The organism is Dyella japonica (assembly GCF_040545895.1).
GTDB lineage: Bacteria > Pseudomonadota > Gammaproteobacteria > Xanthomonadales > Rhodanobacteraceae > Dyella > Dyella japonica_D.
Map to the genome: position 1 here is coordinate 1 of NZ_JBEPMU010000004.1, position 56,687 is coordinate 56,687.

Sequence of the window (56,687 nt, forward strand, 5' to 3'; positions counted from 1 at the left end):
ACTCGGAAGTGAAACGCAGCTGCGCCGATGGTAGTGTGAATCCTCATGCAAGAGTAGGTCACCGCCAGGGGCTTTATCCCTCAAACGCCTTCCCATACGGGAAGGCGTTTGTCTTTGGGCAAATCGAAATCTTGGCTGCCCAGCGACTCGCATATGGACGGCCGACTCGGCGTTCGCACCTATCCTGCATCGCTTCCGTGCGCTACGTGGAAAAACCATATCGCCTATGATGCAAGGCTCAACTGGCCTGCATATACCGCGGAGCGTTTCAGTGTTCGTCCATGTCGAAACCCGCCGTCGTCAGCACGTTCAATGGGCCACCGTGCTTGTGGTGGTCGTGTGCGTGATCAGCTTCGTCGGGTTGGCGTTGATGCCCGCGCCGCAGCGCATGTCGATGTGGCTGGAGTGGGGCACGGTGCCGGCGAACATCTTCGACGCGAAAGCGCCGTTGCTGCCGCAACTTCACGATCCCTCGTTGCTTCGCCTGTTCACGGCACTCTTCATTCACCTGGCGTGGTTGCACTTGCTGGGCAATCTGCTGTTCCTAGTGATATTTGGCCTTCCGGCGGAGCGAGCGCTGGGCTCGCTGCGATTCCTGTTGCTGTTCGTGCTGGGCGGCATCGTGGCCAACCTGGTCGGTGCGATCTCCCTGGCCGGCGTGCGTTCGCCGATCATCGGATGCAGTGGCGCCGTGTCCGCGGTGCTCGGCGCCTACATCGCGCTTTTCCCGCGCGCCAGGCTGGGACTGGTGCTGCCGTTGGGTCTCTATCTGGAGTTCGTGCGTGTCCCCGCCTTTCTCCTGATTGGCATCTGGGTTCTTCTGCAGTTGCTCTTCAGTTACGCCGGGCCCAGCTACGGCGCCGTGGTGTGGTGGACGCACATTGCCGGCTTCCTGTTTGGCGTTGCCTTCGCATTGTTCTCGCGCGATGCGATTGCGCGTCGCCTGCGCGGCTAAGATAAGCGCATGCGCACCAAGAAACTCTACAAAGTGACGTTCCTCCACCTCGGCAAGTGCTACGAGCTCTATGCCCGGCACGTGGCGTCCAGCAGCCTCTGGGGATTTACCGAAGTGGGCGAGCTGGTGTTCGAGCCCGTCGGTGAAGGCCTTCTCGTGGATCCCACCGAAGAAAAACTGCGCGACGAATTCAAGGACACGCGCGTGCTCCACCTTCCAATGCAATCGGTGGTGCGCATCGAGGAAGTGGAGAACAAGGGCGCGCTGGTGATTCGCGATGCAAGCGATGGCCAGAAGATCACGCCATTCCCGATGCCACCGCGCGGGCGCTGAGCATCGCGTTTAAACGTGGCGGATCACGGCGATGACGATCTCCACGGCGATTAACAGGATGATGGCCAGCTCCATCAACTCACCGCGCTTGCTTGAAGCCTCTTCGTACAGCGCGGAATAACTGTCCCGGATGATGGCCAGCTTGCGGTCCACGGCCTTGCCGACATGCGGAACGCGGAACAACTCCAGTGCCGCGGCATAGACGCGTGCGAGATAGACGTCTTCCGTCACCTGCAGTGCGTTGTCCACCTTCTCCGTGACTTCGGTGACCTCCGCCACGAGCGTGTAGAGATGGCGTGCGAGGTCCGCATAGCGCCGCGCCGCGAAGGGATTGGCGACATGGTGGGTTGCTTCCACGAGGTCGTACATGCGTGGCAATTCCGCATCCAGCAACTCGTCGTAGTAGCGCAACTCCAGCAGCTGGGCGTTTGCCACTTCGAGAATGTCGACGACATCCGATTCATCGCGCGGTTCGTAGATGAAAGCGCGATCCCAGGTGAGCACCGCCAGGTCGTCGGTGTAGTAGGAAAAGCGTTGCCGCAGCAGTTCCTGTCGTGCGGATTCGGAAAGGGGGCGCGATTCGCCGGCGAGCAGCGGAACGAGGTCGAGCTCATCATGCAACGCCGCGGTGGTCGTGACGCCTTCGAGTGAATGCACCAATCCAAGTAGATAGTCTTCGTGCAGCACGGTCTGGCTGGGCCTCAGCAGCGCGGGACGCATGATGTCCATGATCTGCGTCAGCAAGCGATTCCAGGCATCCGTGGGCGATGCAAGGCCAAGCGCCGCATCCACCGCATTCACGCGCGCGCTGAACTCCGTCCACGCGAGATCATCGGCGGGCACGTTGATGGAGAACGCGGCCACGCCGAATTCGTAGAGTCGAGCCAGCGCAGTGGCCTGCAGCGTTTGGCCGGCAATGACGAGTTCGAGGGATCCGAGCGTCAGTTCCACCGGCGGCACGCCAAAGGTCAATGCCTTGGGCGGTGCCGTCACGAGTCGGCTGCGTGCCGCGGCGGTACGTGCGCGTTGTGCCCAGAGCGACTCGGCCGCCGTCAAATCGATCGTGTCGGCGATATCGACCAGGCGCATCGCGATGACCGATGCGCGGTGCACATGCGGTTGTCGACCCATGGCGTTCTTCCATGTGGCGGCGCCGGTTGAGTTCGCGCCAATGGGTCGATTCTAGACCGTGTGCATGACAACCACCTCAGCCGGTGGCGAGGCCATGATGGCGTGAGAACTGCCGGAACAATCGCCGCGCGAGCGGTGTGGCCGCCACCTGCTTGAACGTGTGATGCGGATCGAAGCCTTCGCGCTTCATGTCGTGCTGCTTGCGGTGGATATACGCACGCATCACGTCGGCGTTGAATTCGGGGTGGAACTGGGCGCTCATCGCGTTCTTGCCATAGCGCACGAGATGATGCGGGTCGCGCGCCGAGCTGACCAGCACCGTCGTGCCCTTGGGCAGTTCGAGCACGCTCTGCTCGTGCGTGGCGTGGGCACGGAATTGGAGCGGCAACGCGCTGGCGAGCGGATCGTTCTTCGCCGCATCGAGCACGTTGAGCGATACCGTGCCAATTTCGCGACCACCGGGCAGATAGTCGACGCGTCCACCCAGTGCGTGCGACATCAGCTGATGCCCGTAGCACACGCCGAACATCGGCAATTCCTCATCCATCGCGTCGCGGATCCATCCCGCCGTGCGTTCACTCCACGGTGCGCGTTCCGTGACCATCGCCGCGGAGCCGGTGATCAGCGCGCCGGCCACTTCGCTTGGTGCGGGAAGTTCTTCGCCGGCTTCCACGTCGATCACGCGGATACGATCGGGCGAAAGCTGGGCGCCCAGGCGAAACCAATGGGGAAAATCACCGTGGCGTGCGCGAATGGGAGCGGGAGCGCGACCGGTGCGGATAATCAGGACAGGCTTCATGCGATGCGATACGACGAATGCGTTGGGTGGATCCGGGACGTCGTCAAACGACGCCATGTTCGATGGGCGGAATGACGGTAAGGACTTCCTTGACCGTGGTGACGCCACGCGCCACCTGCGCCGCAGCGGAGATGCGCAAGGGACGCATGCCTTCGGCGAGTGCGGCGTGACCAAAGTGGCCAAGATCGAGCTGCGATGAAATCAGGCTGCGCAATCGTCCCGACAGCGGCAGCATCTCGTAGATGCCAGTGCGTCCCATGAAACCGGTGTTGCGGCATTCCAGGCAACCCACAGGCTTGAAGACTTTCGCGGGCAGCGGCACGTCCCAGCCATGCGTGAGGGCGGTCCATTCGTGCGGCTCCTGCTCCACCGCCTGCTTGCAATGAACGCACAGTGTTCGCACGAGTCGCTGCGCCACCACGCCGGTCAGCGTGGACTGGATCAGGTAATGCGGCACGCCCAGATCGAGCAAGCGAGTGATCGCGCTGGGCGCATCGTTGGTGTGCAGCGTCGACAGCACGAGATGGCCGGTCAGCGACGCCTGCACCGCCATCTGCGCGGTTTCCAGGTCGCGGATTTCGCCCACCATGATGATGTCCGGGTCTTGTCGCAACAGCGTACGCACACCCGTGGCGAAATCGAGATCGATCGCCGGCTGCACCTGCATCTGATTGAATTCGGCGCTGACCATTTCGATCGGGTCTTCCACCGTGCACACGTTCAACTCCGGCGTGGCCAGATGCTTGAGCGTGGAATAGAGCGTGGTGGTCTTGCCCGAGCCGGTGGGACCGGTGACCAGCACGATGCCGTGGGGGCGCTCCACCATCGAACGCCATGCCTCGCCTTCTTCGGGCGAGAAGCCCAGCTGCGAGAAGTCCTTCGCCACGATATCCGGGTCGAAGATACGCATCACCACCTTTTCGCCGAAGGCGGTGGGCATGGTGGAGATACGCAGTTCCACTTCGCGTCCCGAAGCGGAGCGCGTCTTGATGCGTCCATCCTGCGGGCGGCGCTTCTCGGCCACGTCCATGCGCGACAGGATCTTGATACGCGCCGTCACGGCGGTCATCACCGGCGGTGGCAGTTCGAACACCTTGTGCATCACGCCGTCGATGCGGAAACGCATCAGACCGGCTTCGCGGCGCGGTTCGAGATGGATGTCCGACGCGCGCTGCTCGAACGCGTACTGCAACAGCCAGTCCACGATGTGCACGACGTGGCGATCATCCGCGCCGACTTCGCCGCCCTTGCCGAGTTCCAGCAACTGCTCGAAGTTGAGGATGGCCGACGAGTCGTAGCCGGTGGTCTTGGCATCCTGCGCCAGCTGGATCGAGCGCTGTACGCCGTAGAACTCCAGCAGGTAGCGATTGATGTCGATCGGGTTGGACACTACGCGCTTCACGTCGCGGCGTAGCATCTGAGAAAGATCGGCGGCCCAGCTGTTGTCGAACGGTTCGCAGGTAGCGAAGGTCACTTCGCCCGAAGCGGCGGCCACCGGCAGGATGCGATGGCGCTCGGCGTAGGCGCGGCTGACCACCTGGGTCACCGCGGCCACGTTGATTTTCATCGGGTCGATTTTCAGGTACGGCAGCTGCGCCTGGCCAGCGAGCCATTCGGTCAGCGCCTCCAGGCTCAGCGGACGGCCGGGATCGCGCTGGTTGGGAAGCTTGGCGTTGGCCACCAGCACCAGGGGATGCAACTCCACCGTGGCACGGCCGCTACGCGTTCCCATGCGCACTTGCTTGGCGTCTTCGGCCAGCAGGTAGCCGTCCACCACCAGCGTGGCAAGCATCTCGTCGAGCGCCAGCCGACTGCGGCGGCCGAGCAGGGACACGGATTGCGGTGAAGCGGCCATGCGGCGATCTCTCCCGGTAGGCTTTTCTCGCCGGAATCCAGCGAAGAAAGCGGTCCCGGCTATACTAACCCGCTTTATTGAAGCCCACGGAAAGCCATGTCCGCGCGCACCTTCCAAGATGTGATCCAGACCCTCAACCGCTACTGGGCGGCGCAGGGTTGCGTCCTGCTGCAGCCGCTCGATACCGAGGTTGGCGCGGGCACGTTCCACCCGGCCACCTTCCTGCGTTCGCTTGGTCCCGAGCCGTGGTCGGCAGCATACGTGCAGCCCTCGCGCCGTCCCACCGACGGCCGCTACGGCGAGAATCCCAACCGCCTGCAGCATTACTACCAGTACCAAGTAGTGATGAAGCCCAACCCGGACAACATCCTGGACCTGTACATCGGTTCGCTGAAGGAACTGGGCCTGGACCCGTTGGTGCACGACCTGCGCTTCGTCGAAGACAACTGGGAATCGCCCACGCTCGGCGCCTGGGGCCTGGGTTGGGAAGTGTGGCTCAACGGCATGGAAGTGACCCAGTTCACCTACTTCCAGCAGGCCGGCGGCCTGGAATGTCGTCCCGTGACCGGTGAGATTACCTACGGTCTCGAGCGCCTGGCCATGTACCTGCAGAACGTGGACAACGTCTACGACCTGGTGTGGACCGAAGGTCCGCACGGCAAGGTGACCTACGGCGACGTGTTCCACCAGAACGAAGTGGAACAAAGCACCTACAACTTCGAGCACGCCAACGTGCCGGAACTGCTGCGCTGGTTCGACGTGTGCGAAGGCGAGGCGAACAAGCTCATTGCCGCCAACCTGCCGCTGCCTGCCTACGAGCAGGTGATGAAGGCCAGCCACACTTTCAACCTGCTCGACGCACGCCGCGCCATCAGCGTCACCGAGCGTCAGCGCTACATCCTGCGCGTGCGCACGCTGGCCCGCGCGGTCGCCGAGGCGTATGTCGCGCAACGTGAAAAGCTCGGTTTTCCGGGCCTGAAGAAGAACGTGAAGGAGCAGGCTGCATGAGCGCCGCCACCAAGCCGCTGTTGATCGAACTGGGTACCGAGGAACTGCCGCCCAAGGCGCTGGACGAACTGGCCGCCGCCTTCCTGCGCGGCATCAGCGACGGGCTGTCCAAGCGTGGCGTGGAAGCCGGTCTCGATGAGGCGAAGCTGTACGCGTCGCCGCGTCGTTTGGCCGTCTATATCCCGACGGTTGCCGTGAACCAGCCGGAGCAAAACGTCGAACGCCGTGGCCCGGCCGTGAACGCCGCGCTGGATGCCGAAGGCCAGCCGAGCAAGGCGTTGCAAGGCTTTGCGCAGTCGTGCGGCGTCACCGTGGAGCAGCTCGAAAAGCTCGAAACCGACAAGGGTTCGTGGTTCGTGTTTCGTGCGGTGAAGCCGGGCCAGCCGGTCGCCGCTTTGCTGCCGGAGATCGTCGACGAGGCGCTCAAGGGCCTGCCCATTCCCAAGCCCATGCGCTGGAGCGATCACGACTACACCTTTGTGCGTCCCGTGCATTGGCTGGTGATGCTGCACGGCGCGGACATCGTCGACGGCAGCGTGCTGGGCCTCACCAGCGGGCGCAAGTCGCGCGGACATCGCTTCATGCACACGCAGCCGGTGCATGTGTCCGACGCCGACATCTGGCTCGATTCGATGCGAGCGGCGAAAGTGCTGGCCGATCCGGCCGAGCGTCGCCAGAAGATACGCGATGAAGTGGCGCGCGCGGCCAAGGAAACCGGTGGCGTGCCGCAGCTCGACGACGCGCTGCTCGACGAGATCGCCAACCTCACCGAGTGGCCGATGGCGATCGCCTGTAAGTTCGATCGCGAATTCCTCGCCGTGCCGCCGGAAGCGCTGGTCACCACCATGGAGACCAACCAGAAGTTCGTGCCGGTATTCGATGCCGACGGCAAGCTCACCGAGCATTTCATTGGTGTGGCCAACATCGAGAGCAAGCAGCCTACGGAGATCCGCAAGGGGTATGAGCGCGTGATCCGTCCGCGTTTCGCCGATGCCAAGTTCTTCTGGGACGAGGACCTCAAGACGCCGCTGGCCGGCTATCAGGAACAGCTGAAGAACGTTACCTACCAGCAGGCGCTGGGCAGCCTGTGGGACAAGAGCGTGCGCGTGGCCGAGCTGTCGCGCATCATCGCCGGCCGCGTGGGCGTGGATGCCGGCGCGGCGACGCGCGCGGCCTCGCTCAGCAAGTGCGACCTGCTTACGCGCATGGTCGGCGAGTTCCCCGAACTGCAGGGTGTGATGGGCCGTTACTACGCCACGCATCATGGCGAATCAGCGGACGTGGCCGATGCCCTGGACAGCTACTACCAGCCGCGCTTTGCCGGCGATGCCATTGCCGCTGGCGACGTGGGTCGAGTGCTTGCCGTGGCCGACCGTTTCGACACGCTGGCCGGCATCTTCGCCGTTGGCCTCAAGCCCAGCGGCAATAAGGATCCGTTCGCGCTGCGTCGCGCGGCGCTCGGCCTGGCGCGTACGCTGGTCGAGGGCGGCCTGGAGCTGGATCTGCGCGGCAGCTTCGTCGAAGCGCTAGAACTGCTGCCGGAAGCGGCGCTCGCCGCCGGCCTCAAGCCGGGCAAGGACGGCAAGGCGCCGGCGCTTGACGCAGGCAAGCGTCGTGCCGCGCTCGCCGATGAGCTGGTGGAGTTCGTGCTCGATCGCCTGCGCGGCTACTACGCCGAGCAGGGTTTCACCGGCGAGCAGTTCGAGGCCGTGTTGGCGGTGTCGCCGTCCAGCCTGGTGGATTTCGACCGTCGCCTGCGCGCCGTGGGCGAGTTCGGTCGGCGTCCGGAGGCGCTGAGTCTGGCGGCGGCCAACAAGCGTGTCGCCAATATCCTGCGCAAGCAGGCCGAAGAGACCGGTGCGGCGCCGGTCGGCAGCACGGTGGATCCTTCGCATTTCGAGGCGGATGCCGAGCGGGCCCTGCATGCGGCGCTCGACGCGGCCCGTGCCGACACCAGCGCGCCGCTGGAAGCCGGCGACTACGCGGCGGTGCTCACGCGCCTGGCGCAATTGCAGGCGCCGGTGGATGCGTTCTTCGACAGCGTGCTGGTGAATGCGGAGAACCCGGCCGTGCGGGCCAACCGACTGGCCCTACTGGGCCAGCTGAAGGCGCAGTTCGGCGCCATCGCCGACATCGCCCGGCTGTAACTTCCAGCCACGGCTCAAAAAAACGGCAGCCTCAGGGCTGCCGTTTTTTTATGCCGTGCTCAATCCAACCGATGCCTTAGGCGGCGACCTGACGGCCGCGCTTCACGCGTTCGTGCAGGCGCTGGTTGAACGAGACCATCGCGCTGGCATCCACGTCCGTACCGCCGGGACCGAGGATCTCATAGAGATCGGCCAGCATGTCGGCGTTGTCGGCCAGGGTCAGGCGGCTTTCCGCCAGGTCCAGCTCCGACTGCAGGATGCGCAGCGCCGTGTTGAGGCGGTTCGGATCCATCGCCATGCCGCTGGCGTGCAACGTATCCGCGGCCGTGCGCAGCTTGGAGCGGTGGCGGTTGGCCAGCGTTTCCGCATTGGTCTGGTCTTCGCCGGAAGACATCGCGTCGGTGGTCTGAATGGTGCCTTCGCCGGCCACCAGCCACACCAGGGAAATACCGAGGGTCTTGGCCAGGGTCACGCAACGCGCGCGGGACGGGTCGGTGTTGCCGTCGCGCCAACTGCGCACGACGCCTTCGGAGAAACCGCACATCCGCGCGATCTCGGTGACGCTGCCCACTCGCTGGATCAGCACTTTGATGCGATCGGCAAAAGTGGACGAGGACTCGTTAATCGAAATTTTCTGCATGTTCATCGCATTTTCCTGGCGGATGGCGACTTGTAAGGGGAGCGTGGCGGGATTTTTCGGATTTTGGCGTGAAACAGGTGTTACGAAAGTGTTGACACGCGTAAGAAATTTCCCGTAGGGTCGTAAATTCTTGGTAGTTCGCGCCGTCAGGGAGCAACTTCTACCGAGACCAAGAACGCAATGGTTGCGATTTGGTAATCACGATTGCGCTGGCTTGTTCAGCTGGCAGACAGCAAGTTTCCAGGTGCAACGCCTTGGAAACCTGCCATTTGCGGGGCAAGACAGCTTCTTGGCGTCGGTTGGGGCCGACGTCTTTACTGGGGAGAAACTAATGCAGTTCCGCAAGAAAGTTGACAATAAACTTACGGTGGCCGTCCGCCTGGCCCTTGCCGTAGGTACCTTCGCAGCCATGGCCCCGGCCCTGGCGCAGGATGCGAGCGGCCCCGCAGCCAGCGAGAACGAAGCGAAGAAGCTCGAAACCGTTACCGTGACCGGTACGCGTATTCCGCGTGTGGACGTGGAGACCGCCCAGCCGGTGGTGACCATCGACCGCAAGCAGATCCAGAACCAGGGTTTCACCTCGGTTGCTGACATCCTGCAGAACCTGACCGAAGTCGGTTCGCCGCCGATCAGCCGCGCCAATGCGCTGTCGTCGGGCGAAGACGTGGGCGGCTATTACGTCGACCTGCGCAACCTCGGTCCCAACCGCACCCTGATCCTGATCAACGGCAAGCGCCTGGGTGCCAACACCTCCGGCCTGCAGGATCTCGGCCAGATTCCGGTGTCGGTGATCGATCGCATCGAAGTGCTGAAGGACGGTGGTTCGTCCATCTACGGTTCGGACGCCATCGCCGGCGTGGTCAACGTGATCACGCGCAGCAACTTCACCGGCGCCGAAGCCAATGCCTACGTCGGTCAGTACGACCAGAACGACGGCAAGGGCCAGAGCTACGACTTCACCCTCGGTACCGCCAACGATCGCGGCTCGATCATGGCCAGCGCGCAGTACCAGAAGGACGATCCGGTCTGGGCGAAGGATCGCGAGTTCAGCGCCTATCCGTCGGGTCCGTTCCACCCCACCGCGGGCTGGAGCGGCATCAGCCAGTACGGCTCGTTCAGCGGCCCCTGCGGCCCGGGCGGCGCCAAGGCCACCTGTACGCTCAAGCCGGGCACCGACCCGCGCGATATCGCCAACTATCAGCCGCTGACCTCGGCCCGCTACGCCAACTCCAACCAGGAGATGACGCTGGCCACCGGTCAGGAGCGCACCTCGCTGTTCGTGGCAGGCAAGTACAACCTGCTTGAAAGCATCGCGTTCAAGACGGACTTCCTCTACAACAAGCGCAGCACCCTGCAGCAGATCGCCGGCTATCCGTACCAGTCAGCCGCTTTCGGCACGCCGATGGACGCCGACAGCTACTTCAACCCGCTGGGCACCACGCTCAACTTCGCGCGTCGTGGCTGGGAAGTGCCTCGTACCACCGACAGCGAGCTGGAAACCTATCGCTGGACGGCCGGTTTCGAAGGCTTCTTCGAGCTGGGCGGCCGTACCTGGAACTGGGACGTTGGCGCGATGACCAATCGCAACAACATGCTCAAGACCGGTCATGGCGACTTCAACCTGATCAACACCCAGGCCGCCGTGGGCCCGTCGTACATGGGTTCGGACGGTAAGGTGCATTGCGGCACCGCCGCCAACCCGGTCGCCGGCTGCGTGGCCTGGAACCCGCTGCTGCCGTACGGCCAGGCCGGCGCCGGCTCGCTCGCCGATCCGGACCTGCAGGCGTTCCTGTTCCCGGAATTCCACGACACCGGCAAGACCACCACGACCGACTACACCGTCAACCTCGCGGGCACCTTCGCGGGTCTGCCGGCCGGTGACATCGGTATCGCCACGGGCTTCGAGCATCGCCAGGAAGACGGCCGCTTCGTGCCGGACGCCTTCAACCAGGCGGGCCTGAGCTCGGGTCTGGCCGCGACCACCACCCAGGGCAAGTACTCGGTGAACGAGGCTTACCTGGAATTCGACGTGCCGCTGCTGCGTGACGTGGTGATGGCGCGCGAACTGTCGATCGACCTCGCCAGCCGTTACTCCGACTACGACAACTTCGGCACCACCACCAACAGCAAGGCCAGCCTCAAGTGGAAGCCGATCGACGACCTGCTCGTCCGCGGCAGCTGGGCGCAGGGCTTCCGCGCGCCGACCATCTCCGACCTGTACGGCGGTATCGGTAGCAGCTTCGAGTCCTACACCGACCCCTGCGATACCAAGAGCGGTTCGGCCAAGGGCAACCCGGCCGTGGCCGCGCGTTGTACCGGTGGCTTCGGTGGCCAGGCGGCTGTGGCGGCCAACTATGTGCAGCTGGGCCAGGCGCTCAATCCCTGCACGACCTATCCGTGCCAGACGAACTACCAGTTCACCACGGGCTCCAACCCGAACCTGACGCCGGAAACCGCCACCACCCGTACGTTCGGCCTGATCTACAGCCCGCACTACGTCGAAGGCCTCGACGTGTCGCTGGACTGGTACAAGATCGACATCAAGAACGTCATCGCGCAGGACGCCGTGCAGGACATCCTGGACGACTGCTACGTGGCCGGCATCGCTTCGCGTTGCTCGGGCTTCACGCGTGATCCGGCCAACGGCGTCATCACCAACATGTTCTACGGCCTGACCAACAAGGGCTGGCAGAAGACGGCGGGCTACGACTTCGGTGTGAACTACCGCTTCACGATCGAATCGATCGGTCAGTTCCAGGCGCACTGGAACACCACCTACGTCGACTACCTGAACATCAAGGCTGACGACAATCCGGACACCACCGTGCAGCCGCTCACCGGCTACGGCGGCAACTTCCGCACCCGCTCGAACCTGTCGATGGATTTCAACCGCGGCATCTTCGGCATGACCTGGACCATGCGTTACTACTCGGGTATGACGGAACGTTGCTCCTACGTCACCCCGGCCGAGTGTAACGACATCGACCACGTCGACCCGTTCAACGGTGCGCAGGCACAGCGCCACACCGGCTCCACCACCTTCAACGACGTCCAGTTCCGCTGGACCATGCCGTGGAAGGGCACCATCTCGGTGGGCGCGAACAACGTGTTCGACAAGCAGGGTCCCATCATGTACTCGAAGCCGAACAGCGCCTTCGTGTACTACGGCGGCTTTGACATCGGTCGCTTCTACTACCTGAAGTACACCCAGCGCTTCTAAGCTGCCTGGGCGTGTCACCCAAGGGCGGCCCGGCAACGGGTCGCCCTTTTTTTCGCGGGCCGTTTAGGCGGCCATATGGCTCTGCATACGCAAGCGCATGGAGCCAACTTTTACAAGCCCTTACGTTTGGGCTATCCTCAAAGGCTCCCCCGTGTAGAGTCGAGGCGTGTTGGGCGCCTGTTGGTTCTCGCGCTAAGCCCTGACAATCGATAGAGGTTTTCTCATGCGCCGTCTTGTTTGGTCGCTGATGTCGGTCGCTGCTCTGGCTCTCGCCGGTTGTGGCAATTCTTCCCCGTCGTCCGATGGCGGCACGGAGGGCGGCAATGCCGCTCAGACGCCTGCCCAGGCCAACCAGATCACCGGCCAGGTGTCGCTGCGCGATGCCGCCACCACGGTGTCGCCGGCCGCCAAGCTGGATCTGACGCTGGTCGACGTGTCCACCCAGGACGCCGCTCCGCTGGCTACCAAGACGATCGAGCCGGCCAACGCCCTGCCGATCTCGTTCCAGCTGCCGTTCAACCCGGCTGATGTGAACCCGGCCGGCCTGTACGTGCTCAAGGCCACCCTGGTCGACGGCGAGCGCCACTACAACCCGCCGCTGCAGACCCAGGTGCTGACCAAGGGCGCGCCCACTCAGGTGAACATCCAGCTCGTCGCCGAGCAGACCCAGGGTGAAAAGGAACTGGCCGCCTTCACCGGCGTGCAGAAGCAGATCGGCGGCATGAAGATCAGCAGCGGCACCAAGCTCGAAGACAAGGTCTCGCGCGGCTGGCAGGTGTTCCGTGAAGCGGGCGAAGTGAAGTTCATCCGCGAAGAAGTCGACTACGGCGACAAGGGTTTCAACAGCACCGACTACGCCTACAAGGACGGCAAGCCGTGGGTGGTCGTGCAGCAGAAGAAGTCCAGCAAGGATTCCAAGCCCAGCTCGACCGAGCGCGCTGCCTGGGCGCAGGACGGCTCGCTGGTGCTCAAGACCAACGACCAGGGTGGCAAGACCTCGGCCTTGTCCGATGACGAGGCGGCCAACCTGCAGAAGCAGGCGCAGTCGATCCTGAACCTGGCGACGAACGGCAAGGGCAAGTAAGTCCTCGCAGGTTTTGATGTAAAGAAAAGCCGTCCGCGCAAGCGGGCGGCTTTTTTGTTGGACGGCGTTTGGACGTCTATACGCCCGAAGGTGACATCGCCATTCTTGTGGTGAATGTCCTATCCCGCACCGTCATTCCCGCGAAGGCGGGAATCCAGTGCCTTTAAGACGTCAAAACAACGACGCTGGATTCCCGCCTTCGTGGGAATGACGGTGCGGCGTGGTGATTTGTATCGTGCGCGAGGCAACAAAAAAGCCGCCCGCTTGCGCGGACGGCTTCTCTGTGTGCTGAGCGTAAAACTTAGAAGGCGTACTTCATGCCCAGGTTCACGCTGTTGTACTTCTGGCTGTTGTCGCCGAAGCGGCCGCTGTAGCCGACCCAGCCGCTCAGCGCCTTGCTGAACTGCGCGCTGAGGCCGATGTCACCGGTGCCCCATTTCTTGTCCGGCGTGAAGCCCACCAGTTCGAAGGAGCCCGGCATGCCGTTGAGGCCAGCCGTGACCGCGCGCGGATCGGCCTTGCTGTCGTAGTTCCAGGCCAGTTCGGCGTACGGCGACAGCATGGTGTTGCCGGCCTGCCAGTGACCTTCCAGGCGCCAGCCCAGCGTGGACACCTGCGAATCGCGCTGCTGGCTGCCGAACCACATGGCGGAGGAGTCGCTGCCGCTCTCGTTGTAGCTATTGACCTTCACGGTCTGCCACTCGAAGTTCGCGAACGGACCGGTGCGCAGTGTGCCCAGATCGAACCAGTAGCCGCCGTTGATGCCGCCGCCCACATGGTTGCCGTCCGCCTTCGCCGTTTCGCTGCGAAGCATGGTGCCGAGCTGGATCTTGCGCTCGATGTCCGAGAAGTTGTCCTGGCCGAAGTCGACGTAGCCGCCGACGTAGGCGCCGCCCTGGTACCACGTCAGGTAGCCGAGGCCGGAGACGTCCTGCAGCTTGTAGCCACCGCCGCCAGCGTAGTCGGCGTTGTGCTGGCCGATGTTCATGGCCAGGCCGCCCGACAGGTTGTGAGTGAAGCGCACGTCGGCACCGATGGTCAGGTTGACGTTGTCGCTGGAGGTGCGCGGCGAGCCGGCGCTGCTATCGAAACGCTGGTCGCCGTAATCGATGTTGGCGAACACGCGCGTGTCGCTGCCCTGTCCGTCGGCCAGCATCTGGTTGCGGATGGCGCGGTTCTGGGCCTGGATCGAGGCCAGCGGCGCTTCCGCCAGCAGCGAGGCATAGCCCGGTGCGCTGAGGATGGACACCACATACTGGCCCAGCATCACGTCGGCCGCGGTGGTCGGATGCACGCCGTCGGCGAACAGATAGGTCTTGTTGGCGCCGGCCGCATAGGTGTACGGCAGGCCCGAGCCGGCCGGGCCGCAGGCCACCGAGCTGGAGCCCACGCCGCAGGCTTCGTTGGTGACGTTGGTGAAGCCGTAGGCGCCCGGGTTGGCGATAACTTCATTGAGCAGGCTGAAGGTGTCGACCGGGATGATGCCCTTGCCCAGCTGGGCAAGGCCGGCGCTGAGCGTGCCGTTGAAGATCAGGCTGAGGCCGGTCAGCGACGAGGCGGCGCTGGCGCCCTGCTCGAGCGCGGACGGGGTCAGGCCGACATTGGGCAGGTTGAACACCAGGATGTTCTTGGCGCCGGCGGCCTGCATCTGGCCGATCAGCTTCACTTCCTGCTGCGCGGCCGCGGCGACCGAGGCCTGCGCCTGCGCGGCCGTCTGGAAGCCCGACACGCCGGCGGCGGCCAGCACCTGCTGAGTCACGGCGGCCGTCACCGCCTGGGTGATCTGCGGGGTCAGCGCGGCGATCTGCGCCGGCGGTACGCCGGCCGCCTGCAGCTGGGCAATCTGCAACTGCACGTTCTGCTGGATCAGCTGCTGCGCGGTGGCACCAGCACCGGCGGCGGTCGCGGCGTAGAAGATGTCGTTCGCACCGCCCCACATGGAGTACAGCGCCTTGCTGTCGAACTTGCCGGCCGCGAGATAGGCATTCACCTGGGTGGTGATGGTCGGCACGGCTGCAGGTGTGCCGGGCGAATTGGTGAGCACGCCGGCACCGCCCCAGGCGTAGTCGCTGCCGCCGGCCAGCGAGGCCGTCAGGCTATAGCCGTAGTGGCTGGCCACATTCTGCACCGTCACCGCACCGGGGTTCGTGGTGAATTCCAGCGGCGGTTGGATGGCGGGGTTGGTGGCCAGCGAGATGTTACCGGCGTCGCTCAGGCTGTCGCCGAACACGACGACGCTGTCGAACTGTGATTTGGCGGCGAACGCCGGAGAGCTGATCAGCAACGCAGCGGCGATGGCGCCGGCGATAGTGCGGGTACGGGGCATGTCGGTAACACTCCTTTGAACCGGGGCGGTTTTTGTTATCACCGCGTTACGGTAATGCATGCCCATACGTCAGCGCATGCTGCGCTGCACCGCGAAAAAAGCTGACGTGACACGCAGTTCCCCGCCTCTCGCATGGCCGCCGCCCAGCGTGGCTGGCCGGTGGTTCGAGAGGCGGGTTACCAGGTTTGGCGATTAGCGCTTCTGCGCCTTGGAGAAGGCGTCCGCAAAAGCGCTGTTGGACGGCGCCGGCGTGGGCTTCGGCGCGCCGCCACCCGGACGCGGGCCGCGGTTGTCGCGCTGGCCGCCACGCGGAGCGTCGTTGCCGCCGGCCGGGCGTCCGCCACGGGCTTGCTGACCCGGTTCATCGTCCAGGCGCATGGACAGGCCGATGCGCTGGCGGGGCAGGTCGACTTCCATCACCTTCACCTTGACGATGTCGCCCGCCTTCACCGCGTCACGCGGATCCTTCACGAAGGTGTGCGAAAGCGCCGAGACGTGCACGAGGCCGTCCTGATGCACGCCGATGTCCACGAACGCGCCGAAGGCCGCCACGTTCGTCACACGGCCTTCCAGCACCATGCCGGGACGCAGGTCCTTCAGGTCTTCCACGCCCTCGGCAAAACTCGGCGCCACGAATTCCGGGCGCGGATCGCGGCCGGGCTTCTCCAGCTCCTTGAGGATGTCGCGCACGGTCGGCACGCCGAACGTCTCGTCGGTGAACTGCTCCGCCTTGAGGCCGCGCAAGAAGCTGGTGTCGCCGATGATGGAGCGCACCTCGCGACCGCACTGCGCAATGATGCGCTCGACCACCGGATACGCTTCCGGGTGCACCGCGCTGGTATCGAGCGGGTTGTCGCCGTTGGGCACGCGCAGAAAGCCTGCGCACTGCTCGAACGCCTTGTCGCCCAGGCGCGGCACTTTCAGCAGTGCCTTGCGGTTGGCGAACGGACCGTTGGCGTCGCGATGCTTCACCACGTTCTCGGCCACGCTGGGCGAGAGGCCGGCCACGCGCGACAGCAACGCGGCCGACGCGGTGTTCACGTCCACGCCCACGGCGTTCACGCAGTCTTCCACCTTCGCATCCAGCGCACGCGCCAGCTTCACCTGGTTCACGTCGTGCTGGTATTGGCCCACGCCGATGGCCTTGGGTTCGATCTTCACCAGTTCGGCGAGCGGATCCTGCAGGCGACGTGCAATGGACACCGCGCCACGCAGGCTCACGTCGAGATCCGGGAATTCCTTGGCGGCCGTTTCCGACGCCGAGTACACCGACGCGCCCGCTTCGCTCACCACGATCTTCGAGAGCTTGTGGTCCGGGTGCGTCTTGGCCAGACCCTTGATCAATTCGCCAGCCAGCTTGTCGGTTTCGCGCGACGCCGTGCCGTTGCCGATCGCGATCAGATCCACGCCGTGCTTCTGGCACAGCCGCGCCAATGCAGCCAGCGATTCGTTCCATTGGCGACGAGGTTCGTGCGGATAGACGGTGTCGGTGGCGAGCAGCTTGCCGGTGGCATCGACCACGGCCACCTTCACGCCGGTGCGGATGCCCGGGTCCAGGCCCATCACGCTCTTGGCACCAGCCGGTGCGGCGAGCATGAGGTCCTTGAGGTTGTCGCCGAACACGCGGATGGCTTCGTCTTCCGCGCCTTCGCGCACGCGGCCGAACAGATCCAGCGTGAGATGCAGATGCAGCTTCACGCGCCAGGTGAGGCGCACGGTTTCACGCAGCCATGCATCGGCGGCGCGACCGCGATCGCGAATGTCGGCGTGCGCGGCCACGCGGCCTTCGCCTTCGAGATGGCCTTGTTCCATGTCGAGCGCTGGCGCGAGTTCCAGTTCGATGATGCCCTCGTTGCGCGCGCGCATCAGCGCGAGCAGGCGATGCGAAGGAATCTTGCCGATCGGTTCCACGTGGTCGAAGTAGTCGCGGAATTTCGCGCCTTCGTTTTCTTTGCCGGCAACCACTTTCGCGCGAATCTGGCCCTTGTCCCATAGCCAATCGCGCAGCTCGCCGAGCAGGCCGGCGTCTTCGGCGATGCTTTCCATCAGAATCGCGCGGGCACCATCGAGCGCGGCGCGCACGTCGGCCACGCCTTTTTCGGCGTCGACGAACGCTTCGGCGAAGGCTTCGGGCGACTTCGTGGGGTCTTCGCGCAGGCCGATGGCCAGCGGTTCGAGGCCCGCTTCGCGCGCAATCTGCGCCTTGGTGCGACGCTTGGGCTTGTACGGCAGGTACAAGTCTTCCAGGCGCGCCTTGGTGTCGGCGGAGAGGATGTCGTTCTTCAGCGCATCGCTGAGCTTGCCCTGTTCCTCGACGCTGGCGAGGATCGCGCTGCGACGTTCTTCCAGTTCTCGCAGGTAGCGCAGGCGTTCTTCCAGCAAGCGCAGCTGCGTGTCGTCGAGGCCGCCGGTGGCTTCCTTGCGATAGCGAGCGATGAACGGCACGGTGGCGCCGCCGTCGAGCAATTCCACCGCGGCGTGGACCTGGTCCGGTTTGGCGGCGATGTCCTGGGCAATGCGTTGTTCAATGCTGAGCATGAGGCTGAAACGATTCCTTAGCGATCGACAAGACGACGGAACGCGAAGGGTCCGCCGGACCCTCGATCATAGCAAGTCGAGGCGCGCTTACCGGTTCGCCGCAGGCAACTGGTCGGGGCGTAGCGTCAGAAAGCCCGCGGCACGCAGCTCGGCGGGGGCGTCGTCGTGATCGCCGGGGTACTCCGTCGCCACGCGACGATTGTGTGGCCGCTGGTGCGGATGAGCCGGCCGCACGTCTTCCTGCTCGCGCGCCACCGGCATCACGGCCAGCGCCGGCTGTGGCGTCATGCGCGGCTCGCGGCCGGCATCGGCGGGCGTATGCCACAGGCTTACGGCGGCAAGCACGGCCACGAGCACCGCGAGCGTGATGGCGGCGGCGAGCCAATGCCTCGAGGGCGGCGACGACGGAGGCGCCGGCATGGGCGCGCGCTCATGCTGTTCGGCAGCCAGCTCATCGTTGCTGGCGACATATGGCAGCGGCTCGATCATGGGTAACGACGCCGACGGCATGCGATGCACGTCAGCGATGAACCGATAGCCAAGGCTGTGCACGGTGGCGATATAGCGAGGCCGCGTTGCGCAATCGCCGAGCGCGTGACGCAGCTGCGAGATCACGCGCGTGAGTACACCGGGCGTGACATGTCGATGACCCCACGCGGCATCGAGCAAGGTGTCCTTGCCGACCACTTCTCCGGCTTGCTGCAACAGGACTACCAGCACCGCATACGCCTTGGGCTCGACGGAAATCGGCTTTCCCGCCCGTTCGAGGCGGTGTGCGCGCGGCTCGACGACGATATCGTCGCACTGGTAAATCCAGCCGCAATCAGGATGTGACTGGGCCATGGTCTTGCCTGGTGCACGGCCCCCTGTACGACAAGCATGCGCTTCTTGCGCGAATACGCGCATCCGCCATTGGTCATAACGCGCCGGTACGCGAGCGAGACATCGCGATGGATGAATCGACATCCATTTGTCTTTTGATGTCCGAGCTGTGGACGATGTGGTCTAACGGCTGATCAGATGCAATGCGTGCGTGAACGTGGCGTCCCCATCGCGTCAGTGCCCCCGTGTTTTCACGGCGGCACGTCTCATGATGAGAAAGCCCCTACGACCAATGTTCGGCGTATCAGGCGTTGAATGAGCTGTTGTCGTTGCTCTGATCGGCGCGACGCGCGTTCGTCGCGACATCCTTGGCACGGCCATTGAGCACCAGCGTTTGCGCGAGCAGGTCGTGAAGGCCTTGCTTGCGCTGCGTCCACGCCACCATCAGGAAACCGATGCACAGGATGAAGGCGCTCACGATCTTGCCGAAATAGCGGCCGGTGGCGCGCATGAAGCTGATGCGCTTGCCATCCATGTCGGTGACGCGAATGCCCAGTGCGAGCTTGCCCACGGTGCCTTGCCACGCCGAACTCTCGCACAGGCCGAAATACAGCCACGCAAGGATGGTCTGTGCAATGAGTGCGGGCCACAGCGCGTGCATGTAGCTGTCCAGCGCCTGCAGCGCGAGGTTCACGTCATCACCGGCGGCGGCCTTCGCCTGCATGTACGTCTCGGCGGCCTTGGTCGCGCCGAGCAAGCCGCTCAGGATGGTGTTGGGGATGTACAGCACCAGCGCATCGAGAATGTACGCAGCGAAGCGCTTCCAGAAGCCGGCGTAATCATCCAGCGCCGCCACGGCATCGCCACGCGCTGCCATGGGAGCTGCGGTATAAGACGGCGGCACCGGCGGTGCGGGCGAAAAGGCTGGTGGTTCGGCGCGCGTTTCGTCCGGGAAGAGCGAGGACAGCGGCGCCCAATCCGTCATGCCTTCGTACCAGCCCAGATCGTTCGGGCTGAGCTGGCCGCTCTGCAGCCACTGGCGCACCTCTGCTTCCTTGTAGGGGCCATGCCGCTCGCCGTCCCGCCCGATCCAAACTTCCATGGTGTGCTCCGAGATCAACCGTCAGGCCCGCATGATGCCATGCGGGCGCGATGTCTTGGGGGCGGACGACAGGTAGGATCAGGCCGCGTCGCGACGCTTCAGATGCACCAGCAGCAACGAAATGGCCGCGGGCGTGACGCCACTGATGCGCGCGGCCTGGCCCACGGTTTCGGGCAATGCGCGCTTGAGCTTGAGCAGCACTTCGGCCGACAGGCCGCGCACCTTGTCGTAGTCGAAGCCGCTGGGAATGGTGGTCTGCTCGTGGCGACGCTGGCGCTCGATCTCTTCGCGCTGCCGTTCGAGATAGCCGGCGTACTTGGTCTGCACTTCCACTTGCTCGGCCACGCTGGCGTTGTCCACGGCAGGGCCGATGCCATCGACCGAGGTCAGCGTGGCGTAATCGAGTTCGGGACGACGCAGCAGATCAAGCACATTCGTCTCACGGCTCAGCGTGATGCCGAGCTTCTGCATCACGCTGGCGCCCAGTGCGTTGGCCGGTGCAGCCCAGATGGCGCCGAGGCGCTGCGTCTCGCGTTCCACCGCGTCGCGCTTTGCACGCAAGGCGTCGTAGCGCGCTTGCGGCACCACGCCGAGGCGATGGCCGGTTTCGGTGAGACGCAGATCCGCGTTGTCCTCGCGCAGGTGCAGGCGATATTCCGCGCGCGAGGTGAACATGCGATACGGCTCGATGGTGCCGTTGCTGGTGAGATCGTCGATCAGCACGCCGACATAGGCTTCGTCGCGACGCGGATACCACGGCGCCTCGCCCTTCACCGCCAGGGCAGCATTGAGGCCCGCGATCAGGCCTTGCGCGCCGGCCTCTTCGTAGCCGGTGGTGCCGTTGATCTGGCCCGCGAAATACAGGCCCGGGATGCCCTTGGTCTCCAGCCACGGATGCAGCCCGCGCGGATCGAAGTAGTCGTACTCGATGGCGTAACCGGGACGCGTGATGTGCGCCTTCTCGAAACCCTTGATCGAATGCACGAGTGCCAGCTGCACGTCGTACGGCAGCGAGGTGGAAATCCCGTTCGGATACACCTCGAACGTGTCCAGGCCTTCCGGCTCGATGAAGATCTGATGCGAGGATTTCTCGGCGAATCGCACCACCTTGTCTTCGATGGACGGGCAGTAGCGCGGGCCCACGCCTTCGATCTGGCCGCTGTAAAGCGGCGAGCGATCCAGCGAGCCGCGAATGAGTTCGTGCGTGTGCTCGCTGGTGTGCGTGATCCAGCAACTGACCTGGCGCGGATGCTCGTCGCGTGAACCCAGGTACGAGAATACCGGCGCCGGATCATCGCCGGGCTGCTCTTCCAGTCCGGTGAAGTCGATGCTGCGCAAGTCGATGCGCGGCGGCGTGCCCGTCTTCAGGCGCTCGGCCGCCACCGGCAGTTCGCGCAGTTTCTGGGCCAACGTGCTGGCCGGCGGGTCGCCGGCGCGGCCGCCGGCGTACTGCGCGGGGCCAATGTGAATCTTGCCGGCGAGGAACGTACCCGCCGTCAGCACCACCGTGCGGGCGTGGAACGACAGGCCCATCTGCGTCACCACGCCGGTGACGCGGCCGCCTTCCAGGATCAGGTCGTCCACCGCCTGCTGGAACAGTTCCAGATTCGGCTGGGTCTCCACCATCCGCCGGATCGCGGCCTTGTAGAGCGCACGGTCGGCCTGGCAGCGCGTGGCGCGCACGGCCGGTCCCTTGGACGCATTGAGCGTGCGCCACTGGATGCCGGCGAGGTCGGCCGCATGCGCCATGGCACCGCCGAGTGCATCGATTTCCTTGACCAGGTGACCTTTGCCGATGCCGCCGATGGCCGGGTTGCAGCTCATCTGGCCAATCGTTTCGATGTTGTGGCTCAGCAGCAGCGTGCGCGCGCCGGTGCGCGCCGCGGCGAGCGCAGCTTCAGTACCGGCATGGCCGCCACCGACCACGATGACGTCGTAGGAAACAGGGTGAAACATAGGAAACTGCCCCGGAAGCGCAGATTTGGACCAAGTTGGACGCTTATGGTAACCCCGCAGAGGCATTCCAGCTGTTGGCATGCTTCCTGCTTCTACTTCCTCGCACTTTCCACGGGCAGAAGCTGCGCGGTCAACGCGCGCCGAGGTCGAACGACAGGGGTTCGATCGCGTGCCGGGGAGAGGAAGCAAGAAGGCGCCCCTCGGGGCGCCTTCGCCTTTTTCTGAGCTTTGAAGAGCCTTCAAGCGCTCTGTATAAGATCTGGCGCCCGGCGGTCTCAGGAACAGGGGGAATCCAGGATGACCGTGTTGCCGGGCGCCAGAAACCGAAAATATGTTCTGGCAGCAGTACTGCACTGCGCGTCTGGGTTGGATATTTACCCCTGACGCGTGAACGTGAAGTGACTAAAACGCCCGTTTGTGCCGAGTCTCGGCACCTCGTGACGCACAGCGTCATTCCGTGATCCATCGCCAAAATGAATGTGATGGACATCACGTTGCTGGCACGCCCGTTGCTTCGTCTCCCGTGCCGGAAAAGGCGATTGGTTTGGGGGACTCAGGTCATGGAATTCAGTTTCGATTTCCAACCGGTTTATCAGCACCACGATCTGTTGATCGAACTTGGCCGTGTCGAGATGGCCATGGACTATCTGGAAGAACGCAGCGAGAACGAACGCCAGGCCCTGCGCCCGCGCCTGCTCTCGCGAATGAGCCGACTGCGCGACGAACTGGCGCGTCTGGCCATCTAATCGCCCCGTCACGGGCGATCGGCAGCAACGGGCGAAGGGGGTTCATCGCCCGCGAGCCGGCAAGACCTGCTTCACCAGGTTTCATCCTCTCGAATAAGCGACATTACGCCCGGGTGCCCCGTCCAAGGACGGGACGCACTCGGGTGTCTTTCTTTGCGCGGCTGCCTCAGCCGTGCTGCATGCTGCGCACGATCTCGCCGAGATTGCGCGAGAGTTGCGTCTGCGCCGCGAGCGCATCGATGGCGGCGCGCGCCGCGGCGTGCCGCGTGGGTTCCAGCCGCTGCCAGCCATTGAACGCCGTGGCCAGTCGCGCGGCCACCTGCGGATTGAGCGCGTCGAGTTGCTGCAGCCGCGTGGCGAGCAGTTGATAGCCGGTGCCATCAGGGCGATGGAAACCATCGGGATTGCCGCGCGCCCACGCACCGAACAGCGCATTGACGCGGTTGGGATTCTTCAGCGTGAAGGCCGCATCCTGCTCCAGCGATTGCACGCGTTCGATCACCGCGTCGGCCGGCAGCTGCGTCTGCACCGAGAACCACTTGTCCATCGCCAGCGGGTTGTCGGCGTAGCGCTCGCGGAAATGCAGCAAGGCCGCATGCGCCTGTGCCGCGTTGCCGCGAACCAATACCGCAAGCGCCGCGAGGCGATCGGTCATGCTCGGTGCGTTGTCGTATTGCAGCGTGGCGAGTGTGTGCGCGTGCCAGGGATCGATCGAGGCCATCAGATCCAGCACGCGACGCTTCAGGCGGCGATGCGCCTGGCTCAGCGCGTCCAGTTGCGCGCTGGTGTGCTCGGCCAGCGCGTCGTAGCGCTGCTGCAGGGTTTCGCGACCGATGCGCAGGGCCAGATGCTCCTGCAATTTCAGGCGCAGTGCATGCACGTGCGAGGGATCGACCACGCGCTCGCGTTCGGCCAGTTCGATCTCGCTCGGCGGGGTGAGCAGGTCGGCAAGCAGCGCATCGTCGATAGCGGTTGCGCCGAAAAGCGCAGCCAGCGCATCGCACCACGCATCGAGTGCCTGCGTGGCGTTGCCGTCGCGCAGATTGTCGAAAGCGCGCGCGGCCAACTGTTGACCCGCTTCCCAGCGATTGAAGCCGTCCACGTCGTGACGCAGCAGCAAGGCCAGCTCCTCGGGCGAGTAGTCGCATTCGAGGATCACCGGCGCGGAAAAGCCACGCAGCAGCGAAGGCACCGGCGCGGACGCCACCTGCTGGAACACGAACGACTGCTCGGCGCGATCGAGCACGATCACGCGCTCGGTGCCGCCCGAGGCTTCGGCGCCATCACCCGCCACGTGCAAGGGCATCATGCGGCCTTCGCGATCGAACAGCGCCAGCTTCACCGGAATCGGCAGCGGTTGCTTGGTCGGCTGGTGGGGCGTGGGTGGCGTGTGCTGCGAGAGCGTGAGCGTAAAACTACGATGCGCGGCGTCGTAGTGGCCGCGTGCAGTCAGGCGTGGCGTGCCGGCCTGCGCGTACCACGCGAGATACGGCATCAGGTCGATATGGTTCGCCTCTCCGAGCGCGCCAAGGAAATCCTCCAGCGTGGCCGCGCGACCGTCGTTGCGCGAGAAGTACAGGTCCATGCCGCGGCGGAAACCCTCGCGCCCGAGATGGCCCGCCACCATGCGCACCAGTTCCGAGCCTTTCTCGTAGACGGTGGCAGTGTAGAAGTTGTTGATCTCGCTGTACTGCGCCGGACGCACCGGATGTGCGAGCGGGCCGGCGTCTTCCGGAAACTGCGCGCGACGCAGCAAGGCGACATCTTCGATGCGCTTGAGCGGCGCGGAATTCATGTCCGCCGAGAACTGCTGCTCGCGGAACACGGTGAGGCCTTCCTTGAGCGACAACTGAAACCAGTCGCGGCAGGTCACGCGGTTGCCGCTCCAGTTGTGGAAATACTCGTGCGCTACCACGGCTTCGACGGCGCGGTACTCATCGTCGGTGCTGGAATCGGGATCGGCCAGCAGGTATTTCGCGTTGAAGATGTTGAGACCCTTGTTCTCCATCGCGCCCATGTTGAAGTCGTGCGTGGCGACCACGTGGAACACGTCGAGGTCGTACTCGCGGCCGTAGGTGTCCTCGTCCCAGCGCATGGAGCGCACCAGCGCATCCATCGCATAACCGCACTGCCCGATGGCATCGGGCTCGGCCCAGATCAGCAGCTGCACCTTGCGACCGCTGTGGGTGGTGTAGTCGTGCGTGATCTTCTGCAGGCGTCCCGCCACCAGCGCAAAGAGATAACTGGGCTTGGGGTGCGGATCAACGAAGCGCGCCCAGTGACGGCCGCCTTCCAGTTCGCCGCTGCCGTCGGGATTGCCGCCGGCCAGCAGCACGGGAAAGCGTTCGCGATCGGCGCGCAGCGTCACCGTGTAGCTCGTCAGCACGTCCGGGCGATCGGGGAAGAAGGTGATGTGGCGGAAACCTTCGGCCTCGCACTGCGTCAACAGGAAACCCGCCTCGCGCGAGCCGGACAGATACAAGCCTTCCAGCGCGGTATTGGCGGCCGGCTGCACGCGTACCCGCGTCTCCAACACGCTGCCGTCACGCGCGCCATCCACTTCCAGTACGTTGTCCGCGTAACGCCAGGCGTCGTCGGACAGCGCGTGGCCGTCGAGCGAAATCGACAGCAGTTCCAGGCCTTCGCCATCCAATCGCAGTGATTCTTCCTGCGTTGGATCGCGCTGCAGGTGCAGGCGCGAGGTGACCTCCGTGGCATCGATGCCCAGGTCGAAGGCCAGCTCGATCTTCCCCACGCGCCAAGCCGGTGCGCGATAGTCGCTGAGCCGGATCAGGGAGGAAGCGGTGTCGTTGCGGTTGCTCATGGGGCCGGAACTGCGGAAGCGGGGGATGAGTCAGGCTAACATGCGGGCCTTTCCCGGCAGGACAAGGCAATGGCGGAGTTTCTTGCGGAACGCGGGCAGGTGGGCGAGCACGGCATCGTGGTGCTGACCGACACGGCGAGAGGTCGGCGCGTGCGCATCGCGCGACGCGGCGCCACGTTGCTGAGCTTCGAGGTGCCTTCGCGGCAAGGTGTGCGGGACATTGCCGACGGCTACCGCGACGCGGGCGAGCTCGATACCCGCCCCAGTTCCCGCTTCGCCATCATGGTGCCGTTCGCCAACCGCATTGACGACGCACGCTACGTATTCGATGGCGAACCGCACGACCTGCAACCGGGCATCGAGGGCGCGTCGCGCGCGGCCCGCCACGGCTTCGTGCGTGGCGTGGATTTCGACATTGCCGACCTCGCCGCCGACGCGCAAAACGCGCGCGCCACGTTCGCCACGCGGGCGATTCGCCCCGGGGTTCACCCCGGCTATCCCTTCGCCATCGACCTGACGGTGAGCTTCACGCTCGATGCGGGCGGACTCACATTGGAGGCGGCGATGCGCAACGTGGGCGAGCGCGCTGCGCCCTGCTTCTTCGGATGGCATCCGTATTTCCGCCTTTCCGATTCGCCCATCGACGGTTGGGAATTGCAGATTCCCGCGGACAGTATCGTGCGCACCGATGAGGCATTCATTCCCATCGCCGGCGACGGCGCGCGCGCGCCGCTGGCGCAGGCGCCGGAACTGGATTTTCGCCAGCCGCAGGCGATCGGGCCGCGCGAACTCAACCACGCATTCGCCGATCTGCGCTGCGATACCGATGGCCGTGCACGCACGCGCCTGCGCGACCCGGAAAGCGGCCTGGGCATCGCCGTGTGGCAGCCTTCCGGCGTGATGCTTGCCTTCACGGCAGACACAGTGACCCGCGACGTCCGCCGTTCGGTGGCGCTGGAACCGATGGAGAGCTGGGCCGATGCGTTCAATCGCCCCGATTGCGCGGATGCCATCCGTCTTGAACCCGGCGCCGAACGCCGTTTTGCCTGTGGCGTGGAGATCGAAAGTCCATGAGTACGTCGTTGAATCGTGCCGCGCTGCCCACCTTTGCCCAAGTGCAGGAAGCCGCCGCGCGCATCGCGCCGTATGCGGTGGTGACGCCGGTGTTGCGTAGCGCCGTATTGAATGCGCTGACCGGTGCCGAGCTCTACTTCAAGTGCGAGAACCTGCAACGCGGCGGTGCCTTCAAATTCCGCGGCGCCTGCAACGCGGTGTGGTCGATGGACGATGAGCAGGCCGCGCGCGGCGTGGTGACGCATTCCTCCGGCAACCACGGCAACGCGCTGGCCATGGCTGCCGCCACGCGTGGCATTCCCGCCCACGTGGTCGTGCCCGATGGCGCGGTGCGCACCAAGCTGCAGGCGATCGAGCGCGCCGGCGCCATCCTGCATCGTTGCGAAGCCACGCAGGCTGCGCGCGAAGCCAAGGCCGAGGAAGTGCAGCGCGCCACGGGCGCGGAACTGGTACATCCGTTCTCCGATACGCGCGTGATGGCCGGGCAAGGTACGGCGGTGCTGGAACTGCTGGAACAAAGTGGCGGCGTGGACATCGTCATCACGCCCATCGGCGGCGGCGGGCTCATCGCCGGTACCTCCATCGCGGCTCACGGCGTAGCGCCGCAGTTGCGCATCCATGGCGCCGAGCCGATAGGCGCCGACGATGCCGCGCGTTCGCTGGCGGCGGGCGCGCGCGTGGGGCCGTTCGTGCCGGACACGATCTGCGACGGCCTGCGCACGCTCATCGGTGAAACGAATTTCGACGCGCTGCAGATGCATCGCGTGGAAGTGACGACAGTGAGCGACGCGGAAGTGGTCGCTGCGATGAAGTTGCTGTGGAACGAATTGAAGGTGGTGGTGGAGACGTCGAGTGCGACGGTGTTGGCGGCGGTGTTGAAGCGGCCGGAGGTGTTCCGCGGGAAGAGGGTGGGGTTGATTCTTAGTGGGGGGAATGTGGATATCGAGTTGTTGCCTTGGTGATGCGTTAGCTCGGTATTTCGATGTAGCGGTTTTCGCCCGTCATTCTTGCGAAAGCAGGAATCCAGTGACTTTGCTCTTGGTTGTGGCGGCAACGTCGCTGCCGCGCTTATGAAGCGCTCCTGCGACCTGGCCGCTTACGCAGCGGGCGTTTCGATCGGCTGCCGCCGCTCGAGTCACTTTTCTTTTACTGGCCCAAAAGATCCCACGGGGACTAGCTTCGCTTCGAAAGTAACCCAAAGAACATGGCCTTCAGAGCAATAGGCTCATAGCGTTCTGTTAGATACGAGCCTTGCAGCGTTCGAAGCCCCACCGTCACGATCTCTCTAATCGACGGTACGGCTACACCGCAACGCGCCTAGGCGGAGAGGACTTAAAGCGGAGGCGGCGGGTTCATTCTCGCCGCGCCTTGGCTCTCAAACCTTCTTGATGAAACAGGTCTTGAGCACCAGTGTCGAGCGTCCGTCGCGGCATTCGACTTCTTCTGGGTTGTCTTCGTCCACGCGGATCGACTTGAACACGGTGCCGCGCTTGAGCGTCTGCGAGGAGCCTTTCACCTTGAGGTCCTTGATGACTTGTACCGAGTCGCCGTCGGCGAGTACGGCGCCGTTGCTGTCCTTGACGTTCATGGGTGGTCTCCTGGTCGATGCAAACCGCGCATATTAACCGCGCGCGGCGCGCAGGTTGCGTAGGCTGATGCCGCTCACGGCGACCAACCCGAGCAGGATGAATACGATGCCCACGATTTCCATGTGGCTGGGTTGTTCGTGCAGGATCGCCCACGCCAGCAGCACGCTCACGATGGGCACGCCCAGGCTGGCGACGCTGGCGATGGCGGTTGGCAGGCGTTGCAGCACGATCAGCCACAAACCCCATGCAATGCTCGAGGCCATGATCACGCTGTAGGCCAGGCCGGCGATGAAATCCCACGTCCACTCGATCGGTCGCTGCGGCACGCACAGCGCGACGACGATCAGGGCGAGCGCGCCGAACAGCATCTGCCACGCGGTGAGGTTGAGCGGCGTTGGCTTGTGGCGAATGAAGACGCGCTTGCTCAATACCGTGCCCATGGCCCAGGCCAGGCCCGCACACACGGCGAGCACCGTGCTTTCCGGGCTGCCCAGACCGTGCCAGGGTTCGATGATGCAGGTGAGGCCGATAGCCGCCAGCCCCAGGCCCAGCCAGTGGCGACGGGTCAGCCGGTCGTCGAGGATCACCCACGCCAGCAGCACCGACCAGAACGGCATCGTGTACGCCAGCAGAGCCACGCGTCCGGCGCCACCGGATTTCAGCGCGAGCTGACCCAGTCCCTGGAAGGCCGTGGTCTGGCATAGGCCGATGGCGATGGTAGGCAGCAGCGGCGGCGGCCGCAGCGACTGTCGGCTCACCGCCAGCGCGCCAAACAGCACGAGCGCACCCAGCGAATAGCGTATGGCCGAGAAGTCGAACGGGCCCGCGTGTTGCAGCACCTGCTTCATCACGATCCAGCTGTACGCCCAGATCAGGATGGTGGCGAGCAGGGCGAACAGCGCGCTGCGTGAAGATGTGGTTGACGTCATGGTGTTCGGCACGTGGCGAGCGCGCGGCGTGATGCCCTTGTCCGGCGCGCAGGGGTGGGATAGCGTCGTGTTCTCTCGCGAGCTTACAGGGATCGATATGAAAGCACTGCGGACAAGGAACCTGGTCGTCGCTTGCTTCGGCATCGTGGCTTTTCTCGGGCTGATGCTGTGCTTTCCCGTCCTCCTGCAACGTGTGCAGATTGGTGAAGCATCCGTGCTCCACGCGGCCCCTGTCGTCGTCGGTGCGTTGCTGCTGTTGACGGCAAGTATCTGTCTTCTGATGCGCTGGGCAGCGTATGGCTGGTTGTTCGCCATTGCGGCTATCGAGCTGCTGCTCGGTCTATTCTGGCTGCCGTGGTTGCGGCTTTCTCCCTGGCCATGGCTCGCGGTACTCGCCGCGTCGGCTGGCGCCATCATCGGTTTTCGCAAAGGACGCGGTGACGAAGCCGCGGATTGAACATGGCCACAAAAACCAAGCAGCGTTGCCCCTGGGGCAATAGCGAAGACATGCAGGCGTACCACGACACCGAGTGGGGCACGCCGCTGCACGATGACCAGGCGCTGTTCGAATTCCTGTGCCTGGAAGGTGCGCAGGCAGGCCTGTCGTGGCGCACCATCCTGCTCAAGCGCGAACACTACCGCCGCATCTTCCACGACTTCGACATCAAGCGCGTCGCCGCGATGAAGGAACGCGAGCTGGAGAAGGCGCTGCTCGATCCCGGCATCGTGCGTAACCGGCTCAAGGTGTACGCCGCGCGCGACAACGCCATCGCGGCGCTGAAAGTCATCGACGAATTCGGCAGTCTCGATCGCTACCTGTGGTCGTTCGTCGACGGCAAACCCATACGCAACAAGTGGACCGGGCAGGGCGACGTGCCCGCCAGCACGCCGCTGTCCGACCGCATGAGCAAGGATTTGAAGAAGCGCGGCTTCCGCTTCGTGGGCACCACTATCTGCTACGCCTTCATGCAGGCGACGGGCATGGTCAACGACCACGTGGTGAGTTGCTTCCGCTACAAGGCTTGAATCGTCGCCTCGTTCACCGCAAGAAATTTCGAGAGGCGCCTCGGCCGTTCGGATCATTGCGGCAATTTTGTGCGCCATGCGAGTATCCCGCCGCCTTCGTCGATCGACGAAGGCGACAGGCATGCGCTCGGGGGAGCAGCGTACTTCATGGCAGGACTGCCGAAGCGCGCGGATGCCGCTAGCCGATCAAGCCAATAAACAGGGGAAAACATGATCAGGAAGTTTGCGACGGCGATGTCGCTCATCGCCATGCTGGTGCTGTCCGGTTGTGCGAGCGTTCCGATGGCGAGCAAGAACGACGACGCCATGGCCAAGCAGTTCACGCCATCGACCGACAAGGCGGTGGTCTATGTCTACCGTGACGAGACGCTGGGCGCTGCCATCAAGATGCCGTTGCTGATCGACGGCCAGTCGGTGGGCGATACGGCGGCGAAGACCTATCTGCGCAAGGAGCTTGCGCCAGGATCGCACACGATCGTCTCCAAGGCCGAAGCCGATTCGACGCTGACGCTGGATGTGCAGGCCGGCAAGACCTATTTCGTGTGGCAGGAAATCAAGATGGGCATGTTCGCCGCCCGTTCCGCGCTGCATCAGGTGGACGAAACGAAGGGACGCGCCGCGGTCGAGAAGTGCACGCTGATCCTTTGATGCAGGGAAGCCGTCGTGCGTGTCGTTGACACGCACGACGTTCAGCGCCGGCGCGAACCGCGCAAGCTGTCGATGGAGAAGCTCGCCATTTCGCCGCCGCCCGCCATGCGGCGCGATTGTCCCGGTGGCGGCCCCCACGCATGCGCGGTGACCACTTCCCAGGTGGCGGGAATGCGGCCATCCACGCGCATGGTTTCGTAGGCGGCCAGCATGCGCTGGTAGTGGCGCTTGCCGAGCAGGTGGCGCTCGCGTTCGCGATCGGCATTGGTCGCGCCCAGGCCCTGCAGTTCCTTGAGCAGCAGGCGCGGCTCGCTGTAGGTCAGCGTGTAGCGGTCCACGTCGAGCACGGGATCGCGCAGGCCCGCGCTGATCATCGCATCACCGAGATCGTGCATGTCGAGGAAGCGGCTCACGTGCGGTTGCTGGTCCGCTTCAGCCCAGGCGGCGCGCAATTCCTTCAGCGTATCGGGACCGAAAGTGGAGAACGTCAGCAAGCCACCGGGCTTGAGCACGCGCACGCATTCGCCGAACAGCGCCGGCAGGTCGTCAATCCACTGGAAGCACAGGTTGGAGTGCAGCACGTCCACGCTGTGATCAGGCAGCGGCAGTGCGGTGGCTTCGGCGCAGACGCGCTGGAACGGCTTCAGCCAGCTGCTGTGTTTCTTCGCGGCGCGCAGCATCGGAAGCGCCAGATCCATCGCGATCACCTGCGCCTTCGGATAACGCTTGCGCAGCAGCGCCGTGCCACGGCCGGTGCCAGCGCCAACGTCGATCACGCGCTCGGGTGTTTCCAGATAGAAGCCGAGGCGATCGAGCAGCAGCGTCTGCACTTCGCGCTGCAAGGCGTCGTGCTGTTCATAGGTGTTGGCGGCGCGGCCGAAATTGCGGCGCACCTGTTGGCGGTCGAAATGCGAGTCGGTCATCGGAAGCTGTCCAGCAGCGGCGCCAGTGCGTTGGCGACGTCGCCCGCATAGCCGAAGAAAGGGGCGTGGCCCGCGTGCGCAATTTCCACGTAGCCGCCGTGCGCCTGCTCGGCCGACCACGCCATGGCGGGCGGCGGCACGATGCGGTCGCGGTGGCCGGCAATCCACGCACTGGGCACGGAAAGGTTCGCGAGATCGGCGCGGCGATCCGTGGTTTCCAGAATGCGGATGCCCTCCTGCAGCACGCGCAGGTTGGGTTCGCCGCGCTGGAAAATAAGGCTGCGCAGGTGGCGCACTTCAGCCATCGGATCGCGGCTGCCCATCGCTTCCAGCGCAATGAAGCGTTCCAGCGTGCCGTGGTAATCGGTTTCCAGATCGGTGGCGAGCTGGCGCACCAGTTTCGGATCGCTGCCATGCGGCCAGTCGTCGCCGCGCGAAAACTTCGGCGTGCCATCGATGACGCCGAGTGCGCGCGCGTGTTGCGGATGTTCCAGCGCGGCGGTCATCGCAATCAATCCGCCCAGCGACCAACCGACCCACACGGCTGGCGGCGTCATGCGCGCAATGGCTTCGGCGCAGGCGGAAGGTTCCAGCGGTAGCGTGCTGTCGCGCGAGTAGCCGTGGCCGGGAAGATCGACCACGTGCAGCGTGCAGCGATCGGCCAGCGCCTCGCACAGCGGTTCCATCATGCCGCCGTGCATGGCCCAGCCGTGCAGGATCACCACGGGGATCTCGCCGTGACCGTGGGTTTCGATATGGAGGCTCACCGAGCCTGCTCCCCCGCGGGAAGAAGCGGTGCGGGAGCGAGATCCTTGTCCACCGCGCCGCGCTCGTCGAACACGAAGCACTCACCGCGCCAATGCGCGCCGTCGGTTTCCTCGAAGTATTTGAGGATGCCGCCTTCGAGCTGGAACACGTGGTCCATGCCGATGTCCTGCATGTGCAACACAGCCTTTTCGCAGCGGATGCCGCCGGTGCAATAGGACACCACCGTCTTGTTCTCGTAGCGCGCGCGATCGGCGGCGAGCGCGGAGGGAAATTCGGTGAAGCTGGCGATGCGATAGTCCACCGCGTTATCGAACAGGCCCACGTCGGTTTCGTAGTCGTTGCGCGTGTCCAGCAGCACCACGTCGCGGCCGTCGTCGTCGTGGCCTTGCGCAAGCCAGCGTTGCAGCGTCGCTGGCGCCACCGACGGCGCACGCCCGCCTTCGGGGCGGATGGTGGGCATGCGCATGGTGATGATCTCTTTCTTCAGGCGCACGCGCATGCGGCCGAACGGCACGTCGTCGGAGATCGATTCCTTCGGCTCCAGCCCCGCAAAACGCGGGTCAGTGCGCAACCAGTCCATGAACGCATCGATGGGCCCGCGCGGGCCGGCGAGGAACAGGTTGATGCCCTCGGGCGCCAGCAGGATGGTGCCCTTGAGCGCCAGCGCCTCGCAGCGCTCGCGAATGCGTTCGCGAAGCGCCGGCAAGTCGTGCAGGCTCACGAAGCGATAGGCGGAAAGATTGATGATGGACATAAGCGGGGAGGGGTACGGCAAGGCCGCCATTATACGGGGCCGCCCGCGCGGAGCCCGGACAGCGCCTCCAGCAACCGATCCACGTCGCTTTCTTCATGGGCCGCCGACAGCGTGATGCGCAGGCGCGCCTTGCCTTGCGGCACGGTGGGCGGGCGAATGGCGGTGACCAGGAAGCCCTGCTGTTCGAGCGCCTGGGACGCCGCCAGCGCAGCCTGGGCATCGCCCAGCAGCAGCGGCTGGATGGCGGTGGGCGAGGGCATCAGCGGCAGGCCGAGCTGGGCGGCACCGGTGCGGAAGCGAGCGATCAACGCCTGCAGTTTCTCGCGCCGCCAGGCTTCCGATTGCGCCAGCCGCACGGCCGCCAGCGTGGCGGCGGCGAGCGCGGGCGGCATGGCCGTGGTGTAGATATAGGTACGTGCCGATTGCACCAGGCCGTCGATCAACGCGGCGGAACCGGCGACGAAGGCGCCGCTGCATCCCAGTGCCTTGCCCAGCGTGGCCATCAACACGGGCACGTCGTCCTGCAAAAGGCCGGCGGCGCTGACGCTGCCTTCGCCTTGCGCGCCCAACACACCAAGGCCATGCGCATCGTCGACCATGAAGGTCGCGCTTTCGCGTTGGCACAGCGCGGCCAGTTCGCCGAGTGGTGCAATGTCGCCGTCCATGCTGAACACGCCATCGGTGGCGAGCAGCGCGGCGGCATCGGGACGCGCGCGCAACTGACGTGCGGCGCCTTCCACGTCGGCATGCGGATAGCGTTTCAATTCGCAGCCGGCGAGTTGCGCGCCGTCGAGCAGGCAGGCGTGATTGAGCTTGTCCTGCACGCAGACGTCGTCGCGATTCAACAAGGCCTGCATCACGCCGAGGTTGGCCATGTAGCCGGTGGAAAACAGCAGTGCGCGCTCGCGCCCGGTCCATTCGGCAAGCGCTTCTTCCAGGGCAGCGTGTGCGGCGCGATGGCCGCAGATGAGATGCGCCGAACCACTGCCGACGCCATCGTCATCGGCGGCGCGCTTGAGCGCGTCGACGAGCGACGGATGCTGCGCAAGGCCGAGATAGTCGTTGCTGCAGAACGAGAGCAGGCGACGGCCGCCACTGCGCACCCACGCACCATCGGCATGCTCGATGGTGCGCAATCGCCGCAACAAGCCGGCGCGTGCACGTTCCGCGCTGTTCGCGGCGAGTCGCTCGGTGAGTGAGGGGCGAGTCATGCGGCATGCCATGGTTGCGTCGCCCGTCAATCCCGCATTGGCAGGAATGACGGGCGATGCGTCACCGTCGATCAGGCCGCTGCGCTGCAACCGCAGCCGTGGCCGCAACTGCCTGCATCGGTTTCCAGGATGTCGGCATGCACGGTGTTGGCTTCTTCCACCACTTCCATCGGATGCAGGTTCAGCCGCTTGAACAGCGCGCGGTCGTGTTCCACATCCGGGTTGCCGGTGGTGAGCAGCTTCTCGCCGTAGAAGATGGAGTTGGCGCCGGCGAAGAAGCACAGCGCCTGCACGGCGTCGTCCATCTGCTGGCGGCCGGCGGAGAGGCGGACCATGGAGGCCGGCATCATGATGCGAGCCACCGCGATGGTGCGCACGAAGTCGAACGGATCGATGGCCTCGGTACCGCTGAGCGGCGTGCCTTCCACCTGCACCAGCTGGTTGATCGGCACAGACTCCGGATGTTCGGGCAGGTTGGCCAACGTCTGCAGCAGGCCGGCGCGCTGGTCGCGCGTTTCGCCCATGCCCACGATGCCGCCGCAGCAGGTCTTCAGGCCCGCTTCGCGTACGTGTTCCAGGGTGTCCAGGCGATCCTGGTACTGGCGCGTGTGGATGATCTCGCCGTAGAACTCCGGCGCGGTGTCCAGGTTGTGGTTGTAGTAGTCCAGGCCCGCCTGCTTGAGCTTGGTGGCCTGCTCGCCGTTGAGCATGCCCAGCGTGGCGCAGGTTTCCAGCCCCAGGCCCTTCACCGCACGCACGATCTCGGCGACCTTTTCCACGTCGCGATCCTTCGGGCTGCGCCAGGCGGCGCCCATGCAGAAGCGGCTGGCGCCGGCGTTCTTGGCGGCCTTGGCGCGTTCCAGCACGGCGTCCACGCTCATCAGTTTCTGCGCCTGCACGCCGGTGTCGTAGCGCGCGGCCTGCGGGCAATAGGCGCAGTCTTCCGGGCAGCCACCGGTCTTGATCGAGAGCAGGGTGGATACCTGCACCGCGTTCGGGTCGTGGTGTTCGCGATGCACCGAATGGGCGCGATGCAGCAGCTCGTTGAACGGCAGCGCGAACAGCGCGGCGACTTCGGCGCGCGTCCAGTCGTGGCGGATGGGTTGGGCCATGGCGACAGCTCTGGGGTTGGGGATGGCCACAAGTGTGGCAGCGCGTCCCTTCTTGTCAACTTGAGATTATTTTGTCGGGTTGACGATGCGCGAACGTATGGCTGCCGCTACCATCGGGTCATCCACCGAATGGGAGTCGTTGGCATGAGCGCGGGACAAGGCAGCACGGGCAATGTGCTCGCAGCCATCTGCAGTTTCTTCATCCCCGGCCTGGGGCAGCTGGTGCAAGGGCGCTTCTGGATCGCGGTGGTGATGTTCGTGCTGGCGGCCATCCTGTGGATCGTCTGGCTGGGCTGGATCATCCACCTGTGGTCGATCCTCGACGCGGCCATGTTCAAGCCCAAGGGCTGATCGCCCGCGCGCATGGATGCGCTGTCACTCTGCCGCCCCGTGATCGGGGCCCTGCAACGCTTCGTGTTGCCCTACCGGTGCCTGCTGTGCGGTGCCGCCGGCGACGACGGCCTGGACCTTTGCGGCCATTGCGCCGCCGAACTGCCGCGCAATCGCGCCTGCTGCGCGCGCTGTGCGCTGCCCTTGCCGGAACCAGCGGCGTTGTGCGGCCAATGCCAGCGGCGAGCACCGCCCTGGGACGCGGCGTGGGTGCCGTTTCACTACGTCTGGCCGCTGGATCGGCTGGAATCGCGCTTCAAGTTCGGCGCGGATCTGGCCGCCGGCCGCGTGCTCTCCTCGCTATGGCTGCATGAGCCGCGACCGCCGCAGATGCCGACGTGGATACTGCCGGTGCCGCTCCACGTGGGGCGCCTGCGCAGCCGCGGGTACAACCAGGCGCTGGAGCTGGCTAAGCCCCTGGCCCGTTGCCTGGACATCTCGCTTCGCGCCGATGCGTTGAAGCGCGTGCGCAGCACGGCAGCGCAGACCGAACTCGGCGCCCTGGCGCGTCGACGCAATATGCGAGGCGCCTTCGCCGTCCCTGATCACATGGCCTGGCCGGCGCATGTGGCCTTGCTCGACGATGTCATGACCACCGGCGCCACGCTGGCCGAATGCGCCCGCACCCTCAAGCGGGCGGGCGTGCAACGCGTGGATGTCTGGGCACTGGCCCGCGCGCCAGCGATGAAACCCTAGCCTGCGCCTGCTAATCCGCACGACTCGCCAATCCACTCCTGCACCTTGCCGTGCCACAGGCGATGCTTGTGACGGAGGCGCGTGCCGTCGCCGCGTGGGTGGTACTCGGTCCAGCCGCTGGCGTTTGCCTCTACGCGGCAGCCTGCGCCGAACCGATCGCTGCCCAACACAGGGGCAAGACAACGCAGCGCGCGCCGCATGTCGTTCAGCGAACCGCCGTCGAAATGGAAAACGAAAATCGGCGGGTTGCACGAAGGCGGAAAGCCCTGCAGGTCGAGCAGCTCGGGCTTGCAGCTGAGCAGCGACAGCTGGTGCTCGCGAGCGTAGCTTGCATGGGCCTGATGCGTCTCGCCTGCCAGTCCGTGGTCGGCGGACGTCCAAACCCGGGCGCCCGCCGAACGCAGCAGATCGATGGCCTGTGAAGGGAACGAATCGTCGGCGAGAAAACGTGCGCGAGCTTCTATGGTGCCTTCCTGAGGCGAGAGACGATCGGTCGAGCCTTCGAGTTCCCGCCACATGACGCTGCACGACTCCGTTCTGCTTGATCGGATACGCCACCTTCGTTGCTGCGCAGGACTGGCGCAACGACGGATCGGTGGAAAATGTCGCACGCTGTCATTGCAGGCGGCCATGCCGCCCGCAAAACGGATGTGCGGGAGCCGAGATTCCCCAAGGCGTTTCTAACGCTCGCATCGCTCATGGAGCAATATGGCCTTTGGGGCAGGCACGGCCAAAAAACGACAGCCACGTCAGGTCGGGGCGCGCGCTTCGATGGCGATGCGGATCGCATCGGCGCTGGTAGTGGCGCCCAGTCGCTTGAGCAGGCTGGCGCGGTGCATCTTCACGGTCTTCTCCTCGATACCCAGCTGTTCGCCGATCTGCTTGTTGCGCAGGCCGCGCGCCATGCATTCCAGCACCTGCTTCTGCCGGGGCGTGAGCGAGGCCACCAGGGTCGAGGCATGCGTGATGCGCAGGTGCTGCGCCCGGTCCGGCGCGTCGGTCACGTCCATCTGCGAGCCGATGAAATACTCGATGGCACCATCGGCGCCGAACAGCGGCGCCACCATCACCGCATTGCGGAACGGCGTGCCGTCCTTGCGGTAGTTGGTGAGCACGGTCAGCGTAGGGCGGCCTTTGGCGATGGCCTCGCGCAGCAGGGCGCGCTGGTCGGGCTCGGTGTTCGCGCCCTGCAGAAAGCGGCAGTTTCGGCCCAGGATGTCGTTTTCCCCGTAGCCGGTAAGCGCGCAGAACGCGGCGTTGGCGCAAACGATCGGGTTGTCCGGCAAGCGCGGGTTGGTTACCAGTGTCGCGATCGGGGAGAGGCCTATGGAAGCGAACAAGGCGGCTTCAAACCCAGGTTGATGCATTGCTACGTTCCTCGGTCACCTGGTGCGCGTGTGGGTCAGATTCGACCAGAACTCGTCAGTCTTACCAAGCCCTGCACGCACGCACCGCTACAGATGTCACTGTTCCTGCAAAACGCGGGCCGTTGAGCACCAAACCATCGACGTATCCACGCTGGCCGATTCACGCGGCGCGGCGGCGAGCGCAGCATGCGTGTGTTGTGTCCCCTGGAGATGCACCATGCTGAACTGGCCTGAATACCGCAAGCAGCTGCTCGGCCGCATTGGCGAGATCGCCAAGCTGAGCCCCGATACGGTGGCTGGATACCAGACGCTGTCCAGCGCCGGCAACAAGACCGGCCACCTGGATGCCAAGACGCGTGAGTTGATTTCGCTGGCGGTGGCGGTGACCACGCGCTGCGACGGCTGCATCACCGTGCACACCGCCGAAGCGCTCAAGCAGGGCGCCACGCAGGAGGAAATCGCCGAGGCACTCGGCGTGGCGGTAGCCATGAACGCCGGCGCGGCGCTGGTGTATTCGGCGCGCGTGCTCGATGCCGCGCACGCCTATCAGGCGGAACGTCCGGCGTAAGGTACCGAGCGGTACGAATCGGCTACCACCCAGGCACCGCACGCGATGGCCGCGGAAATCGCCAGCGCCGTCCACGCGGTGCGGTCGCCGGGTGCCGCCACGATGGCCGGCGCCCACACCATCGCCGTGATGATGCCCAGCATCGTCGCCTCGAGGCGCGACGCCAGCTGCGGCAGCGCGCCGAATAGCACCGCCAGGCACGTCGCGATGCTGCACGCACCGGTGACATAGGCCCAGCCCAGCGGATACGGCAACCATGCCGGCACCAGTGCCACGGTCTGCTCGCTGTAAACAAAATGCGACAGCCCGATCATCGGCAGTGACAGCGCAAACAGCACGCGCGCCGCGCGCACGCCGCGGCGTCCGGCGAGATAACGCAGCAGGCCGCCACGGTCGCCCAGCTGGAAGGCAAACAGCACCCAGGCGCCGGCGAGTATCACCGCGATCTCGCCAAACCCCAGCCAGGTGGCTTCCATCGACGGGACCACCACCACGGCGGGCAACTTGAGCAGCGCCACCCACACCAGCATGAACACCACCAGCAAAGTCGATGCCGGCTTCGCCCAGCTTCGCAGCAGCAGGCCGATGCCGGTGGCGAGCTCGATCAGCGCGAACGCATAGGCGATGGGCCGCGCGCCCGGCATGTGCTGGATGGGCAGATGCTGCCAGACCAGCGCGACGTCGCCGTAGATCAGGCCAAGCACGCCGAGCGCGATCATGCTCAGCGCGAGGAACGACTGCGACAGGCGCGTGGGCGTCAGGGACGCCGCGCCGAACGAGTTCAATGCATCGCCGCTGGCCAGCACGGCGCCTGATGATCGGTACGAACGCTCCATGCCTTGCTCCTTCACGATGGACGGACAGGGGAACAGCGATTCGATATGAAAGCGGCCCGGAAGCGGCCGCTGGACTGGATGGGCGAGCCCTCGCAGGAGCTGCCGCGCCATTAGATCGATGGATGCACCCCGGCGCAATCGAATGCGATGATGCGCTGCCGCAGCCGCCGTTCTTTCGATCGCGTTGAAGGGAAGGAATGCCATGTATCGTCCGCGCCCCATCGTCAGCCTGCCCGCCGACACCGATGCCGACGGCATCAAGGTCTATACGATTTCGGCCAGCGACAAGGCCGTGGATATCGCGCCCTACCTGCCGCGCCTGGCGGCCATGAAACGCGCGCGCTCCATCGCGTGGTCGACCACGCCGGCCTTCGCCATTTGCCATGAAGCGGCCAAGGCGCGCTACCTGGTGCTGGGATGGTGGGGCAACGACAACGAGATGTTCATCGCCGTGGCCGCGCAGGATGCCTCCGGCTGGGTCGAGGATCTCTCGCGCTATTCGTTCTGCCTGTGGGACATGGAAGTGATGTGGCACGAACGCAATGCGTTCGTCGAATGCATGTATGACGCAGTCGCCAGTCTCGAAGCGTACCGTGGGGACCGATTCTGCAAGAGCTGAAGCCGTTTAAGACGCAAACGAATGGCAGGAGCACTGCGCAAATCTTCTACTCCAGATCCAGCACGTATCGGTAGTTGCCTTCTATCAATTGCTGCAGATAAGCATCGAAGCTATTGGCGATTACCGCATAGTTGTCTGGATCGTGGAGAAAGCGAACGATCTGTCCAACCGTGCCCCCGGGCGCCGGATCGAAATCGATATAGAGGATGGACGTGCCGCCATTGTTCATGCAGTGGGCAAAACAGAGGCGCCGCCCCATGGGCACGCTTGGGTCAATGTGCGACCCAAGCAATCCAGACCGTGCAAGTATTGGCCCTTCATAAACCTGAGCGATGCTTTCGGCCGCAAGAGCAGATGCACTTTCGACGAGCATTTGCTCGATTGACAGCAGGTAGTAGGGGTACTCGCCGCCGTCCACGTCGGAGCCCAGCATGAGTACGCTTACGGTGGAGTCTCCGTAGGCCTGCCAGTAAGTCCCGTTTATGCGACTGACGAGTCCTAGCAGACTCGAAGGGCAGTTGGGGTAAGCGGCAGACAAAGCAGCGATCTGCTGGGTACTGGCGCCGCTGGCCAGTGACAACTCTTCACGCGACTCAGGCGACAAAGCAGCGCTCAATCCCGTAAGGAAGGTATCCACAATGTTCACGTCGGGCGGTCTCTGTGACAGCAGGGTTGCTTGAGCGCAGTATCTGATGCGATGGCGTCAGGTTGTCATGAGATCAGGCTCAAACTTCCGTCGGTATTTGCGTCGAGGCGAATCAAGGTGCTCGACTTGATGCCGCGCGCTGCAACAGGAATTCGCGCTCGCGTTCGTTGCGCGTGAGCGCGGCGGCGCGCTCGAATTCCTCGCGTGCCTCGTCGTTGCGACCCAGCTTGCCGAGCAGGTCGCCGCGCACGCTGGGCAGCAGGTGATAGTGGCGAAGCAACGGCTCGTCGCGCAGTGCATCCACCAGCGACAAGCCCACCTCCGGACCGAACGCCTGCGCGTGCGCCACCGCGCGATTGAGGGCCACCACCGGCGACGGCATGCAGCGCGCGAGCGTGTCGTACAGCGCGGCGATGCGTGGCCAATCGGTTTCCTCAGCCGCGCGTGCGCGTGCATGGCAGGCCGCAATCGACGCCTGCAAGGTATACGGCCGCTCGGCGCCGCCCAGCGCTTCGGCGCGTTGCAGCGCCGCGAGGCCGCGCCGTATCAGCAGCTGATCCCAGCGTGCGCGGTTCTGGTCGTTCAGCAGAACGGGTTCGCCCTTGGGCCCCAGACGCGCAGCCGTGCGCGAGGCCTGGATTTCCATCAGCGCCACCAGTCCATGCACTTCCGCCTCGGTCGGTGCGAGGCCGGCCAGCACGCGGCCCAGGCGCAGCGCTTCCTCGCACAGGGCCGGACGCATCCAGTCATTGCCCGAGGTGGCCGCATAGCCTTCGTTGAAGATGAGATAGACCACTTCCAGCACAGAGGCGAGCCGCACGTCGAGCTCCTCGCCACGCGGCACTTCGAACGGCACCTGCGCCTCGCTGAGCGTGCGCTTGGCGCGCACGATGCGTTGTGCGACGGTGGCTTCGGGCACCAGGAAGGCGCGTGCGATTTCCGTGGTGGTGAGGCCGCCGAGCAGGCGCAGCGTCAACGCGACGCGCGCTTCGGTGGACAACACCGGATGGCATGCCGTGAAGATTAGGCTGAGCAGGTCGTCACCGACCGGATTGTCGAGCATGGCATCCGGGTCCCCCACGGATTGTTCCAGCTGGTCCTCGATCTCGCGCGTGAGTTCGCCTTCCTTGCGACGGTGCAACGCATGGCGCCGCATCTGGTCGATCGCGCGGTGCTTGGCGGTGGTCATCAGCCAGGCGCCGGGGTTGCGCGGCACGCCCGTTTGCGGCCACTGCTCCAGCGCCGTCACCAGCGCGTCCTGCGCCAGTTCCTCGGCCACGCCCACGTCGCGGACGATGCGGGCAAGGCCGGCGATGAGTCGTGGCGATTCGATGCGCCAGACCGCGTCGATGGTGCGATGGATGTCGGTGGCCGTCATGGCCGCCGATCACAACACCCCGTGCGGCATGGTGCAAGTTCGTGCGCACCATGCAGTGCAGATTACGGTGGTGACATCACCATCCAGTGCACGCCGAAGCGATCGCGCAACATGCCGAAGCTGGAGGCGAAGAAGGTCTTGGACAGCGGCAACGCCACTTCGCCGCCGCCTTCCAGCAACGCTTCGAAGGCGCGCTTGGCTTCCGCATCGTCCTTCGCGTTGATCACCAGCGAGAAGCCGCGGAAATCCGGCGTGCCGCCGCATTCGCCGTCGGAGGCGTTGACCAGCGATTCGCCGATCTTCATCGACGCATGCATGATCTTCTCGCCGTTCGGCGGGCGCGGTCCGGCGGCCTGCTCGCCGGGCTGCTCAGGGCTGTCCTTGAAGCGGACCAGCGTCTGCACCTGCGCGCCCACGGCCTTGCCGTAGAAGGCCAGCGCTTCTTCGCAGCGTCCGTCGAAGAACAGATAGGGTTGGATCACCATCGCGACATCTCCTGGTCGATTCAGCGCGGGTCGCCCATGCGGGCGCGTTGCTGTGCTTCGAGTTCGCGTGCTTCGGGGGTGAAGGCGTCGCCGAAGTCCTCGGCTTCGAACACGCGGCGGATCTCAATCTCCGACACGCCGTCCTCGAAGGGATTGGGGCAACGCTTCATCCACTCGACGGCTTCTTCCAGCGAGTTGAGCTGCAGGATCCAGAAGCCGGCGATCAGTTCCTTGGTTTCCGTGAACGGGCCGTCGATGACGGTACGCTTGTCGCCGTCGTAGCGCACGCGCGCGCCGTTGCGGCTGGGGTGCAGGCCTTCACCGGCCAGCATCACGCCGGCTCTGACCAGTTCCTCGTTGAACAGGGTCATGTCGGTGAGCAGCTTTTCGCTCGGCATCTCGCCGGCTTCGGAGGCCCGGGTGGCCCTGACCATGGCTACGAATCGCATCGTTGTCTCTCCTGGGGTGGCATGGATAACGCGCCGAGGCGCGGCTCTCATGCACACGACGAACGACTCCGGCTGGAATCGACAGGGTAGGCGACGGCGTTTCTACACGGCGCGAACGTGGCCTGCCGTGCGATGGCGGTCTATCGGAATGCCAGCGCCAGCACGATGCCGATCCACACCGCCATGCCCAGCCAGTTGTTGTTGCGGAAGGCCCACAGGCAAGCGGCGCGGTCGTGGCCGCGGATGCGCCACAGCTGCCAGCCGAACAGCCCGGCGGCAACCAGCAGGCTCAGCCAGTACGGCCAGCCCAGCGTGGCGCGCTGGCCCACGAACAGCATGGCCAGCAGGAAGGTGGCCATCAGGATGCCGAGGATGGGCAGGTCCGCATCGCCAAACAGGATCGCCGTGGATTTGGCGCCGGCCTTGATGTCCTCGTCGCGGTCCACCATCGCGTATTGGGTGTCGTACACCACCGACCAGATGATGTTGGCGATGAACAGCAGCCAGCCCACCGGCGGCACCGTGTTCATCACCGCGGCAAAGGCCATCGGGATCGACCAGCCGAACGCCGCGCCCAGCACCACCTGTGGCAGATGGGTGTAGCGCTTGGTGAACGGGTAGATCGCTGCCAGGCCCGCGCCCGCAAACGACAGCCAGATGGTGAGCTTGTTGGTGAACAGCACCAGCACGAAGGAAAACACCAACAGGCTGGCGAACACGATCAGCGCCTCGCGCGGCGTCACGCGTCCCGCGGCGATGGGTCGCCCGGCAGTGCGTTCCACCTGCGGATCGAGCTTGCGGTCGGCGAAATCGTTGATGGCGCAACCGGCCGCGCGCATCGAGAACACGCCCAGCGTGAAGATCACCAGCAGCTTCACTGGTGGAAAATCCGATGCGGCCAGCCACAACGCCCACCACGTCGGCCACAGCAGCAGCAGCGCACCGATGGGGCGATCCATGCGCGTCAGCACGAGGTAGTCGCGCGCCTTGGTGCGATAGGCCGACGGCAGCCGCTCGAGCAGCCAGTCGAGTACGCGCGTGGCGCGGGAGGAACTGTCCGCCGGCTGCGCGGTGCGCGTTGGCCGGTGGCCCGCGCCGGGACGCGGACGCGGTGTACTCGTGGTCGGCAGGTTGCGCCGCTGGCGCTTGCGGGAGGTGGGGGCCATCGGTGGAGTTTAACGTGGCACGCCGCCCCGGGTGACGTGACGCAGCGCCTATTCACGCGGCGCACGTTGTCGCAACACGGTCACAAAGCGGCCTAAACTCACTCTTCCGCCGGCCGGACGACGCCCATGCCCAAAGCCCTGAGCCACATTGCCCTGATCGTTGCCCATCCCACGCGAACGGCGGACCTGCTGATCGGTGTGTTTCCGGACGCGCGTGTCCTTCGCGGGGAGGATACGGAGGATTCGCACCCCGAGGTGATCATCGCGCTCGCCGGTCTGGAATTCGCGCTGATCCGCGGCAACGGCCCCGCATCGCGCAACGGCGACCACATCGCCTTCGCCGTGACCAAGGAAGAACAGCTCGCCTGCGCCCGCCGCATGGACGAGCTGGCGCTGGACTACCAGATGGCGCGCGAGGACACGGCGTTGTATTTCAGCGACTACGACAACCACGTGTTCGAGCTCGAAGTCGTCGAGGATTGATCGCGCCTACTCGCGCAGCAGCAGCCGGTACGCCGGATTCTCGCTCTCGTCGCGGAACGGGTAACCCAGCGTGTCGAGAAACGCCTGGAACAGCACGCGCTCATCCGGCGGCACCTGGATGCCGACCAGGATGCGGCCATAATCGGCGCCCTGGTTGCGGTAGTGGAACAGGCTGATGTTCCAGTCCGGATGCATGTTGGCGAGGAAACGCGTGAGTGCGCCCGGCCGCTCGGGAAACTCGAAACGGTACAGCCGCTCATCGCGCGCCAGCGGCGAGCTGCCGCCGATCATGTGACGAAGATGCAGCTTGGCCAGTTCGTCGTCGGTGAGATCGAGCACGCCGAAGCCATGCGCGCGGAACGCCCCGATCAGGGTCTCGCGTTCCTCGCGATGCGTGGTCTGCACGCCCACGAAAATATGCGCCTGCGTGGCGTTGCCGATGCGGTAGTTGAACTCGGTGATGCTGCGCTGGCCCAGCGCGGCGCAGAAGCGGCGGAAACTGCCACGTTCCTCGGGAATGGTCACCGCGAACACCGCTTCGCGCTGCTCGCCCACTTCCGCGCGCTCGGCCACGAAGCGCAGGCGATCGAAGTTGAGGTTGGCGCCCGACACGATGGCGACCATCGGATGTTCCGATGCGCCGTGCGTGGCGACGTACTGCTTGAGTCCCGCCAATGCGAGCGCGCCGGCCGGCTCGGGCACGCTGCGCGTATCCTGGAACACGTCGCGAATCGCCGCGCAGATGGCGTCGGTATCCACGCGCACCATGTCGTCCACATAGCGCTGACACAGCGCGAACGTCAGATCTCCCACACGTTTCACCGCCGTGCCATCGGCGAACAGGCCCACTTCGGGCAACGTCACCGGCGTGCCCGCATCCAGCGATTGCACCATCGCATCGGAATCGCAGGTCTGCACGCCGATCACTTTCACTTCGGGTCGCAGCGCCTTCACGTACGCCGCCACGCCGGCGAGCAAACCGCCGCCGCCCACGGGCACGAAGATCGCGTGCAGCGGCCCTGGATGCTGGCGCAGGATTTCCATGCCCACCGTTGCCTGGCCTGCGATCACCGCGGCATCGTCGAACGGATGCACGAAGGTGTAGCCGTGCTCGGCCTGCAGTCGCGCGGCGGCCGCTTGCGCGTCGCTATACGAATCGCCTGCCAGCACCACATCCACGTGCTGGCCACCGAAGCGGCGCACGGCATCCACCTTGACCTGCGGTGCCGTTACCGGCATCACGATCACGGCATGAATGCCCAGCCGCGCTGCGGCCAGCGCCACGCCCTGCGCGTGATTGCCGGCCGACGCCGCAATCACGCCACGCGCCCGCTCGCCCGCATCGAGCTGCGACATGCGGTTGTACGCACCGCGCAGCTTGAACGAAAACACCGGTTGCTGATCTTCTCGCTTGAGCAGCACCTGCTGGCCAAGTCGCGTCGACAGCAATGGCGCCAGTTCCAGCGCTGTTTCGCGCGCCACATCGTAAACGCGCGCACCCAGCGTCTGCCGCAGCAAGTCGTGCTCGCTCAGTGAGGCTTCGGCGTCGACGGTGACGGCAAGTGCATTCATGGCGTGGCGAGCGGATGGCTCACGTCGATCACGTCCACCAGCTTGCGCGTCTGCTTGATGATCTGCTCCACCGTATCGTCCGCGCCTTGCAGCACCAGGGTGAGTTGCGACACGGCGGGATCTTCCGTGGCTGCCACGGTTAAGGTATCGATGTTGCAATGACGCGCCGCGAACAGGCCAGCCACGCGCATCAGCGCGCCGGATTCGTTTTGCAGCAGGATGGATAGCGTATGTTTCATTGACGGCCTCCGTAACACCGCCTACCCGTCATTCCAGCGAAAGCTGGAATCCAGTGCCTGTAGGTCCAAAAGTCACTGGGTTCCAGCTTTCGCTGGAACGACGATCAAAACATGTCCGACGTGGCGTCGCCGCCCACCGCAGGCGCCACGCGCGACGGAATGAAGTCACCCGTGATCATCTGCGCATACGTCGCGCCCGGTCCCACCATGGGATACACGCCGGCATCCGGGTCGATCATCACTTCCAGGAAGGCCGGGCCGTCGAAGGCGAGGAAGTCGGCAATGGTGTCGGCCAATTCGTCCTTGCTTTCCAGGCGTTTCGCCCACTCGAAGCCATCGGCCTGCGCGGCCTTGATGAAATCCTTCTTGTGCAGGCTCTTGTCCGACGAGGCAAAGCGGCCGCGGAAGAACAGCTTCTGCCACTGGCGTACCATGCCGTCGCCGATGTTGTTGAGCACCACCACCTTCACCGGCAGGCCATAGGTGGTGACGGTTTCCAGCTCGCCCAGGTTCATGCGGATGCTGGCGTCGCCGTCGATGTCGATCACTACCGCATCGCGCCGCGCGAACTGCGCGCCGATGGCAGCCGGCAGGCCAAAGCCCATGGTGCCCATCGAGCCGGAGGTGAGCCAATGGCGCGGCTCGCGGAAATCGAAATACTGGGCGGCCCACATCTGGTGCTGGCCCACGCCGGTGCTGATCACCGCGCGGCCTTGCGTGTGATGGTTGATCGCCTCGATCACCGCCTGCGGCTGGATCAGCGCACTCTCGCGGTCATAGGCCAACGCGTGCGTCTGCTTGAGCGACGCGATGTGCGCGTGCCAGGCCGCATAACGGCTATCGGTGGCGAAATGCAGGTCGTGGCGCAGGCCGTACTGCTGCAGCCGCGACAGCGTGGCGTCGAGATCGCCATGGTGATGCCAGTGCACCGACTTCACCTTGCCGATCTCGGCCGGGTCGATATCGATCTGCGCGATGAAGCGCGCATGCGGCGCGAACTTGTCCGGCACGCTGGCCACGCGGTCGTCGAAACGCGCGCCGAGCGCGAGCAGGAAATCGCAGTCTTCCACTGCGTAGTTGGCGTAGGCGGTGCCGTGCATGCCCAGCATGTGCAGCGCGAGCGGCTCGGTGGTATCCATCGCGCCGATGCCCATCAGCGTGGTCGTCACGGGCAGGCCGAATTGTTTGACGAAGGCGCGCAGGGTGGCCGAAGACTCGCTCGCGATGATGCCGCCGCCGGCGTAGATCAGTGGTCGCTTCGCTTGTGCCAGTGCGTCGAAGAAGGCCGCGCACTGCGCGTCGTCCACGCGGGCGTTCTGGATGGCATGCTGGCGCGCGCGATAACCGGGAATGGGCAGCGTGCCTTCGCCGGCAAACGTGAGCGGGCTGTTCTGCACGTCCTTGGGAATGTCGACCACCACCGGCCCGGGGCGACCGCTGCGCGCGATTTCGAACGCGGTGCGCAAGGTCACTTCGAGACGTGCGGGGTCGGTCAATAGGAACACGTGCTTGGCGCACGGGCTCATGATGTTGCTCACCGGTGCTTCCTGGAAGGCATCGCTGCCCAGCGCGCCGGTGGGCACCTGACCGCAGATCACCACCATCGGCACGGAGTCGGACATCGCATCGCGCACCGGCGTCACCATGTTGGTGGCGCCCGGGCCGGAGGTGACGATGGCCACGCCCACCTTGCCCGATGCACGCGCGTAACCGGCGGCCATGAAACCCGCGCCCTGCTCATTGGCTGGCACGATCAGCGGCATCGGTTCGCCGCCCATCGGCGACAGATGCGTGGCATTGAAGCGGAACACCGCGTCGTACACGGGGAGGATCGCGCCGCCCGAATAGCCGAACAGCACGTCGACGCCTTCATCGGCCAATACCTGCACCACCACTTCCGCGCCGCTCATGGTCTGGCCGGCGAGCGGATGGCTTGCGTTGGGTGCAGGCACGTCCCGATCTTCAAGAGCACGTTGCAGTGGCATGTTCACGTGGTCGGATTTCCCCAGCGTGCCGCCAGTGTGTCGACGGCCGGATGTCGGTTGGAAAAACTCCCTCCCTTGCTCGGCAAGGGAGGGCCAGGGAGGGGCAATGCGTGCTTGCGGGATAAGCACCCCTCTTAAGTCGAACAAAATCGTTTGACGCCGAAGCCTCTCCGGCTCGTCATCCCTGCCTTCGCAGGGATGATGAGCCAAGAACATCAACCCACTTTCTTGAGCGGCTCGGCAGCGGCCTTGGGCGCATTCGCCTGCAGCCACGGCATGCGCGCGCGCAGCTTCGCGCCCACCTGTTCCACCGGATGCTCCAGGTCCGCCTGCTTGAACTTCTTGTAATTCGGCAGGCCGGCGTTGTACTCGGCGATCCAGTTCTTGGCGAACGTGCCGTTCTGGATGTCGGTGAGCACGCCCTTCATGCGCTCCTTGGTGGCCGCGTCGATGATGCGGGGGCCGCTCACGTAGTCGCCGTACTGCGCGGTCTCGGAGATGAATTCGAGCATGCGCGAGATGCCGCCTTCGTAGAACAGGTCCACGATGAGCTTCAGTTCGTGCAGCACTTCGTAATAGGCGATTTCCGGCTGGTAGCCGGCTTCCACCAGCGTCTCGAAGCCGGCCTGCACCAGCGAGCTGGCGCCGCCGCAAAGCACGGCCTGTTCGCCGAAGAGATCGGTCTCGGTCTCTTCCTTGAAGTCGGTCTTGATCAACAGTGCGCGACCGCCGCCGATGCCATCGGCATAGGCTTTGGCCTTGGCTTCCGCGTCGCCGCTCACGTCCTGGTGCACGGCCCAGATGCTGGGCACGCCACGGCCGATTTCATACTCGCGGCGAACCAGCGCGCCCGGACCCTTCGGCGCGACCAGGATCACGTCGATGTCGGTGCGCGGCTCGATCTGCTTGAAGTGCACGTTGAAGCCGTGCGCGAACAGCAGCGCAGCGCCGGGCTTGATGTTCGGCTCGATGCTTTCCTTGTAGAGCTTGGGCTGCACCATGTCGGGTGTGAGCACGGCGATCAGGTCGGCATCCTTCACCGCGTCGCCCGGCTCGGCGACGTTGAAGCCTTCGGCGCGAGCCTTCTCCCACGAAGGGCCGCCCTTGCGCAGGCCAACCACCACGTCGAGACCGGAGTCGCGCAGGTTGAGTGCGTGGGCACGGCCCTGGCTGCCGTAGCCGAGGACGGCGATGCGGGCCTTGGCCAGCGTGTCGTTGTTGTTGCTCATGCGGTAACTCCTGCGTTCGTGTCTTCGTTGACGTGTCGGGAAACAGAGGCGGATGAACTGCGTGATGCGATGGGTTGCGTGGTGGCGCCGTCGGAGGCGGAACCCACCAGGGCGACGTACTTGGCCAGCGCGCCACGCGTGACTTTCGGCGCGGGCGGTTGCCAGCTCGCGCGGCGCGCGGCGAGATCGGCGGTGGTGCTGATCTGGCGCGTGTCCGCGTCGATGCGGATGCGGTCGCCGTCGTGCAGCAGCGCGATGGGACCGCCGCGCGCGGCTTCTGGCGCGATGTGACCCACCATGTAGCCATGCGTGGCGCCGGAGAAGCGCCCGTCGGTGATCAAGGCCACGTCGTCGCCCATGCCGCGACCGATGAGCGCGGCGGTGACGCCCAGCATCTCGCGCATGCCCGGGCCACCGGCGGGGCCTTCGTTGCGGATGACGATAACGTCACCCTTCTCGATGGTGCCGCCCTGCACGGCGGCGAAGGCCTGCTCCTCGCTTTCGAACACGCGGGCGCGGCCTTCGAAGTGATTGGCGCCCTTGCCGGCCAGCTTGAGGATGCAGCCTTCCGGCGCGAGGTTGCCGTAGAGGATGGAATAGCCACCGCGCGGCTTCAGCGGCTGCGACACCGGATGCACCACGTCCTGCGTTTCGGCGCGCGGCGCGGCGGCGACTTCGTCGAACAGGCTGCGGCCGGTGACGGTGGGCGCATCGATCAGCATGCCTGCGGCGATGAGTTCTTCCGCCACGCGTGCACTGCCGCCCGCACCGAACATCTCCACGGCGGTATAGCGTCCGCCGGGCAGCAGATCGGCGATGACCGGCGTGTGCTTGGACGCCGGTTCGAAATCCTCCAGCGTCCACGGCGTGCCGGCTTCACGTGCGATGGCCAGCAGGTGCAGCACCGCATTGGTGGAGCCGGCGGTGGCGGCGACCATGCGCGCAGCGTTGCGGAACGCGGTTTCGGTGAGCAGCTCACGCGGCGTGCGGTTCTCCTTCAGGCACTCCATCACCAGCTCGCCGCAGCGATGCGCAGCGGCGGCTTTCGCCGGATGCGTGGCGGGAATGTCGTTGAAGCCCATCGGCGACAGACCCAGCGTGGAAAGCACCATCGCCATCGTGTTCGCGGTGAACTGGCCGCCGCAGGCACCGGCGCCCGGGCAGGCATCGCGCTCCACCGAGGTGAGCTCGGCGTCGCTGATCTTGCCCGCGCCATGCGCGCCCACCGCCTCGAACACCTGCTGGATGGTGATGGGGTGGTTGTCGTGGGTGCCGTGCGCAATGGTGCCGCCGTACATCGCGACCGCGGGAATGTTGAGCCGCGCCATCGCCATCGCCGCGGCAGGAATGGTCTTGTCGCAGCCGCACAGCACCACCATCGCATCGAGGCAGTGGCCATCGACGGCCAGCTCGATGGAATCGGTGATCACTTCGCGGCTGATCAGCGACGCGCGCATGCCCGGTGTGCCCATGGCGATGCCGTCGGTCACGGCGATGGTGTTGAATTCCACCGGTGTGCCGCCCGCGGCGCGAATGCCGTCGGCCACGTGTTCGGCCAGTTCGCGCAGGTTGAGGTTGCACGGGCTCACGTTGGACCACGTATGCACCACGGCGACGAGCGGCTTGGCGATGGCTTCGTCGTCCATGCCGGTGGCGCGCAGCATGGCGCGCGCCGGTGCGCGGTCGGGGCCGGTCTTGATCAGGTCACTGCGCATGCTTCATTTCCAAAGAAAGGTTGCGTGTACGACTCGCGAATGCGTCAAAAATCACTGTCATCCCCGCGAAGGCGGGGATCCAGAGCCTTTCATAGAACGCAGAGGCACTGGATTCCCGCCTTCGCGGGAATGACGTTGTAGGGGAGGTTGACGGAATGGCCAGCGTCAACCGCATGCCCGCCCCCAGCGAAGAAAGGCGGCCGCGTTGCAGGCGTGTTCGTCGATGGCGGCAAGCACGGCATCCAGCACCTCTTTCGTGCCGGCGCTGCCGCCGATGTCGCGCGTGTGCGGGCCGCGTTCCAGCACGTCGGCCACGGCCGCTTCCACCGTGCTCGCTTCTTCTTCGAGGCCCAGCGAATGACGCAGCAGCATCGCAGTGGAGAGAATCGCGGCGACGGGATTGGCCACGCCCTGGCCGGCGATGTCCGGCGCGGAACCGTGGATGGGTTCGTACAAGCCACCCTTTGCTTCGCCCAGCGAGGCCGACGGCAACAGGCCCAGCGAGCCGGCCAGCGCAGCGGCTTCGTCGGTGAGGATGTCGCCGAACAGGTTCTCGGTGACCACCACGTCGTACTTGCCCGGCTGGGTGAGCAGCAGCATGGCCATCGAATCGACCAGCTGGTGTTCCAGCTTCACATCGGGAAACTCCTGCGCAACGCGCTGCACGGTGGTGCGCCACAGGCGCGAGGTTTCCAGCACGTTGGCCTTGTCCACCGAGGTGACGTGCTTGCGGCGCTCGCGGGCCAGCTGGAAGGCGCGGCGCGTGACGCGCTCGACTTCGGCCACGGTGTACTTGCACTCGTCGATGGCGGTGTCGATGGTGCGCGTCTTCGCGCCGAAGTACGCGCCGCCGGTGAGTTCGCGCACGAACAGCACGTCGACGTTCTTGAGCTTGTCGTTCTTCAGCGGCGACAGCTCCGCTAGCGCAGGATGCACCTGCAGCGGACGCAGGTTGGCGTACACGCCGAGTGCCGCGCGCAGCGCGAGCAGGCCCTGTTCCGGACGCACCGGGGCATTCGGGTCGGACCACTTCGGGCCGCCCACCGCGCCGAGCAACACCGCATCGGCCGCCTTGCAGGCATCGAGCGACGCGGGCGGCAGCGGCTCACCGGTGGCATCGATGGCGCAGCCGCCGATCAGGTGTTCCTCGAAATGGAAGTGATGGTCGTAGTGCGCGGCGACCGCATCGAGCACGGCGACCGCCGCTGCAGTGACCTCGGGGCCGACGCCGTCGCCGGGCAGGGTGACGATGTGCGCTCTCATGCAGCTTTCTCCACGCGTTGTTCGTAGGCAGTGATGGCGTCGGCGTGGTGCTGGAGATAGCCCAGCTGATCCACGCCGTTGAGCAGGCAGTGACGTGCAAACGGTTCGAGCTGGAAGCGGATGTGCCCGCCGTCGGGCAGGGCGATGACCTGCTCCTTCACGTCGATGGACAGCTCGATGCCGGGATGTTCGAGCAGCCAGCGGTGCTCGGCTTCGTCCAGCACGATGGCGAGCAGGCCGTTCTTCAGCGCGTTGTTGCGGAAGATGTCGGCGATCTCGCTGCACAGCACGGCCTGGATGCCGTAGTCGAGCAACGCCCACGGCGCGTGTTCGCGCGAGGAGCCGCAACCGAAATTGCGCCCGGCCACGAGGATGGAACAGCCGCGTGCCTGCGGCTGGTTGAGCGGGAACGCCGGGTTGTCGCTGCCGTCGGCCTGGTAGCGCCAGTCGTTGAAGCACAGCTTGCCGAGGCCCGCGCGCTCGGTGGTGGTGAGGAAGCGCGCGGGAATGATGCGGTCGGTGTCGATATTTTCGTCCGGCAGCACGGCGGTGCGGGAGTGCAGGCGGGTGATGGGCTTCATGCGGCAACCTCCGTCATGTACTCACGCGGATCGGCAATGCGCCCCGCAACGGCAGACGCCGCCGCGGTTGCCGGACTCGCCAGCACCGTGCGCGCGCCCTTGCCCTGGCGGCCTTCGAAATTGCGGTTGGAGGTGCTGACCACGAGTTGTCCGGGTTGTGCGAAGTCGCCGTTCATGGCAATGCACATGGAGCAACCGGGCTCGCGCCACTCCGCGCCTGCGGCGGTGAACACGTGATGCAGACCTTCGTGCTCCGCGTCGCGGCGCACCGCTTCGGAGCCGGGTACCACCAACATGCGCACGCCGTCGGCAACGCGGCGACCGCGCAGCACGTGCGCCGCTTCGCGCAGGTCGGACAGGCGCGAGTTGGTGCAGCTGCCGACGAAGACCACATCGACCGGCGTGCCCTGCATGGGCTTGCCCGCCTCGGCCTTCATGTAATCCAGCGCGCGCTTTTCCTGCGGATTGCGTGCGGCCGGCACCGGCTTGTCCATCGCAATCGCCATGCCCGGATGCGTGCCATAGGTGACGGTGGGGCGCACCTTGCTCGCATCGATGCGCACTTCGCGGTCGTACTCGGCGCCGTCGTCGGTGCGCAGCGACTTCCAGCGCGCGACGGCTGCGTCCCATGCAGCGCCATGGGGCGCGCGGGGGCGGCCTTTCAGCCAGGCGAACGTCGTTTCGTCCGGCGCGATCAAGCCGGCGCGTGCGCCCGCTTCGATCGACATGTTGCACACCGTCATGCGTTCTTCCATCGACAACTGTTCGATGGCGGCGCCGCGATACTCGATGACGTAGCCGGTGCCGCCGTCCACGCCGATCTCGCCGATGATGTGCAGGATCAAATCCTTTGCACCAATACCCGCGGGCAGGTGGCCGTCCACGTGGATCGCCAGCGTCTTCGCCTTGCGCTGGAGCAGGCATTGCGTGGCCATCACGTGTCCCACTTCGGTGGTGCCGATACCGAACGCGAGCGCACCGAACGCGCCGTGCGTGGAGGTGTGGCTGTCGCCGCACACGATGGTCATGCCTGGCTGCGTGGCGCCGAGTTCTGGGCCGAACACGTGCACGATGCCGCGGTCGCTGCTGTTCCAGCCGTGCAGTTCCACGCCGAATTCGCGGCAGTTGGTTTCCAGCTGGGACACCTGCGCCTTCGCTTCCGCGTTGGCGTAGGGGCGCTCGCCATCCGCGCCGGGCGGGAGCGTGGGCGTGGAGTGATCGAGCGTGGCCAGCATGCGATCGGGACGGCGCAGCTTCAGGCCGCGCTCGCGCAATTCGCTGAAGGCCTGCGGCGAGGTGACTTCATGCACCAGGTGCAGGTCGATGTAGAGGATCGCGGGGGTGTCCGTCGATTCCGCAGCAACCACATGGGCGTCCCACACTTTTTCGAAAAGAGTCTTTGCCATTACGCAGCCTCCTGCGCTGCTTCCACCTGCACGGGCGTGAGCCAGCCCCACTGGTCAGCGGTCGTGCCATCGAACAAACCGAAGAACGCCTTCTGCAGTGCGCGCGTGACGTCGCCGGGACGCCCGGCGCCTACCGGCTTGCGATCGACCGAGCGCACCGGCGTGATTTCCGCCGCGGTGCCAGTCATGAAGATTTCGTCGGCGGTGTACAGCGCCTCGCGCGGCAGGTCGCGTTCTTCCACCACGATGCCGAGATCGCCGGCCAGCGTGATCACCGACTCGCGCGTGATGCCCGCGAGGATGCCGGCACTGGTCGGCGGCGTGAGCAGCTTGCCGTTCTTCACCAGGAACAGGTTCTCGCCTGCACCTTCGCTCAGCAGGCCGTTGTGGCCCAGCGCGATGCCTTCGGCGTAGCCGCCGCGACGCGCTTCGAGCGCGATCAGCTGGCTGCTGAGGTAATTGCCGCCGGCCTTGGCCCAGCTCGGGAACGTGTTTGGCGCGGGGCGGTGCCACGACGACACGCACACGTCGGCGCCGTGTTCCAACGCATCGCCCAGGTATGCGCCCCATTCCAGCGCCATGATCGCCACGTCCACCGGCGAGTCGCCCTTCGGCAGTACGCCCAGGCTGCCGGCGCCGCGAAACACGATGGGCCGCACATAGGCGGACTTCATGCGGTTGGCGCGGATCACCTCATGGCATGCCGCGTTGATTTCTTCTTCGCTGTAGCCGATGTCGATCTCATAGATGCGCGCCGATTCGAACAGGCGGCGGGTGTGGTCGGCGAGGCGGAAATAGGCGGGACCCTGAGGCGTGGCATACACGCGTTCGCCTTCGAATACCGAGGAACCGTAGTGCAGCGCGTGGGTGCTGACGTGGACCGTGGCCTCGGTCCAGGGTTTGATCTGGCCGTTGTGCCAGAGGAAGGGCGTGGTCATCGCTTTGCTCCTTGGAATCACAGTCCGGCGACCGCAGCCCGTGGCGTCACGGGTTGTTGTCGTTCGATGCGGTTGACGATGGCGAGCGCGGCGTGCGCGGTCGCTTCGATGATGTCGGTGCTCACGCCCGAGCCGCGCCAGTCACGCTCGGCATGGCGTGCGGTGAGCTGGGCCTGTCCTTGCGCGTCGCCGCCTTCGCTCACGGCGCGCACCTGGAACTGCGTGACGTCCAGCGCCGTGCCGGTCGCGCGCTCAATGGCGCGCAATACGGCGTCCACCGGGCCGTCGCCAATGGCGGCTTCGCCCACTTCGTGGCCGCTGTCGTGCGTGAGCTTCACCGAGGCCGACGCACTGCCGCCCAGGTGCGAGTTGGTGTTGAGTTGCACGATGCGCCACGGGCCGGTCGCCTCCGGGTCCATGCCCAGCGCGATGGCTTCCAGATCCTGGTCGTGCACTTCGCGCTTCTTGTCGGCCAGTGCCTTGAAGCGCGCGAAGACGTTGTCCATCGCCGCCTCGTCCACCTCGTGGCCCAGGCTCTGCAGGCGCTGGCGCAGTGCGTGGCGGCCCGAGTGCTTGCCCAGCACCAGGCGCGTTTCGCCCATGCCCACGTCCTGCGGACGCATGATTTCGTAGGTGCCCCGGTGCTTGAGCATGCCGTGCTGATGGATGCCCGATTCGTGCGCGAACGCGTTGTCGCCCACCACCGCTTTGTTGCGCGCCACCGGCTGGCCGGTGAGCTGCGTGAGCAGCCGCGAGGTGGGATAGAGCTTGCGTGCATCGATGCCGGTATCCACGCCGAAGAACGCGCCGCGCACGCGCAGCGCCATCACCACTTCCTCCATGGAGGCGTTGCCGGCGCGCTCGCCGATGCCGTTGATGGTGCATTCCACCTGGCGCGCACCCGCGGCCACGCCAGCGAGGCTGTTAGCCACCGCCATGCCTAAATCGTCGTGGCAGTGCGTGGAGAAGATCGCGCGATCCGCGCCGCGCACGTGCTGGCGCAGGTAGGTGATGCGCTCGGCCATCTCGACCGGTGTGGTGTAGCCCACGGTGTCGGGCACGTTCACCGTGGTCGCGCCGGCGGCGATGGCGGCGCTGAACACCTCGACGAGGTATTCCGGCTCGGTGCGCATGGCGTCCTCGGCGGAGAATTCCA

At 65.3% G+C, this 56,687-nt stretch carries 52 protein-coding genes (1 of these 52 running past the window's edge); 17 read left to right on the top strand and 35 right to left on the bottom strand.

Translation table 11 applies throughout. The annotated features are described in order from the left end of the window. The first annotated feature begins 271 nt into the window (after positions 1-271). Together ABIC75_RS13325 and ABIC75_RS13330 are read left to right on the top strand one after the other, a co-directional pair. The gene (locus tag ABIC75_RS13325; protein ID WP_354014362.1) at positions 272-955 is read left to right on the top strand and encodes a rhomboid family intramembrane serine protease; all 684 of its coding nucleotides are present in this window, start codon (positions 272-274) and stop codon (positions 953-955) included. Between the two features lie 9 nt (positions 956-964). Then, positions 965-1,288 carry a DUF1820 family protein gene (locus ABIC75_RS13330; protein WP_187058993.1) on the top strand — a complete coding sequence of 108 codons (324 nt, stop codon included), beginning with the start codon at positions 965-967 and terminating at the stop codon, positions 1,286-1,288. Positions 1,289-1,297: 9 nt separating this feature from the next. On the opposite strand, the gene ABIC75_RS13335 is transcribed toward ABIC75_RS13330, so the two are convergent. The 3 genes from ABIC75_RS13335 to ABIC75_RS13345 all read right to left on the bottom strand — a co-directional run bounded on the left by ABIC75_RS13335 (position 1,298) and on the right by ABIC75_RS13345 (position 5,073). Then, positions 1,298-2,419, bottom strand: a complete 1,122-nt coding sequence (locus ABIC75_RS13335) for a hypothetical protein (RefSeq protein ID WP_354014363.1) — start codon at positions 2,417-2,419, stop codon at positions 1,298-1,300. A gap of 76 nt (positions 2,420-2,495) precedes the next feature. Continuing rightward, on the bottom strand, positions 2,496-3,218 hold the full coding sequence (locus tag ABIC75_RS13340) for a glutamine amidotransferase (RefSeq protein ID WP_354014364.1): 723 nt from the start codon (positions 3,216-3,218) through the stop codon (positions 2,496-2,498). A gap of 43 nt (positions 3,219-3,261) precedes the next feature. Further along, a complete protein-coding gene (locus ABIC75_RS13345; RefSeq protein ID WP_354014365.1) occupies positions 3,262-5,073 on the bottom strand; it encodes a GspE/PulE family protein in 1,812 nt (603 codons plus the stop codon). Between the two features lie 96 nt (positions 5,074-5,169). Here ABIC75_RS13345 and glyQ point away from each other — a divergent pair, with 96 nt between their 5' ends. Beyond that, positions 5,170-6,081: a glycine--tRNA ligase subunit alpha gene (glyQ, locus tag ABIC75_RS13350; RefSeq protein WP_354014366.1), complete on the top strand. Its 912-nt coding sequence runs from the start codon at positions 5,170-5,172 to the stop codon at positions 6,079-6,081. Next, positions 6,078-8,228, top strand: a complete 2,151-nt coding sequence (gene glyS / locus ABIC75_RS13355; protein WP_354014367.1) for a glycine--tRNA ligase subunit beta — start codon at positions 6,078-6,080, stop codon at positions 8,226-8,228. The genes glyQ and glyS overlap by 4 nt, the downstream gene beginning before the upstream one ends. A 76-nt stretch (positions 8,229-8,304) precedes the next feature. Here glyS and ABIC75_RS13360 read toward each other — a convergent pair whose 3' ends face one another. Continuing rightward, positions 8,305-8,874: a helix-turn-helix domain-containing protein gene (locus ABIC75_RS13360; RefSeq protein ID WP_354014368.1), complete on the bottom strand. Its 570-nt coding sequence runs from the start codon at positions 8,872-8,874 to the stop codon at positions 8,305-8,307. Positions 8,875-9,199: 325 nt separating this feature from the next. Between ABIC75_RS13360 and ABIC75_RS13365 the strand changes: the two genes are divergently transcribed. Together ABIC75_RS13365 and ABIC75_RS13370 are read left to right on the top strand one after the other, a co-directional pair. Beyond that, positions 9,200-12,088, top strand: coding sequence for a TonB-dependent receptor plug domain-containing protein (locus ABIC75_RS13365; protein WP_436407926.1), 2,889 nt, complete (start codon positions 9,200-9,202; stop codon positions 12,086-12,088). A gap of 223 nt (positions 12,089-12,311) precedes the next feature. Continuing rightward, the gene (locus ABIC75_RS13370) at positions 12,312-13,172 is read left to right on the top strand and encodes a YbaY family lipoprotein (RefSeq protein ID WP_354014370.1); all 861 of its coding nucleotides are present in this window, start codon (positions 12,312-12,314) and stop codon (positions 13,170-13,172) included. A gap of 301 nt (positions 13,173-13,473) precedes the next feature. On the opposite strand, the gene ABIC75_RS13375 is transcribed toward ABIC75_RS13370, so the two are convergent. From ABIC75_RS13375 to mnmG, 5 genes are all read right to left on the bottom strand, one after another. Continuing rightward, the gene (locus ABIC75_RS13375; protein ID WP_354014371.1) at positions 13,474-15,498 is read right to left on the bottom strand and encodes an autotransporter outer membrane beta-barrel domain-containing protein; all 2,025 of its coding nucleotides are present in this window, start codon (positions 15,496-15,498) and stop codon (positions 13,474-13,476) included. A 192-nt stretch (positions 15,499-15,690) separates the two neighbouring features. Next, positions 15,691-18,036, bottom strand: a complete 2,346-nt coding sequence (locus ABIC75_RS13380; RefSeq protein WP_354014372.1) for a Tex family protein — start codon at positions 18,034-18,036, stop codon at positions 15,691-15,693. Between the two features lie 87 nt (positions 18,037-18,123). Continuing rightward, a complete protein-coding gene (locus ABIC75_RS13385; RefSeq protein WP_354014373.1) occupies positions 18,124-18,879 on the bottom strand; it encodes a winged helix-turn-helix domain-containing protein in 756 nt (251 codons plus the stop codon). Between the two features lie 283 nt (positions 18,880-19,162). Further along, a complete protein-coding gene (locus tag ABIC75_RS13390; protein WP_354014374.1) occupies positions 19,163-19,960 on the bottom strand; it encodes an RDD family protein in 798 nt (265 codons plus the stop codon). 78 nt (positions 19,961-20,038) lie between these two features. Then, entirely contained in the window at positions 20,039-21,916 is a 1,878-nt protein-coding gene (mnmG, locus tag ABIC75_RS13395; RefSeq protein ID WP_354014375.1) for a tRNA uridine-5-carboxymethylaminomethyl(34) synthesis enzyme MnmG, read from the bottom strand. A 560-nt stretch (positions 21,917-22,476) separates the two neighbouring features. Here mnmG and ABIC75_RS13400 point away from each other — a divergent pair. Beyond that, positions 22,477-22,662: a hypothetical protein gene (locus ABIC75_RS13400; RefSeq protein ID WP_354014376.1), complete on the top strand. Its 186-nt coding sequence runs from the start codon at positions 22,477-22,479 to the stop codon at positions 22,660-22,662. Between the two features lie 166 nt (positions 22,663-22,828). Here the strand turns inward: ABIC75_RS13400 and pepN are convergent, their stop codons facing one another. After that, positions 22,829-25,486: an aminopeptidase N gene (gene pepN, locus ABIC75_RS13405; protein WP_354014377.1), complete on the bottom strand. Its 2,658-nt coding sequence runs from the start codon at positions 25,484-25,486 to the stop codon at positions 22,829-22,831. Between the two features lie 69 nt (positions 25,487-25,555). Between pepN and ABIC75_RS13410 the strand changes: the two genes are divergently transcribed. Continuing rightward, positions 25,556-26,560 (top strand): aldose 1-epimerase, encoded by a 1,005-nt coding sequence (locus ABIC75_RS13410; RefSeq protein ID WP_354014378.1) that lies wholly within the window; start codon positions 25,556-25,558, stop codon positions 26,558-26,560. Continuing rightward, positions 26,557-27,522, top strand: a complete 966-nt coding sequence (locus ABIC75_RS13415; RefSeq protein ID WP_354014379.1) for a pyridoxal-phosphate dependent enzyme — start codon at positions 26,557-26,559, stop codon at positions 27,520-27,522. The genes ABIC75_RS13410 and ABIC75_RS13415 overlap by 4 nt, the downstream gene beginning before the upstream one ends. Before the next feature lie 413 nt (positions 27,523-27,935). Here the strand turns inward: ABIC75_RS13415 and ABIC75_RS13420 are convergent, their stop codons facing one another. After that, complete coding sequence (locus ABIC75_RS13420; protein WP_354014380.1) at positions 27,936-28,148, bottom strand: alkylphosphonate utilization protein; 213 nt, start codon at positions 28,146-28,148, stop codon at positions 27,936-27,938. A 33-nt stretch (positions 28,149-28,181) separates the two neighbouring features. After that, complete coding sequence (locus tag ABIC75_RS13425; protein ID WP_354014381.1) at positions 28,182-29,078, bottom strand: DMT family transporter; 897 nt, start codon at positions 29,076-29,078, stop codon at positions 28,182-28,184. Here ABIC75_RS13425 and ABIC75_RS13430 point away from each other — a divergent pair. From ABIC75_RS13430 to ABIC75_RS13440, 3 genes are all read left to right on the top strand, one after another. After that, entirely contained in the window at positions 29,077-29,535 is a 459-nt protein-coding gene (locus tag ABIC75_RS13430; RefSeq protein WP_354014382.1) for a hypothetical protein, read from the top strand. The genes ABIC75_RS13425 and ABIC75_RS13430 overlap by 2 nt on opposite strands. A 2-nt stretch (positions 29,536-29,537) precedes the next feature. After that, positions 29,538-30,104 carry a DNA-3-methyladenine glycosylase I gene (locus ABIC75_RS13435; RefSeq protein WP_354014383.1) on the top strand — a complete coding sequence of 189 codons (567 nt, stop codon included), beginning with the start codon at positions 29,538-29,540 and terminating at the stop codon, positions 30,102-30,104. A gap of 210 nt (positions 30,105-30,314) precedes the next feature. Further along, positions 30,315-30,752: a DUF2846 domain-containing protein gene (locus tag ABIC75_RS13440; RefSeq protein WP_354014384.1), complete on the top strand. Its 438-nt coding sequence runs from the start codon at positions 30,315-30,317 to the stop codon at positions 30,750-30,752. A gap of 41 nt (positions 30,753-30,793) precedes the next feature. Here the strand turns inward: ABIC75_RS13440 and bioC are convergent, their stop codons facing one another. From bioC to bioB, 5 genes are all read right to left on the bottom strand, one after another. Beyond that, entirely contained in the window at positions 30,794-31,675 is an 882-nt protein-coding gene (gene bioC, locus ABIC75_RS13445; RefSeq protein ID WP_354014385.1) for a malonyl-ACP O-methyltransferase BioC, read from the bottom strand. Next, a complete protein-coding gene (bioH, locus tag ABIC75_RS13450; protein ID WP_354014386.1) occupies positions 31,672-32,442 on the bottom strand; it encodes a pimeloyl-ACP methyl ester esterase BioH in 771 nt (256 codons plus the stop codon). Before bioH ends, bioC begins: the two co-directional genes overlap by 4 nt. Beyond that, positions 32,439-33,197: a sulfurtransferase gene (locus tag ABIC75_RS13455; RefSeq protein WP_354014387.1), complete on the bottom strand. Its 759-nt coding sequence runs from the start codon at positions 33,195-33,197 to the stop codon at positions 32,439-32,441. Before ABIC75_RS13455 ends, bioH begins: the two co-directional genes overlap by 4 nt. 29 nt (positions 33,198-33,226) lie before the next feature. Then, on the bottom strand, positions 33,227-34,408 hold the full coding sequence (gene bioF, locus ABIC75_RS13460; RefSeq protein WP_354014388.1) for an 8-amino-7-oxononanoate synthase: 1,182 nt from the start codon (positions 34,406-34,408) through the stop codon (positions 33,227-33,229). 71 nt (positions 34,409-34,479) lie between these two features. Continuing rightward, positions 34,480-35,520, bottom strand: a complete 1,041-nt coding sequence (gene bioB / locus ABIC75_RS13465) for a biotin synthase BioB (RefSeq protein WP_354014389.1) — start codon at positions 35,518-35,520, stop codon at positions 34,480-34,482. 144 nt (positions 35,521-35,664) lie between these two features. On the opposite strand from bioB, the gene ABIC75_RS13470 reads away from it, so the two are divergent. After that, positions 35,665-35,871 (top strand): hypothetical protein, encoded by a 207-nt coding sequence (locus ABIC75_RS13470; RefSeq protein WP_354014390.1) that lies wholly within the window; start codon positions 35,665-35,667, stop codon positions 35,869-35,871. A gap of 12 nt (positions 35,872-35,883) precedes the next feature. Then, positions 35,884-36,606 carry a ComF family protein gene (locus ABIC75_RS13475; RefSeq protein ID WP_354014391.1) on the top strand — a complete coding sequence of 241 codons (723 nt, stop codon included), beginning with the start codon at positions 35,884-35,886 and terminating at the stop codon, positions 36,604-36,606. On the opposite strand, the gene ABIC75_RS13480 is transcribed toward ABIC75_RS13475, so the two are convergent. Further along, positions 36,603-37,124, bottom strand: coding sequence for a hypothetical protein (locus ABIC75_RS13480; RefSeq protein WP_354014392.1), 522 nt, complete (start codon positions 37,122-37,124; stop codon positions 36,603-36,605). The genes ABIC75_RS13475 and ABIC75_RS13480 overlap by 4 nt on opposite strands. A gap of 231 nt (positions 37,125-37,355) precedes the next feature. Beyond that, the gene (locus ABIC75_RS13485; RefSeq protein ID WP_354014393.1) at positions 37,356-37,973 is read right to left on the bottom strand and encodes a LuxR C-terminal-related transcriptional regulator; all 618 of its coding nucleotides are present in this window, start codon (positions 37,971-37,973) and stop codon (positions 37,356-37,358) included. A gap of 217 nt (positions 37,974-38,190) precedes the next feature. On the opposite strand from ABIC75_RS13485, the gene ABIC75_RS13490 reads away from it, so the two are divergent. Further along, positions 38,191-38,541, top strand: coding sequence for a carboxymuconolactone decarboxylase family protein (locus ABIC75_RS13490; protein WP_354014394.1), 351 nt, complete (start codon positions 38,191-38,193; stop codon positions 38,539-38,541). On the opposite strand, the gene ABIC75_RS13495 is transcribed toward ABIC75_RS13490, so the two are convergent. Beyond that, positions 38,520-39,377: a hypothetical protein gene (locus tag ABIC75_RS13495; RefSeq protein WP_354014395.1), complete on the bottom strand. Its 858-nt coding sequence runs from the start codon at positions 39,375-39,377 to the stop codon at positions 38,520-38,522. The genes ABIC75_RS13490 and ABIC75_RS13495 overlap by 22 nt on opposite strands. 202 nt (positions 39,378-39,579) lie before the next feature. Between ABIC75_RS13495 and ABIC75_RS13500 the strand changes: the two genes are divergently transcribed. Further along, complete coding sequence (locus ABIC75_RS13500) at positions 39,580-39,996, top strand: hypothetical protein (protein WP_354014396.1); 417 nt, start codon at positions 39,580-39,582, stop codon at positions 39,994-39,996. A 46-nt stretch (positions 39,997-40,042) separates the two neighbouring features. On the opposite strand, the gene ABIC75_RS13505 is transcribed toward ABIC75_RS13500, so the two are convergent. From ABIC75_RS13505 to ubiA, 5 genes are all read right to left on the bottom strand, one after another. Then, positions 40,043-40,642 (bottom strand): SMI1/KNR4 family protein, encoded by a 600-nt coding sequence (locus ABIC75_RS13505; protein WP_354014397.1) that lies wholly within the window; start codon positions 40,640-40,642, stop codon positions 40,043-40,045. A gap of 112 nt (positions 40,643-40,754) precedes the next feature. After that, positions 40,755-42,020: an RNA polymerase sigma factor gene (locus tag ABIC75_RS13510; RefSeq protein WP_354014398.1), complete on the bottom strand. Its 1,266-nt coding sequence runs from the start codon at positions 42,018-42,020 to the stop codon at positions 40,755-40,757. 62 nt (positions 42,021-42,082) lie between these two features. Then, complete coding sequence (locus ABIC75_RS13515; protein ID WP_354014399.1) at positions 42,083-42,505, bottom strand: VOC family protein; 423 nt, start codon at positions 42,503-42,505, stop codon at positions 42,083-42,085. A 20-nt stretch (positions 42,506-42,525) separates the two neighbouring features. Continuing rightward, positions 42,526-42,954: a YciI family protein gene (locus ABIC75_RS13520; RefSeq protein ID WP_354014400.1), complete on the bottom strand. Its 429-nt coding sequence runs from the start codon at positions 42,952-42,954 to the stop codon at positions 42,526-42,528. Positions 42,955-43,094: 140 nt separating this feature from the next. Continuing rightward, a complete protein-coding gene (gene ubiA, locus ABIC75_RS13525; RefSeq protein WP_354014401.1) occupies positions 43,095-44,120 on the bottom strand; it encodes a 4-hydroxybenzoate octaprenyltransferase in 1,026 nt (341 codons plus the stop codon). Positions 44,121-44,246: 126 nt separating this feature from the next. Between ubiA and ABIC75_RS13530 the strand changes: the two genes are divergently transcribed. Continuing rightward, complete coding sequence (locus ABIC75_RS13530) at positions 44,247-44,603, top strand: hypothetical protein (RefSeq protein WP_354014402.1); 357 nt, start codon at positions 44,247-44,249, stop codon at positions 44,601-44,603. Positions 44,604-44,609: 6 nt separating this feature from the next. On the opposite strand, the gene ilvA is transcribed toward ABIC75_RS13530, so the two are convergent. From ilvA to ABIC75_RS13580, 10 genes are all read right to left on the bottom strand, one after another. Continuing rightward, positions 44,610-46,175 carry a threonine ammonia-lyase, biosynthetic gene (gene ilvA, locus ABIC75_RS13535; RefSeq protein WP_354014403.1) on the bottom strand — a complete coding sequence of 522 codons (1,566 nt, stop codon included), beginning with the start codon at positions 46,173-46,175 and terminating at the stop codon, positions 44,610-44,612. Continuing rightward, a complete protein-coding gene (gene ilvN / locus ABIC75_RS13540; protein WP_354014404.1) occupies positions 46,172-46,414 on the bottom strand; it encodes an acetolactate synthase small subunit in 243 nt (80 codons plus the stop codon). Before ilvN ends, ilvA begins: the two co-directional genes overlap by 4 nt. Before the next feature lie 104 nt (positions 46,415-46,518). Further along, positions 46,519-48,399, bottom strand: coding sequence for a biosynthetic-type acetolactate synthase large subunit (gene ilvB, locus ABIC75_RS13545; RefSeq protein ID WP_354014853.1), 1,881 nt, complete (start codon positions 48,397-48,399; stop codon positions 46,519-46,521). A gap of 215 nt (positions 48,400-48,614) precedes the next feature. Next, complete coding sequence (gene ilvC, locus ABIC75_RS13550) at positions 48,615-49,628, bottom strand: ketol-acid reductoisomerase (protein ID WP_354014405.1); 1,014 nt, start codon at positions 49,626-49,628, stop codon at positions 48,615-48,617. Beyond that, a complete protein-coding gene (ilvD, locus tag ABIC75_RS13555; protein WP_354014406.1) occupies positions 49,625-51,343 on the bottom strand; it encodes a dihydroxy-acid dehydratase in 1,719 nt (572 codons plus the stop codon). Before ilvD ends, ilvC begins: the two co-directional genes overlap by 4 nt. 165 nt (positions 51,344-51,508) lie before the next feature. Beyond that, on the bottom strand, positions 51,509-52,606 hold the full coding sequence (gene leuB / locus ABIC75_RS13560; protein ID WP_354014407.1) for a 3-isopropylmalate dehydrogenase: 1,098 nt from the start codon (positions 52,604-52,606) through the stop codon (positions 51,509-51,511). Further along, positions 52,603-53,187: a 3-isopropylmalate dehydratase small subunit gene (leuD, locus tag ABIC75_RS13565; RefSeq protein ID WP_354014408.1), complete on the bottom strand. Its 585-nt coding sequence runs from the start codon at positions 53,185-53,187 to the stop codon at positions 52,603-52,605. Before leuD ends, leuB begins: the two co-directional genes overlap by 4 nt. Next, a complete protein-coding gene (gene leuC / locus ABIC75_RS13570) occupies positions 53,184-54,593 on the bottom strand; it encodes a 3-isopropylmalate dehydratase large subunit (protein ID WP_354014409.1) in 1,410 nt (469 codons plus the stop codon). Before leuC ends, leuD begins: the two co-directional genes overlap by 4 nt. Beyond that, a complete protein-coding gene (locus ABIC75_RS13575; RefSeq protein WP_354014410.1) occupies positions 54,593-55,531 on the bottom strand; it encodes a branched-chain amino acid transaminase in 939 nt (312 codons plus the stop codon). The genes leuC and ABIC75_RS13575 overlap by 1 nt, the downstream gene beginning before the upstream one ends. A 17-nt stretch (positions 55,532-55,548) precedes the next feature. Next, positions 55,549-56,687, bottom strand: the 3' portion of a protein-coding gene (locus ABIC75_RS13580; protein ID WP_354014411.1) for a 2-isopropylmalate synthase. Its footprint extends 451 nt past the window's final position; 1,139 of the gene's 1,590 nt are visible here — the last part of the coding sequence; its start codon lies beyond the right edge, outside the window; it ends in the stop codon at positions 55,549-55,551.

Coding starts and splice junctions, on each gene's coding strand:
- ABIC75_RS13345 (WP_354014365.1), bottom strand. CDS start 5,073: ATGGCCGCTTCACCGCAATCCGTGTCCCTGCTCGGCCGCCGCAGTCGG.
- bioB (WP_354014389.1), bottom strand. CDS start 35,520: ATGGCCCAACCCATCCGCCACGACTGGACGCGCGCCGAAGTCGCCGCG.
- ABIC75_RS13475 (WP_354014391.1), top strand. CDS start 35,884: ATGGATGCGCTGTCACTCTGCCGCCCCGTGATCGGGGCCCTGCAACGC.
- ABIC75_RS13480 (WP_354014392.1), bottom strand. CDS start 37,124: ATGTGGCGGGAACTCGAAGGCTCGACCGATCGTCTCTCGCCTCAGGAA.
- ABIC75_RS13380 (WP_354014372.1), bottom strand. CDS start 18,036: ATGCTCAGCATTGAACAACGCATTGCCCAGGACATCGCCGCCAAACCG.
- ABIC75_RS13490 (WP_354014394.1), top strand. CDS start 38,191: ATGCTGAACTGGCCTGAATACCGCAAGCAGCTGCTCGGCCGCATTGGC.
- ABIC75_RS13440 (WP_354014384.1), top strand. CDS start 30,315: ATGATCAGGAAGTTTGCGACGGCGATGTCGCTCATCGCCATGCTGGTG.
- ABIC75_RS13430 (WP_354014382.1), top strand. CDS start 29,077: ATGGTGTTCGGCACGTGGCGAGCGCGCGGCGTGATGCCCTTGTCCGGC.
- ABIC75_RS13495 (WP_354014395.1), bottom strand. CDS start 39,377: ATGGAGCGTTCGTACCGATCATCAGGCGCCGTGCTGGCCAGCGGCGAT.
- bioF (WP_354014388.1), bottom strand. CDS start 34,408: ATGACTCGCCCCTCACTCACCGAGCGACTCGCCGCGAACAGCGCGGAA.
- ABIC75_RS13515 (WP_354014399.1), bottom strand. CDS start 42,505: ATGGTGATCCAACCCTATCTGTTCTTCGACGGACGCTGCGAAGAAGCG.
- ABIC75_RS13530 (WP_354014402.1), top strand. CDS start 44,247: ATGCCCAAAGCCCTGAGCCACATTGCCCTGATCGTTGCCCATCCCACG.
- ABIC75_RS13485 (WP_354014393.1), bottom strand. CDS start 37,973: ATGCATCAACCTGGGTTTGAAGCCGCCTTGTTCGCTTCCATAGGCCTC.
- ABIC75_RS13420 (WP_354014380.1), bottom strand. CDS start 28,148: ATGAACGTCAAGGACAGCAACGGCGCCGTACTCGCCGACGGCGACTCG.
- glyQ (WP_354014366.1), top strand. CDS start 5,170: ATGTCCGCGCGCACCTTCCAAGATGTGATCCAGACCCTCAACCGCTAC.
- ilvN (WP_354014404.1), bottom strand. CDS start 46,414: ATGAAACATACGCTATCCATCCTGCTGCAAAACGAATCCGGCGCGCTG.
- ilvD (WP_354014406.1), bottom strand. CDS start 51,343: ATGCGCAGTGACCTGATCAAGACCGGCCCCGACCGCGCACCGGCGCGC.
- ilvA (WP_354014403.1), bottom strand. CDS start 46,175: ATGAATGCACTTGCCGTCACCGTCGACGCCGAAGCCTCACTGAGCGAG.
- glyS (WP_354014367.1), top strand. CDS start 6,078: ATGAGCGCCGCCACCAAGCCGCTGTTGATCGAACTGGGTACCGAGGAA.
- leuB (WP_354014407.1), bottom strand. CDS start 52,606: ATGAGAGCGCACATCGTCACCCTGCCCGGCGACGGCGTCGGCCCCGAG.
- ABIC75_RS13390 (WP_354014374.1), bottom strand. CDS start 19,960: ATGGAAGTTTGGATCGGGCGGGACGGCGAGCGGCATGGCCCCTACAAG.
- ABIC75_RS13510 (WP_354014398.1), bottom strand. CDS start 42,020: ATGACGGCCACCGACATCCATCGCACCATCGACGCGGTCTGGCGCATC.
- mnmG (WP_354014375.1), bottom strand. CDS start 21,916: ATGTTTCACCCTGTTTCCTACGACGTCATCGTGGTCGGTGGCGGCCAT.
- ABIC75_RS13415 (WP_354014379.1), top strand. CDS start 26,557: ATGAGTACGTCGTTGAATCGTGCCGCGCTGCCCACCTTTGCCCAAGTG.
- ABIC75_RS13575 (WP_354014410.1), bottom strand. CDS start 55,531: ATGACCACGCCCTTCCTCTGGCACAACGGCCAGATCAAACCCTGGACC.
- ABIC75_RS13410 (WP_354014378.1), top strand. CDS start 25,556: ATGGCGGAGTTTCTTGCGGAACGCGGGCAGGTGGGCGAGCACGGCATC.
- ABIC75_RS13330 (WP_187058993.1), top strand. CDS start 965: ATGCGCACCAAGAAACTCTACAAAGTGACGTTCCTCCACCTCGGCAAG.
- ilvC (WP_354014405.1), bottom strand. CDS start 49,628: ATGAGCAACAACAACGACACGCTGGCCAAGGCCCGCATCGCCGTCCTC.
- ABIC75_RS13375 (WP_354014371.1), bottom strand. CDS start 15,498: ATGCCCCGTACCCGCACTATCGCCGGCGCCATCGCCGCTGCGTTGCTG.
- ABIC75_RS13340 (WP_354014364.1), bottom strand. CDS start 3,218: ATGAAGCCTGTCCTGATTATCCGCACCGGTCGCGCTCCCGCTCCCATT.
- ABIC75_RS13360 (WP_354014368.1), bottom strand. CDS start 8,874: ATGAACATGCAGAAAATTTCGATTAACGAGTCCTCGTCCACTTTTGCC.
- ABIC75_RS13385 (WP_354014373.1), bottom strand. CDS start 18,879: ATGGCCCAGTCACATCCTGATTGCGGCTGGATTTACCAGTGCGACGAT.
- ABIC75_RS13455 (WP_354014387.1), bottom strand. CDS start 33,197: ATGTCCATCATCAATCTTTCCGCCTATCGCTTCGTGAGCCTGCACGAC.
- ABIC75_RS13365 (WP_436407926.1), top strand. CDS start 9,200: ATGCAGTTCCGCAAGAAAGTTGACAATAAACTTACGGTGGCCGTCCGC.
- ABIC75_RS13425 (WP_354014381.1), bottom strand. CDS start 29,078: ATGACGTCAACCACATCTTCACGCAGCGCGCTGTTCGCCCTGCTCGCC.
- ABIC75_RS13370 (WP_354014370.1), top strand. CDS start 12,312: ATGCGCCGTCTTGTTTGGTCGCTGATGTCGGTCGCTGCTCTGGCTCTC.
- ABIC75_RS13470 (WP_354014390.1), top strand. CDS start 35,665: ATGAGCGCGGGACAAGGCAGCACGGGCAATGTGCTCGCAGCCATCTGC.
- bioC (WP_354014385.1), bottom strand. CDS start 31,675: ATGACCGACTCGCATTTCGACCGCCAACAGGTGCGCCGCAATTTCGGC.
- leuC (WP_354014409.1), bottom strand. CDS start 54,593: ATGGCAAAGACTCTTTTCGAAAAAGTGTGGGACGCCCATGTGGTTGCT.
- ABIC75_RS13500 (WP_354014396.1), top strand. CDS start 39,580: ATGTATCGTCCGCGCCCCATCGTCAGCCTGCCCGCCGACACCGATGCC.
- leuD (WP_354014408.1), bottom strand. CDS start 53,187: ATGAAGCCCATCACCCGCCTGCACTCCCGCACCGCCGTGCTGCCGGAC.
- ABIC75_RS13435 (WP_354014383.1), top strand. CDS start 29,538: ATGGCCACAAAAACCAAGCAGCGTTGCCCCTGGGGCAATAGCGAAGAC.
- ABIC75_RS13335 (WP_354014363.1), bottom strand. CDS start 2,419: ATGGGTCGACAACCGCATGTGCACCGCGCATCGGTCATCGCGATGCGC.
- pepN (WP_354014377.1), bottom strand. CDS start 25,486: ATGAGCAACCGCAACGACACCGCTTCCTCCCTGATCCGGCTCAGCGAC.
- ilvB (WP_354014853.1), bottom strand. CDS start 48,399: ATGCCACTGCAACGTGCTCTTGAAGATCGGGACGTGCCTGCACCCAAC.
- ABIC75_RS13400 (WP_354014376.1), top strand. CDS start 22,477: ATGGAATTCAGTTTCGATTTCCAACCGGTTTATCAGCACCACGATCTG.
- ABIC75_RS13520 (WP_354014400.1), bottom strand. CDS start 42,954: ATGCGATTCGTAGCCATGGTCAGGGCCACCCGGGCCTCCGAAGCCGGC.
- ubiA (WP_354014401.1), bottom strand. CDS start 44,120: ATGGCCCCCACCTCCCGCAAGCGCCAGCGGCGCAACCTGCCGACCACG.